56 protein-coding genes (2 of these 56 running past the window's edge) are annotated in these 55,583 nt (G+C 66.0%); 26 read left to right on the forward strand and 30 right to left on the reverse strand.

Annotation, left to right across the window (positions count from 1 at the left end):
* The 3 genes from mgtA to O4H32_RS10015 all read left to right on the forward strand — a co-directional run.
* Positions 1-401 carry the 3' portion of a magnesium-translocating P-type ATPase gene (gene mgtA, locus O4H32_RS10005; RefSeq protein ID WP_269358766.1) on the forward strand. The gene continues 2,212 nt to the left of window position 1, outside the view, so 401 of the gene's 2,613 nt are visible here — the last part of the coding sequence; its start codon lies off the left edge, out of view; the stop codon is at positions 399-401.
* Positions 402-525: 124 nt separating this feature from the next.
* On the forward strand, positions 526-1,584 hold the full coding sequence (locus tag O4H32_RS10010; protein WP_269358768.1) for a zinc-dependent alcohol dehydrogenase family protein: 1,059 nt from the start codon (positions 526-528) through the stop codon (positions 1,582-1,584).
* Entirely contained in the window at positions 1,581-2,372 is a 792-nt protein-coding gene (locus tag O4H32_RS10015) for a hypothetical protein (protein WP_269358771.1), read from the forward strand. Before O4H32_RS10010 ends, O4H32_RS10015 begins: the two co-directional genes overlap by 4 nt.
* Positions 2,373-2,444: 72 nt before the next feature.
* Here the strand turns inward: O4H32_RS10015 and O4H32_RS10020 are convergent, their stop codons facing one another.
* Entirely contained in the window at positions 2,445-2,759 is a 315-nt protein-coding gene (locus O4H32_RS10020) for an ElaB/YgaM/YqjD family protein (protein ID WP_269358773.1), read from the reverse strand.
* 294 nt (positions 2,760-3,053) lie between these two features.
* Here O4H32_RS10020 and O4H32_RS10025 point away from each other — a divergent pair, with 294 nt between their 5' ends.
* Positions 3,054-3,869 (forward strand): motility protein A, encoded by an 816-nt coding sequence (locus O4H32_RS10025; RefSeq protein ID WP_269358775.1) that lies wholly within the window; start codon positions 3,054-3,056, stop codon positions 3,867-3,869.
* Positions 3,866-5,014, forward strand: a complete 1,149-nt coding sequence (locus tag O4H32_RS10030) for an OmpA family protein (protein WP_269358777.1) — start codon at positions 3,866-3,868, stop codon at positions 5,012-5,014. Before O4H32_RS10025 ends, O4H32_RS10030 begins: the two co-directional genes overlap by 4 nt.
* 20 nt (positions 5,015-5,034) lie before the next feature.
* Here the strand turns inward: O4H32_RS10030 and O4H32_RS10035 are convergent, their stop codons facing one another.
* Positions 5,035-5,466 carry a DUF411 domain-containing protein gene (locus O4H32_RS10035; protein WP_269358779.1) on the reverse strand — a complete coding sequence of 144 codons (432 nt, stop codon included), beginning with the start codon at positions 5,464-5,466 and terminating at the stop codon, positions 5,035-5,037.
* Between the two features lie 87 nt (positions 5,467-5,553).
* Complete coding sequence (locus tag O4H32_RS10040) at positions 5,554-5,850, reverse strand: acylphosphatase (RefSeq protein ID WP_269358780.1); 297 nt, start codon at positions 5,848-5,850, stop codon at positions 5,554-5,556.
* Positions 5,851-6,085: 235 nt separating this feature from the next.
* On the opposite strand from O4H32_RS10040, the gene O4H32_RS10045 reads away from it, so the two are divergent.
* On the forward strand, positions 6,086-6,940 hold the full coding sequence (locus O4H32_RS10045) for a CPBP family intramembrane glutamic endopeptidase (RefSeq protein WP_269358930.1): 855 nt from the start codon (positions 6,086-6,088) through the stop codon (positions 6,938-6,940).
* A gap of 195 nt (positions 6,941-7,135) precedes the next feature.
* Positions 7,136-8,395, forward strand: a complete 1,260-nt coding sequence (locus O4H32_RS10050; protein WP_269358782.1) for an NAD(P)/FAD-dependent oxidoreductase — start codon at positions 7,136-7,138, stop codon at positions 8,393-8,395.
* 9 nt (positions 8,396-8,404) lie between these two features.
* On the opposite strand, the gene O4H32_RS10055 is transcribed toward O4H32_RS10050, so the two are convergent.
* Both O4H32_RS10055 and arsC read right to left on the reverse strand, forming a co-directional pair.
* A complete protein-coding gene (locus O4H32_RS10055; RefSeq protein ID WP_269358784.1) occupies positions 8,405-9,187 on the reverse strand; it encodes a bestrophin-like domain in 783 nt (260 codons plus the stop codon).
* Positions 9,188-9,253: 66 nt separating this feature from the next.
* A complete protein-coding gene (gene arsC, locus O4H32_RS10060) occupies positions 9,254-9,598 on the reverse strand; it encodes an arsenate reductase (glutaredoxin) (RefSeq protein ID WP_269358785.1) in 345 nt (114 codons plus the stop codon).
* Between the two features lie 107 nt (positions 9,599-9,705).
* Here arsC and O4H32_RS10065 point away from each other — a divergent pair, with 107 nt between their 5' ends.
* The 5 genes from O4H32_RS10065 to O4H32_RS10085 all read left to right on the forward strand — a co-directional run bounded on the left by O4H32_RS10065 (position 9,706) and on the right by O4H32_RS10085 (position 14,549).
* Positions 9,706-10,533: an RsiV family protein gene (locus tag O4H32_RS10065; protein ID WP_269358787.1), complete on the forward strand. Its 828-nt coding sequence runs from the start codon at positions 9,706-9,708 to the stop codon at positions 10,531-10,533.
* Between the two features lie 170 nt (positions 10,534-10,703).
* Positions 10,704-11,711 (forward strand): sulfate ABC transporter substrate-binding protein, encoded by a 1,008-nt coding sequence (locus tag O4H32_RS10070; RefSeq protein WP_269358788.1) that lies wholly within the window; start codon positions 10,704-10,706, stop codon positions 11,709-11,711.
* Between the two features lie 4 nt (positions 11,712-11,715).
* Entirely contained in the window at positions 11,716-12,570 is an 855-nt protein-coding gene (cysT, locus tag O4H32_RS10075; protein WP_269358790.1) for a sulfate ABC transporter permease subunit CysT, read from the forward strand.
* 18 nt (positions 12,571-12,588) lie between these two features.
* On the forward strand, positions 12,589-13,479 hold the full coding sequence (gene cysW, locus O4H32_RS10080; protein ID WP_269358792.1) for a sulfate ABC transporter permease subunit CysW: 891 nt from the start codon (positions 12,589-12,591) through the stop codon (positions 13,477-13,479).
* Positions 13,476-14,549: a sulfate/molybdate ABC transporter ATP-binding protein gene (locus tag O4H32_RS10085; RefSeq protein ID WP_269358794.1), complete on the forward strand. Its 1,074-nt coding sequence runs from the start codon at positions 13,476-13,478 to the stop codon at positions 14,547-14,549. Before cysW ends, O4H32_RS10085 begins: the two co-directional genes overlap by 4 nt.
* Before the next feature lie 67 nt (positions 14,550-14,616).
* Here the strand turns inward: O4H32_RS10085 and O4H32_RS10090 are convergent, their stop codons facing one another.
* From O4H32_RS10090 to O4H32_RS10115, 6 genes are read right to left on the reverse strand one after another with little or no spacing between them, the layout of a single operon-like run.
* Entirely contained in the window at positions 14,617-15,450 is an 834-nt protein-coding gene (locus O4H32_RS10090) for an ankyrin repeat domain-containing protein (protein WP_269358796.1), read from the reverse strand.
* Positions 15,451-15,506: 56 nt separating this feature from the next.
* The gene (locus O4H32_RS10095) at positions 15,507-16,289 is read right to left on the reverse strand and encodes a TatD family hydrolase (RefSeq protein ID WP_269358798.1); all 783 of its coding nucleotides are present in this window, start codon (positions 16,287-16,289) and stop codon (positions 15,507-15,509) included.
* Positions 16,290-16,305: 16 nt separating this feature from the next.
* A complete protein-coding gene (gene holB, locus O4H32_RS10100) occupies positions 16,306-17,319 on the reverse strand; it encodes a DNA polymerase III subunit delta' (RefSeq protein ID WP_269358800.1) in 1,014 nt (337 codons plus the stop codon).
* On the reverse strand, positions 17,316-17,981 hold the full coding sequence (gene tmk / locus O4H32_RS10105) for a dTMP kinase (RefSeq protein WP_269358802.1): 666 nt from the start codon (positions 17,979-17,981) through the stop codon (positions 17,316-17,318). Before tmk ends, holB begins: the two co-directional genes overlap by 4 nt.
* Before the next feature lie 3 nt (positions 17,982-17,984).
* Positions 17,985-18,983: an endolytic transglycosylase MltG gene (gene mltG, locus O4H32_RS10110; RefSeq protein WP_269358804.1), complete on the reverse strand. Its 999-nt coding sequence runs from the start codon at positions 18,981-18,983 to the stop codon at positions 17,985-17,987.
* Between the two features lie 46 nt (positions 18,984-19,029).
* Positions 19,030-20,100 (reverse strand): YeiH family protein, encoded by a 1,071-nt coding sequence (locus O4H32_RS10115; RefSeq protein ID WP_269358805.1) that lies wholly within the window; start codon positions 20,098-20,100, stop codon positions 19,030-19,032.
* A 194-nt stretch (positions 20,101-20,294) separates the two neighbouring features.
* Here O4H32_RS10115 and O4H32_RS10120 point away from each other — a divergent pair, with 194 nt between their 5' ends.
* The 5 genes from O4H32_RS10120 (at position 20,295) to pdxR (ending at position 25,802) form a co-directional block, all read left to right on the forward strand.
* On the forward strand, positions 20,295-21,143 hold the full coding sequence (locus O4H32_RS10120; RefSeq protein WP_269358807.1) for a DMT family transporter: 849 nt from the start codon (positions 20,295-20,297) through the stop codon (positions 21,141-21,143).
* Between the two features lie 302 nt (positions 21,144-21,445).
* Entirely contained in the window at positions 21,446-22,489 is a 1,044-nt protein-coding gene (gene tauA, locus O4H32_RS10125; RefSeq protein WP_269358809.1) for a taurine ABC transporter substrate-binding protein, read from the forward strand.
* A 106-nt stretch (positions 22,490-22,595) separates the two neighbouring features.
* Positions 22,596-23,411 (forward strand): taurine ABC transporter ATP-binding protein, encoded by an 816-nt coding sequence (locus O4H32_RS10130; protein WP_269358932.1) that lies wholly within the window; start codon positions 22,596-22,598, stop codon positions 23,409-23,411.
* Between the two features lie 34 nt (positions 23,412-23,445).
* Complete coding sequence (locus O4H32_RS10135) at positions 23,446-24,276, forward strand: ABC transporter permease subunit (RefSeq protein ID WP_269358811.1); 831 nt, start codon at positions 23,446-23,448, stop codon at positions 24,274-24,276.
* 17 nt (positions 24,277-24,293) lie between these two features.
* Positions 24,294-25,802 (forward strand): MocR-like pyridoxine biosynthesis transcription factor PdxR, encoded by a 1,509-nt coding sequence (gene pdxR, locus O4H32_RS10140; RefSeq protein ID WP_269358812.1) that lies wholly within the window; start codon positions 24,294-24,296, stop codon positions 25,800-25,802.
* 59 nt (positions 25,803-25,861) lie between these two features.
* Here the strand turns inward: pdxR and O4H32_RS10145 are convergent, their stop codons facing one another.
* The 3 genes from O4H32_RS10145 to O4H32_RS10155 form a co-directional block, all read right to left on the reverse strand.
* On the reverse strand, positions 25,862-27,304 hold the full coding sequence (locus tag O4H32_RS10145) for an APC family permease (protein ID WP_269358813.1): 1,443 nt from the start codon (positions 27,302-27,304) through the stop codon (positions 25,862-25,864).
* Between the two features lie 226 nt (positions 27,305-27,530).
* Positions 27,531-28,961 (reverse strand): NAD(P)/FAD-dependent oxidoreductase, encoded by a 1,431-nt coding sequence (locus O4H32_RS10150; RefSeq protein ID WP_269358815.1) that lies wholly within the window; start codon positions 28,959-28,961, stop codon positions 27,531-27,533.
* A 30-nt stretch (positions 28,962-28,991) separates the two neighbouring features.
* Positions 28,992-29,384 carry a nuclear transport factor 2 family protein gene (locus O4H32_RS10155; protein WP_269358816.1) on the reverse strand — a complete coding sequence of 131 codons (393 nt, stop codon included), beginning with the start codon at positions 29,382-29,384 and terminating at the stop codon, positions 28,992-28,994.
* A gap of 313 nt (positions 29,385-29,697) precedes the next feature.
* Between O4H32_RS10155 and xsc the strand changes: the two genes are divergently transcribed.
* A complete protein-coding gene (gene xsc, locus O4H32_RS10160) occupies positions 29,698-31,494 on the forward strand; it encodes a sulfoacetaldehyde acetyltransferase (protein WP_269358818.1) in 1,797 nt (598 codons plus the stop codon).
* 22 nt (positions 31,495-31,516) lie between these two features.
* A complete protein-coding gene (gene pta, locus O4H32_RS10165) occupies positions 31,517-32,485 on the forward strand; it encodes a phosphate acetyltransferase (RefSeq protein ID WP_269358820.1) in 969 nt (322 codons plus the stop codon).
* Positions 32,486-32,489: 4 nt separating this feature from the next.
* On the opposite strand, the gene O4H32_RS10170 is transcribed toward pta, so the two are convergent.
* From O4H32_RS10170 to O4H32_RS10180, 3 genes are read right to left on the reverse strand one after another with little or no spacing between them, the layout of a single operon-like run.
* Complete coding sequence (locus tag O4H32_RS10170) at positions 32,490-34,202, reverse strand: cobaltochelatase CobT-related protein (protein ID WP_269358822.1); 1,713 nt, start codon at positions 34,200-34,202, stop codon at positions 32,490-32,492.
* A complete protein-coding gene (locus tag O4H32_RS10175) occupies positions 34,189-35,181 on the reverse strand; it encodes an AAA family ATPase (protein ID WP_269358824.1) in 993 nt (330 codons plus the stop codon). The genes O4H32_RS10170 and O4H32_RS10175 overlap by 14 nt, the downstream gene beginning before the upstream one ends.
* Positions 35,178-36,008: an IclR family transcriptional regulator gene (locus O4H32_RS10180; RefSeq protein WP_269358826.1), complete on the reverse strand. Its 831-nt coding sequence runs from the start codon at positions 36,006-36,008 to the stop codon at positions 35,178-35,180. The genes O4H32_RS10175 and O4H32_RS10180 overlap by 4 nt, the downstream gene beginning before the upstream one ends.
* A 69-nt stretch (positions 36,009-36,077) precedes the next feature.
* Here O4H32_RS10180 and O4H32_RS10185 point away from each other — a divergent pair, with 69 nt between their 5' ends.
* The 3 genes from O4H32_RS10185 to O4H32_RS10195 are packed head-to-tail and all read left to right on the forward strand — an operon-like array spanning position 36,078 to position 38,154.
* Positions 36,078-37,148 (forward strand): FAD-dependent oxidoreductase, encoded by a 1,071-nt coding sequence (locus O4H32_RS10185; RefSeq protein WP_331284286.1) that lies wholly within the window; start codon positions 36,078-36,080, stop codon positions 37,146-37,148.
* Positions 37,145-37,366 carry a sulfur carrier protein ThiS gene (gene thiS / locus O4H32_RS10190; protein ID WP_269358828.1) on the forward strand — a complete coding sequence of 74 codons (222 nt, stop codon included), beginning with the start codon at positions 37,145-37,147 and terminating at the stop codon, positions 37,364-37,366. Before O4H32_RS10185 ends, thiS begins: the two co-directional genes overlap by 4 nt.
* A gap of 5 nt (positions 37,367-37,371) precedes the next feature.
* Positions 37,372-38,154, forward strand: a complete 783-nt coding sequence (locus O4H32_RS10195) for a thiazole synthase (protein WP_269358830.1) — start codon at positions 37,372-37,374, stop codon at positions 38,152-38,154.
* A gap of 15 nt (positions 38,155-38,169) precedes the next feature.
* On the opposite strand, the gene O4H32_RS10200 is transcribed toward O4H32_RS10195, so the two are convergent.
* From O4H32_RS10200 to O4H32_RS10215, 4 genes are all read right to left on the reverse strand, one after another.
* Positions 38,170-39,291, reverse strand: coding sequence for a TRAP transporter substrate-binding protein (locus tag O4H32_RS10200; protein WP_269358832.1), 1,122 nt, complete (start codon positions 39,289-39,291; stop codon positions 38,170-38,172).
* A 74-nt stretch (positions 39,292-39,365) separates the two neighbouring features.
* Complete coding sequence (locus O4H32_RS10205; RefSeq protein ID WP_269358834.1) at positions 39,366-40,688, reverse strand: TRAP transporter large permease; 1,323 nt, start codon at positions 40,686-40,688, stop codon at positions 39,366-39,368.
* Positions 40,685-41,242 carry a TRAP transporter small permease subunit gene (locus O4H32_RS10210; RefSeq protein WP_269358836.1) on the reverse strand — a complete coding sequence of 186 codons (558 nt, stop codon included), beginning with the start codon at positions 41,240-41,242 and terminating at the stop codon, positions 40,685-40,687. The genes O4H32_RS10205 and O4H32_RS10210 overlap by 4 nt, the downstream gene beginning before the upstream one ends.
* A 21-nt stretch (positions 41,243-41,263) precedes the next feature.
* Positions 41,264-42,898, reverse strand: coding sequence for a GMC family oxidoreductase (locus tag O4H32_RS10215; RefSeq protein ID WP_269358838.1), 1,635 nt, complete (start codon positions 42,896-42,898; stop codon positions 41,264-41,266).
* A gap of 167 nt (positions 42,899-43,065) precedes the next feature.
* Here O4H32_RS10215 and O4H32_RS10220 point away from each other — a divergent pair, with 167 nt between their 5' ends.
* Entirely contained in the window at positions 43,066-43,830 is a 765-nt protein-coding gene (locus O4H32_RS10220; protein WP_269358840.1) for an IclR family transcriptional regulator, read from the forward strand.
* Positions 43,831-43,961: 131 nt separating this feature from the next.
* On the forward strand, positions 43,962-44,879 hold the full coding sequence (gene ygfZ, locus O4H32_RS10225) for a CAF17-like 4Fe-4S cluster assembly/insertion protein YgfZ (RefSeq protein ID WP_269358842.1): 918 nt from the start codon (positions 43,962-43,964) through the stop codon (positions 44,877-44,879).
* A 68-nt stretch (positions 44,880-44,947) separates the two neighbouring features.
* On the opposite strand, the gene mmsB is transcribed toward ygfZ, so the two are convergent.
* From mmsB to O4H32_RS10250, 5 genes are all read right to left on the reverse strand, one after another.
* Positions 44,948-45,841 carry a 3-hydroxyisobutyrate dehydrogenase gene (gene mmsB, locus O4H32_RS10230; protein ID WP_269358844.1) on the reverse strand — a complete coding sequence of 298 codons (894 nt, stop codon included), beginning with the start codon at positions 45,839-45,841 and terminating at the stop codon, positions 44,948-44,950.
* A gap of 71 nt (positions 45,842-45,912) precedes the next feature.
* On the reverse strand, positions 45,913-47,073 hold the full coding sequence (locus tag O4H32_RS10235) for an enoyl-CoA hydratase/isomerase family protein (protein WP_269358846.1): 1,161 nt from the start codon (positions 47,071-47,073) through the stop codon (positions 45,913-45,915).
* Entirely contained in the window at positions 47,070-48,224 is a 1,155-nt protein-coding gene (locus O4H32_RS10240) for an acyl-CoA dehydrogenase family protein (protein WP_269358848.1), read from the reverse strand. The genes O4H32_RS10235 and O4H32_RS10240 overlap by 4 nt, the downstream gene beginning before the upstream one ends.
* A gap of 206 nt (positions 48,225-48,430) precedes the next feature.
* On the reverse strand, positions 48,431-48,739 hold the full coding sequence (locus tag O4H32_RS10245; RefSeq protein WP_269358936.1) for an RnfH family protein: 309 nt from the start codon (positions 48,737-48,739) through the stop codon (positions 48,431-48,433).
* 2 nt (positions 48,740-48,741) lie between these two features.
* The gene (locus O4H32_RS10250; protein ID WP_269358850.1) at positions 48,742-49,182 is read right to left on the reverse strand and encodes a type II toxin-antitoxin system RatA family toxin; all 441 of its coding nucleotides are present in this window, start codon (positions 49,180-49,182) and stop codon (positions 48,742-48,744) included.
* A gap of 69 nt (positions 49,183-49,251) precedes the next feature.
* Here O4H32_RS10250 and smpB point away from each other — a divergent pair, with 69 nt between their 5' ends.
* A complete protein-coding gene (gene smpB, locus O4H32_RS10255) occupies positions 49,252-49,716 on the forward strand; it encodes an SsrA-binding protein SmpB (protein ID WP_269358851.1) in 465 nt (154 codons plus the stop codon).
* A gap of 49 nt (positions 49,717-49,765) precedes the next feature.
* On the opposite strand, the gene O4H32_RS10260 is transcribed toward smpB, so the two are convergent.
* Entirely contained in the window at positions 49,766-50,695 is a 930-nt protein-coding gene (locus O4H32_RS10260) for a GlxA family transcriptional regulator (RefSeq protein ID WP_269358853.1), read from the reverse strand.
* A 219-nt stretch (positions 50,696-50,914) separates the two neighbouring features.
* Between O4H32_RS10260 and O4H32_RS10265 the strand changes: the two genes are divergently transcribed.
* Positions 50,915-51,529, forward strand: coding sequence for an isochorismatase family protein (locus O4H32_RS10265; RefSeq protein WP_269358854.1), 615 nt, complete (start codon positions 50,915-50,917; stop codon positions 51,527-51,529).
* 45 nt (positions 51,530-51,574) lie between these two features.
* On the opposite strand, the gene O4H32_RS10270 is transcribed toward O4H32_RS10265, so the two are convergent.
* The 3 genes in view from O4H32_RS10270 to O4H32_RS10280 are tightly spaced (each overlapping or abutting the next) and all read right to left on the reverse strand, a layout consistent with a single transcriptional unit that may run on beyond the window.
* Complete coding sequence (locus tag O4H32_RS10270; RefSeq protein WP_269358856.1) at positions 51,575-53,194, reverse strand: GMC family oxidoreductase; 1,620 nt, start codon at positions 53,192-53,194, stop codon at positions 51,575-51,577.
* On the reverse strand, positions 53,187-54,887 hold the full coding sequence (locus O4H32_RS10275; protein ID WP_269358858.1) for a sugar porter family MFS transporter: 1,701 nt from the start codon (positions 54,885-54,887) through the stop codon (positions 53,187-53,189). Before O4H32_RS10275 ends, O4H32_RS10270 begins: the two co-directional genes overlap by 8 nt.
* Positions 54,884-55,583, reverse strand: partial view of a DegT/DnrJ/EryC1/StrS family aminotransferase gene (locus O4H32_RS10280; RefSeq protein WP_269358860.1) — the 3' portion only. Its footprint extends 635 nt past the window's final position; the window shows 700 of its 1,335 coding nt (coding positions 636-1,335); its start codon lies off the right edge, out of view; it ends in the stop codon at positions 54,884-54,886. The genes O4H32_RS10275 and O4H32_RS10280 overlap by 4 nt, the downstream gene beginning before the upstream one ends.

Raw genomic sequence — 55,583 nt, forward strand, 5'->3', positions numbered from 1 at the left:
CATTGTTCGATTTCGTGACTTTCTATCTGCTGCTGAGGATGCTGGAGGCGGGCGAAGCGCTTTTCCAGACCAGTTGGTTCATCGATTCCCTGGCCACGCAGATCCTCGTCATTTTCATCATCCGCACACGTGGAAATCCGTTTTTCAGCCATCCGCACCCGGCGCTGTGGGCGGCGGCGGCCAGCCTTCTGTTGTTCGCCGTTGCACTGGTGTTTTCGCCTCTGGCGGGTCTTTTCGGCTTCGTGGCCTTGCCCTGGCCTTATTTCCTGGCCCTGGGTTTTCTGGTGGCAATGTATCTGGCCTTGGCGCAATGGGTGAAAACGCTTTTCTATCGGTCGAGGCTGGCCCGGGGACATGACCGGGCGGTGGGAAAAGGCGTAATGAGGCGGCTGAAGCCATGAGTCCCGTGATTGCTTGACCGGCGTCAACATTGCGGGGCAGAGGCGGAATATTCTGGATCACATCGCCGCATGGGGATGCGGCCCGTCGCAAGCAATGGAGTTTCCTATGGCTCGTCGATCCACCATGAAGGCACTCGTCTACCTCGGCCCGGGGCAAATCGCCTGGAAAACGGTACCGGCCCCAAGCCTGCGCCAGCCCACCGATGTGATCGTGAAAATCACGAGCACCACGATCTGCGGCACGGATCTGCACATCCTGAAGGGCGATGTGCCCACGGTCTCCAGTGGCAGGGTGCTGGGACACGAAGGGGTCGGCATTATCGAAGAAGCGGGCAGCGCCGTCCGCGCCTTCAAAAAGCATGATCGCGTCCTGATCTCGTGCATTACATCCTGCGGGAAGTGCGAGTACTGCAAGAAACAGATGTACGCCCATTGCGAAGATGGCGGCTGGGTGCTGGGGCACCTGATCGACGGGACCCAGGCGGAGTACGTACGCATCCCGCATGCGGACAATAGCCTGTATCACGTGCCGGAAGGGGCGGACGAAGAGGCACTGGTGATGCTCAGCGATATCTTTCCGACCGGCTTTGAAATCGGTGTGCTCTATGGTGCGGTCAAGCCGGGTGACGTGGTCGCCATCATCGGCGCAGGACCGATCGGCATGGCGACGCTGCTGACGGCGCGGTTTTATTCTCCCGGCAAAATCATCGTGGCGGATACGGATCCGGCGCGTCTCGAACTGGCCAGGCGGTTTGGCGCGACGCACCTCGTGAACACCGGGGAGGGCGATCCCGTGGACCGGATTCTTGCCCTGACCCGGGATGGCGTCGACGTTGCAATCGAAGCCGTCGGCCTGCAGCAGACTTTTGACATCTGCCAGCGCATCGTCCGGCCCGGCGGACACATCGCGAACATTGGCGTGCATGGAAAAAGCGTCGACCTGTCGCTCCAGAGGCTCTGGAGCCAGAACATCACGCTGACCACCGGCCTGGTCAACACGAATACCACGCCCATGCTGCTCAAAACCGTCCAATCGAAAACGCTGGCCCCGGAACAACTGATCACGCACCGTTTCGACTCCAAAGAAATCATGAAGGCCTACGAGGTGTTCGGCAATGCGGCCCAGGAGCATGCGCTGAAAGTGATCATCAGCCATGCCGAGCATGACGGACGGCAGGCATGAATCCGCGCACCGGTCGAGGCGTGGACGCACGGAATCCGGACGCGGCCCTCACGCATGCGGCAAAGGCCGCCGCCCCGCATCCAGACCTCGGGGAACCCGTGCGCGGATGGATGCTGGATCTGCGCGAGACAGAAGCGCTGCTGGCCTGGCAGGCCGTGGCGGGACGACTCATCGAGGCCCGTCGTCGCGCGGCAGGGCCGACCTCGTGGCTGCTGGCCGGGAGCGATGTGGGGGAGGCGGCACTGGCCGGCCCGGATCCGCACGTCCGGCATCCGGTCGAAACGCATTTGCCCATGCTGCTCTCGAGCACGCGCGAGATCGACATTTTCGGAGCCATGGTCGCCGCCTTGCCTCTTGTCGCGACAGGGCAGGGAGCGGCATCGTCCTGGCTGTGTTTCCTGACGGGGTACGCCTGCGGCTTGCGGACCAGCCCTCTGCTCGACGCCCGTCGCAGGCGGTTTCTGTGCGAATTCGACAATGCCATGATGGTCGTGAGCACGCGCGGAGGCCTGACACACGGTGTTGAAAACGCATGCACGGAGTCCGGGATCTCATGGACGCATCTCGTCCTGCAGGCGATCGGCTATGGCAACGTGACGCTGGCGGCGCTGCTCGCGCAGCGGATCATGAGCATGAACCCGTCATCGGACGGCAATACCATGCTCGGCGCCTTGCTGGGCAGTACGCTCTGGAGAGACTGCCCCAGCGAAACCGATCTGATCGGACGACTGTGCAACGCCAACGCCTGTTTCCCTTGGTCCGAGGCGGCCATGCACGGGTCGGATTGAAGCGAAGGCCTCACGCCGGCGGGGCGCCGCTTGCGCGCGCCGGCAGGCCAGCCAGCACGCGCAAATCACGGCTCAGTGGCGTGATCGCGTGAGCAAGCCGATGGCATAGGCCGCCATCGTCGTGGCCGCAATCACCATCCAGGGGTTTTCATGCACGAATTTTTGTGTGTCATGGCCCGCCGCGCGCAGGCGTCCCTGTGCCTGTTGCTCCAGATCCCGCAGGCTGCCCAGTGCCTTGCTGGCTTTTTCCTTGATGCTCACCGCCTGGTCATCCGCTGCATCGCCCAGGTGCTGCAGGATGTCTTCGAGGTCATGCGTGAGCTCGGTGAGGCTCTGGCGCATATCGATGGCCGGATGCTTGCTGTCGGTTTGTGAGGGTGAAAGCATGTGGATCTCCTGATGCAAGGGACGGACCGGGTCCGGTGTCGATGGCGAACGGATGGCATCGACCTTCGACCAGGCGATGCAGAACCATGGTGCCGTCCGGCGCGGGGATCATGTTGACGGCAGTCAAGAGAACGGTATGCAGTGCGATCAGACCCGCATCCTTAACTTTACATAATATACATTATGCGAATTAAATGACGTCCAGCAGACATGAAACCGCCCGCTGTTCTCCGAGCGCGGCCGCCGCCGATCACGGTAAGATGCCACTGTTTTCCGTCCAACAGTCCTCCGCGCATGAATCCGTCCACCCTGATCGGCATCGTCGCCAGCATCGTGATGCTGGCCATCGTCCTGTTCCTGTCGGCCGAGGATCCGGGCCTGTTCGTCGACTGGCCGGGCCTGGGCATCGTGCTGATCGGGACGGCCGCCGCGACTTTCATTGCGTATCCGCTGCGCGAAGTCATGCGCATCTTCGGACTGATCCGCAGCGTCGTGCACCGCGAGCGTCTGGACGTCGACAAGGATCTGGAGGATCTGGTCGAGATCGCCCGCATCTGGATGCAAAGCGACATTCATGCCGTCGAACAGGCGCTGGAACGGGTATCCAGCCCTTTTCTGCGCAACGGTGTGCAGTTCGTGATCGACAACGTGCCTGAACAGGACATCCTGGATCTGCTGCAATGGCGTGTCGCCCGCATGAAGGCAAAGGAACACGCCGAGGCCCAGTTGTTTCGCGCCATGGCGGGATTCGCGCCGGCCTTCGGCATGCTGGGGACCTTGGTCGGTCTGGTCAATCTGCTGTTTCTGCTGGGCGACGGCGACATCACGGCCATCGGACGCCAGATGGCCCTGGCGCTGATGACGACTTTTTACGGCGTGCTATTGGCCAATCTGGTGTTCAAGCCCGTGGCGGTCAAACTGGAGCGTCGCACCGAACAGCGGCTGATCCTGATGAACACGCTGATGCAGGGCATCGCGATGATGAGCCAGAAGCGCAGCCCGGCCCTCATGCGGGAAACGCTGAAGGCCTTCATCGAGGATGTCCGCGATGAAATCCGCGACCAGGAACCCGCCGTCGCGATCAAGGACAAGGAGCCTGAGCCCTCATGAGGCCCGGATCCGCCCAACTGAACCCGGCCCAGGCCATTGCCCAGCGCATGCGGGCAATGGAAGTCGAGCTGCAGCAGGCCCGCCAGGCCTTGCGGCGGGACCGCAATCGGGCGGGCGTGACCGACCGCTGGAGCCTGGAACCGACGGCGGCGGAATCGATCCAGGAAGAAGGCTGGTTCATGACTTACCTGGACATGATGACCCTGCTGCTGGTCGCAATGATCGTGATGCTGGCTTTTTCCGGTTCCATCGGCAAGCGCATGTCCGCGCCGGGCCACGCCTTGCACCTGGATGCGACGCCGGCCCTGTCCGTGACGCTGGCACCGATTCCGGCGCCTGACGACGAGGTGTTCCCCTATTCCGCCGAGGATGCGGCGCGCGCGTTCGACGCGCCGCCGGCCGCGCCCGAACACTCGCCGCTGTTCGGCACCTTTCCGGATTTCGAGCCCGAGCCGCCACCCGCCCCCGCCACGGTCGCCGCGACAAGCGCGCCGCAAGAGGCCGTCGATCCTGCGGCCTTGCCGCGGATTCCTTCGCCGGAGGACATCGCGCCCTATTCCGCCGAGGATGCCGCGCGCGCGTTCGACGCGCCGTCCGCATCCGCGCGCTCGGACGAGAAGGCGGAACCGCCCGCCACGTCCGCCGGTCCTTCGGCGCCCGCCACAAACGAGCCGTCCGAAGGCGCTGCCCTGGCGGCGTCCCTGCCGCTGGGGGAACTGGGCCACGATGTCGAAGTGATCGTCAACCAGCGTTCCATCAGTTTCCGGGTCAACAGCGAGATCCTGTTCGGCACGGGCCAGACGGATCTCAGCCGGGAAGGCCTGTCGGTGCTGCGGCGCATGGCCAAGGTGCTGTCGGACGCCGGCTACGACATCACGGTCGAGGGCCACACGGATTCCGTGCCGGTGCGCAGCAACGCCCGGTATCCGTCCAATTGGGAACTGTCCAGCGCCCGGGCCGGCAGCGTGGTGCGTTATCTGCAGGCCAATGGCATCGCCAAGGGCCACCTGAAGGCGGTGGGCTACGCCGATTCCCGGCCGATCGCCGACAACGGTTCTTCGGATGGGCGCGCGCGCAACCGCCGGGTCGAACTGGTGGTGGAAAAACCGCATGGGGATCGCGACGGGCCCAAACCCGCCGATTGACCCCCGCGCGCCCCGGCGCTTCAGTCGCGCGAGAACGGGCGGCCGTCGAAGTCGAGCGTGACCAGATTGCCGTCCATCGGGCCCATGCCGGGCGCATTCAGGGGCATGCCGGGCGCGGCGGCGCCGCGTATATTCCCGGAGGCCAGCAGTTTGCGCACGGCCGGGGCCGGCACGTGGCCTTCGATGATCTGACCGCTCGATTCCAGCCGCGCCGTGTGGCAGGACGCCAATTCCATGGGGACCCCCAGTCGGGTCTTGACCGCCGCCATATCGGACGAAGGCACTTCGCGCACATCGAAGCCTTCGGTGCGCATGTGCTCGGCCCAGCCATGGCAGCAGCCACAGTTCGGGTCCTGATAGACGGTGACGGCTTCGCCCGCCTGGACGGCGGGGACGGCAAAGGAAATGCCCAGGGCGGCGGCCAGCAGGCCGAAGGCGAAGAATCGTTTCATGCATACCTCGGAAAATGAACCCCGCCCGTGGAAATCGGCGGACTGTCATTGGAGCGTGAAAAGGCGGATTGGTTCAATCGCGCCGGATCAGATCTGCTCGAAACGCTCGTAATGGCGTTCCGTCGGGGTTTCAGTATGGGACACGCCGGTTACCCGGGCGGCGGGCGGTCCCTGGAGCAGCCAGGACAGCATGCGGTCGACCGCGGCGCGGTCGCCCTGGAGCAAGACCTCGACCCGGCCGTCGGGCAGATTGCGTGCCCAGCCGCCGAGCTTGAGCTGGTGCGCCTGGCGGACGGTGGCGGCGCGAAAGCCGACGCCCTGCACGCGGCCTTCGACGAAGGCGGTCAGGGTCTCGAGTTCATGGTGCTCAGGCAGGGGTTTCATACGGTCGTGGGTCGGTAAACGATCGGTCAATTCGACCATTGAACTGTAGCCGAAACGGACCATGAACAGGAGTCCGGGCAGACTGCGGCGTCGGCTCGGTCGCCCTGCCCGCTCAGCGCGGCTGAAGGGCCGGCGCGCGAGAAGGCGCCATGACGGAGAATGGAAAGAATCGTACACTCCAGGCGCCGTCGGCCCCCCTTCGGATTCAGAGTCAATTCCTGGAGTAGAGATGTCAATGTTTGCCATGCCGTGGATCGCAATTTTCCCCGCAGCGCTTACCGTGTGGTTGTTTCCCTTGCGATGGCTGAGTCTGGGGCTGCTCGTCATCGGGTATGGTGTCGCCCTGGCGGATGGGCAGTTAGGCTTCATGGCCGCGATTCCGATCGCGTCACTGATTTTGGCCGCCTATGCGGTGTCGCCGCGCCGCAAGCCCTATCTCCAATATATCGGACACGCGCTCTTCGTCGTGCTCGCCACGGCTCTGAGCCTGCATTGGCTACCGGGTTTTCACAATCCCCTTGTGATCGGTCCCGAGAGATTCACCGCGGATGCCGTGCCTTTTGCGATGTATCTCAATCTGGACAAGCTCCTGGTCGGCTTCTGGCTGCTGCATGTCCTGCCGTGGACCCGGCCCCCGCATGAATGGCGCGTGTCGCTGAAAGCGGGATTCGGAGCCATGCTGATGACGATCGCGGCTTGTTTGTGGACCGCAGTGCTGCTTGGCGTCGTCAGATGGGAACCGAAATGGCCTTCCGCCAGTTGGCTGTGGCTGCTGAACAATTTGCTGCTGGTCACTCTCACCGAAGAGGCCTTGTTCCGCGGCTATCTGCAGGGTGGCCTGAGCCGCCTGCTCAGGCGGCAGCCATACGCGGATGCGATCGCCCTCTGTGTGGCGGCCGTGCTGTTCGGTCTTGTCCATGCCGCAGGCGGATGGCAATGGATCGTGCTCGGAAGCATCGCAGGTATCGGATATGGGCTGGCGTACCGCTTCGGCGGACTCCAGGCGGCGGTGCTGGCGCATTTCGGTTTGAACGTGACGCACTTTTTCCTGTTCACCTATCCGATGCTGCAACCGGTCGGACCCTCGTGACCCGTCCTCGGCATTCATCCGCCACGCGTTGCCTCTCGCCAATCGCCGAGGCGTCGGGTTTTTCTTTTCCATCGTAACGGTCATAAAGACATAGCCCATTGGTCGTTCTCTCCGGCAGGCCTGGCCCCTAGAATGCTTCCATCGCGCCATTGGGCACTCAGCCCCCTGGCACCATCCGATTCACTCGAGGCCCCCATGAGCAACGCATCCGTTCGCAAGCACACCGTGGTGATCGTCGGCGCCGGTACCGGCGGCACCACCGTCGCCGCCCAGTTGCGGCGCCACGAACCCGGTCTGGACATCGCCGTCATCGATCCGTCCGGCCACCATGATTACCAGCCCGCCTGGACGCTGGTGGGCGGCGGCGCCTACAAGGCCGAAGATACCCGCCGCCCTTTGCACGACTGCCTGCCCGACGGCGTGCGCCACATCGCCCAACGCGTGACCGCCCTGCTGCCCGACGAGCGGCAGGTGGAACTGGGCGACGGCAGCCGGGTGGCCTACGATTACCTGGTGGTGGCCGCCGGCATCCAGATCGACTGGAACGCCATCGAGGGCCTGTCTGATGCCTTGGGCAAGCACGGCGTGACCAGCAACTACCGCTACGATCTGGCGCCTTACACCTGGGAACTGGTGAGCCGTTTCGAGGGCGGCACGGCGATCTTCACCCAACCGGCCGGTGCGGTGAAATGCCCGGGTGCGCCGCAAAAGGCCCTCTATCTGGCGGCCGACGAATTCCGCCGCCGGGGCGTGAAGGCGGACAGCCTGCAGTTCCGCACGGCGGGTGCCGCGGTCTTCGGCGTGCCCTTCTACGCCCAGGCGCTGGACAAGGTGATGGCATCCTATGGCGCCCAGCCACGCTTTGGCCAGAATCTGGTCCAGGTGCGGGGCGAGGAAAGGATCGCCGTCTTCGAATCGGTGGTGGATGGCGAAAAAGTGCGCGAGGAAGTCGCCTACGATCTGCTGCACGTCGTGCCGCCGCAAGGCGCCCCGGATTTCATCCGCAACAGCCCGCTGGCCGACGACGCCGGCTGGCTGGAGGTGGACAAGCACACGCTGCGTCACACGCGCTATTCCAATGTGTTCGGCCTGGGGGACTGCACTTCGACGCCCAATAGCAAGACGGCAGCGGCCATCAAGAGTCAGGCCCCGGTGCTGACGCTCAACTTGCTGAGCGTCCTGCACGGCGCCGGCAACGTCGAGAGCTACGACGGCTACGCCGCCTGCCCGCTCACGACGTCGCGCGGCAAGGTCCTGCTGGCCGAATTCACTTATGGCGGCACGATCACGCCCAGCTTTCCTTTCGACCCGCGCGTTCCGCGCCGTTTCTACTGGTGGCTCAAGCGCAGCTTCATGCCCTGGTTCTATTGGAACATGCTGCTCAAAGGCCGCGGCCTGCCGGTCACGCACCGCACGCGCCGCTTTCCGGCCGGCGTGCCTTCGGTGCAGCCCTGACCGTGGCTCCTAGCCCCGGACCAGCAACACCGAAAGGGACGTCGGCTCGATGATCGTGGTCCCTGTGAAGGGCCGGTCGAACGAGGCGACCAGATAAAGGGTGGCGCCGAAACCCAGCGAAAACAGCGCCAGGGACAAGGCCAGAGGCCGGCGATGGCTCATGTGCAGTTCGCTCAGCACACAGGCGGCGACGAACAGCAGCACCAGCACCGCGACCCACTTCGTCGGCATCACACGGCCATGGGAGGCCAGCAGGCGCTGATTGCGGGCGTTCTCGATGTCCGTCGTATAGCGCCGCAGCGCCTCGGCCGCGCGTTGAAGGACAATCTGGTCTGTTCCCGTCTCGATCCGTACCGAGATGACCATCAGGGTCTCCAACTGATCCTCGGCGATCTGGCTCGACCGGCCATCGCCCATCAGGGGCCATTCGTGCTCGATGACTTCGCGGATGTAATCATCGAGCACGCCCGTCACCTGTTCGCGCAGATCGGCTGGCAGGAATTTGACGATGCGCAGGGTGTCGGCCACGGCGATGGCTTCCTGCTCCACGGCGGTCCGGCCCTTGGCATCCTGCTGCCAGATGTCGGATGCCACGAAGGCGATCACGATGCCCGTGGGCAGGAGGATGCCAGAGAGCATGGTACTGACCATGTTGGGCCTGTGGGCACCGGGAGGCCATAGCCGGCGCAGTGCGCCCATCAGGACCAGGGCGGCCACCGACAGGCAGCCCACCAGCAGCACGCAGACAGCGAACATGGCCCATTCGGGCAAGTCATACATGAAGTCGAACACGAAGCCCTCGCTGGATGTCGGTGGGTGCCCGGCCCTCCGGAAACGGGCCTGAACGTCAGGCGCGGATCAGAGAACGTCCCGGATCTTTTCTAAGGGGCGGCACAGGCGTGCGCCCTTGTCCGTGACGACGAAGGGCCGGTTCAGCAGAATGGGATGCCGTTCAATGGCATCGAGCAACTGCTCGTCCGTCAACGCGGTGTCCGCCAGTCCCAGGGATGCGTAAACGGGTTCCTTGGGGCGCAAGGCTTCGCGCACCGTCAAGCCCGCCGCCCGGATCAGCTCGCGCAGCACCTCGCGCGGCGGCGGGTTGCGCAGGTATTCGATCACTTCGACGGGCCGCCCCGTGGCCTGGAGCGTCTCAAGCGCCTGGCGCGACGTGCCGCAGCGCGGGTTGTGGTAGATTCTGAACATATGGCCTTTCCAGACGGAAAGGCCTCATTATCCACGATCCGGCCGCCTGAAATTCCCTCCCCGCCTGCGATTCCGGACACCGCGCGTCCTCCAGCCCATTGATGCCCATGCCGATGCCTCCGCCGTTCGAGACCCACCCGTCCTTTTCCATGCGCACCGTCCTGCCTGCGATGGCGCTGACCCTGGCGCTGGCCGGTTGCGCCAGCGGGCCCAGGGACAATCTCAGCCTGGTGCCCGCACAGCTCGATGCGCAGACCAGCCGGGAGGGATTGTTCACGCAACCCGTGAAATGGTCCCGGGAACGGCCGGGCTGCCGGGGAGAATGTCCGACGCTGACGGTCGATTCCCTGGCTTTTCCGGGACATCCCCGCCTGACGGCCTTGATCGATCATGCCCTGGCGGCCATGACCTGGGTCGACACGCAACGCGCCGCGCCCTATGACACGCTGGACGGTTTCGAGGCGTATTACTGGAAGACCGCCGGCGCGCGCGACGAGGTCCGGCTGACGGCGCGGACGCGCTATCGCAACGAGCGCCTGACCGTGGTCGAGCTGGATGCCGGCCAGTACCGGACGGGCATGGCCCATGGCATGAGCGGGTCGCAGTTGCTGAACTGGGACAATGCGTCGGAAAAAGCCCTGACGATCGACAATCTGCTGGCGCCTGGCGCGCGTCCTGCCTTCGACGCGGCGCTGCGCGCCGAGCATGCCCGCTGGCTGGACCAGCATGCCGACGCCATGGACAACCGGGACAATTTCGATCGCATGTGGCCCTTTGCGTCCAGCGACAACGTGGGGCTGACCGATCTGGGCGTGCTGGTCAAATACCAGCCTTACGAGATCGCCCCCTACGCCTGGGGTCAACCTGAACTGCTGATCCCCTACGACCGCCTGCGAGGCATCCTGCGTCCGAAGTTCCTGCCGCCGAATGCTTAGGCGTCCAGGTGCGCGGTCTGCGCCGCCCCATGTCCCGCCTCATCCTCATACGCTTATAGCGTCGCCGCATAATGCGCGGCGATCATATCCTTGGATGAAAGGATTCGTTCTGTCCCCAAAAGGAACGCTTTAACCTGAGCCCTCGTCAATCACGCCGAGGGCTCTTTCCGATGCCGTTCCGATTCCTGCTTTCCGCAGCCGCCGTCCTGAGCCTGGCATGCGGCGCGCATGCCGCCGACGTCACGCTGCTGAACGCGTCCTACGATCCCACGCGGGAGCTGTACCAGGCCTACAACCAGGCTTTCGCCCGGTACTGGCGGGAGAAGACCGGCGACCATGTCACGATCCGCCAGTCTCATGGGGGCTCGGGCAAGCAGGCGCGCTCGGTGATCGACGGCCTGAGAGCCGACGTGGTGACCCTGGCGCTGGCGCCGGACATCGACGCCATCGCCGCACGCGGTTCGATCCCCGCAGATTGGCAGGAGCGACTGCCCCTGAACAGCGCCCCCTACACCTCCACCATCGTCTTCCTGGTGCGCAAGGGCAACCCCAAGGGCATCCACGACTGGAACGATCTGGTCAGGCCGGGCGTGCAGGTCATCACACCCAATCCCAAGACGTCCGGCGGCGCCCGCTGGAACTATCTGGCGGCCTGGGGCTACGCCCTGCGCCAGCCCGGCGGCGACGAAGCCAAGGCGCGGGCATTCGTCGGCAAACTCTACCGCCAAGTGCCGGTGCTGGATTCAGGAGCCCGGGGAGCGACCACGACCTTCGTCGAGCGCGGCATCGGCGACGTGCTGCTCGCCTGGGAAAACGAGGCTTTCCTGGCCATCGAGGAACTGGGGCCGGACAAGGTGGACATCGTCGTGCCCTCGGCCAGCATTCTGGCCGAGCCCCCCGTGGCGGTGGTGGACAAGGTCGTCGATGCCCGAGGCACGCGCGACGTGGCCCGTGCCTACCTGGACTACCTGTATTCCGAGGCTGGCCAGGAGATCGCCGCGCAGAACCACTACCGGCCCACGCTGAAGGCGGTCGCCGACAAGTATGCGCATCAGTTTCCCGAACTGTCCCTGTTCACTGTCGCCGACGTGGCGTCGAACTGGACCGAGGCACAGAAGACGCATTTCGCGGACGGCGGCGTGTTCGACCAGATCTACCAGCCTGGCGCGCGGCAGTAAGGCCATGTCCACGACGCTTGCACCGCAATGCTCCGCCACGCCCCGGGTTCTGTCCGGCCGCAATCTGACGTTGGGTCTGACGCTGACCTATCTGTGCCTGGTGGTCCTGCTCCCGCTGTCGGCCGCGTTCCTGACGGCCTCGACCCTGAGCGGGGAGGCTTTCTGGAGAACGGTCACCGCGCCCCGGGTGCTGGCCTCGTATCGCCTGAGTTTCGGCGCTGCGCTGCTGGCAGCGGCCGTGAATTCGGTCTTCGGCGGCCTCGTGGCCTGGATGCTGGCGCGCTATGACTTTCCCGGCCGGCGGCTGGTCGATGCCCTGGTGGATCTGCCTTTTGCCTTGCCCACGGCCGTGGCCGGGATCGCTCTGACCTCTTTGTACGCGCCCAGCGGCTGGCTGGGCGGGCCGCTGGCATCGTTGGGCGTCCAGGTGGCTTTCAAACCGCTGGGCGTGGTGGTGGCGCTGGTTTTCATCGGACTGCCCTTCGTGGTCCGCACCGTCCAGCCGGTGCTGGAAGACATGGCCTCCGAATACGAGGAAGCCGCCAGCAGCCTGGGGGCCTCGCGCGCGCAGGTCTTCATCCGTGTGGTCTTTCCCGCGATCCTGCCGGCCCTGCTGACGGGCTTCGCCCTCGCTTTCGCGCGCGCGGCGGGCGAGTACGGCTCGGTGATCTTCATCGCCGGCAACATGCCGATGATTTCGGAAATCGCGCCCCTGCTGATCGTCACCAAACTGGAGCAATACGATTACGCTGGCGCTACGGCCATCGCCGTGGTGATGCTGGGAATCTCCTTCCTGCTGTTGCTGGTCATCAATCTGCTGCAGGCCTGGGTACGGCGCCGCTCGACCGGCCAGACCTGACATGCGTGTGCTGCCTCCATGACCTCCATTGCTTTCGATTCCCGCTCACGGACCGTCGTCGTCGCCCGGCCGGCCGCCGAAGGCCGGCTTGTCCGCCTTGCGTTGATGGGAACGGCATTCGCTTTCCTCTTCCTGTTCCTCTTCATTCCATTGGCGGCGGTCTTTCACGAGGCCCTGGGCAAAGGTTGGGAAGCCTGCGTGGCCGCGGTCGCCGAGCCCGACGCGCAGGCGGCCATCCGGCTGACACTGCTCGCGGCCGGGCTCGCCGTGCCGTTGAACCTGGTGTTCGGGGTCTGCGCCGCCTGGGCCCTCACCCGATTCGATTTCCGGGGCAAGAGCCTGCTCATCACCCTGATCGACCTGCCCTTCTCCGTGTCCCCTGTGATCGCCGGTCTGATCTACGTGCTGATGTTCGGCGCCCAGGGCTGGTTCGGCCCCTGGCTGCAGGCGCACGACATCCAGATTCTCTTCGCCGTGCCGGGCATCGTCCTGGCCACGATCTTCGTCACCGTGCCCTTCGTCGCGCGCGAACTGATTCCACTGATGCAGTCCCAGGGCTGCGAGGAAGAAGAGGCCGCCATCGTGCTGGGCGCCTCGGGCTGGCGCGTCTTCTGGCATGTCACGCTGCCCAACATCCGCTGGGGACTGTTCTACGGCGTGATCCTGTGCAACGCGCGCGCCATGGGCGAATTCGGCGCAGTGTCGGTGGTGTCGGGCCATATCCGCGGCCTGACCAACACCCTGCCCCTGCACGTTGAAATCCTCTACAACGAATACAACTTCGCGGCCGCCTTTTCGGTGGCGTCGCTGCTGGCACTGCTGGCCTTGCTGACGCTGGCCCTGAAATCCTTGGCGGAATGGCGCTTGCACGCTCAGACCGCCCGCATCGCACTGGAGCAATCCCCATGAGCATCGAAGTCCGCCACATTCACAAGCGGTTCGGCGCGTTCACGGCGCTCGACGACGTGTCCCTGGCCTTCCCGGAAGGGCGGCTGACCGCGTTGCTGGGGCCCTCGGGCTGCGGCAAGACCACGCTGCTGCGCATCATCGCCGGCCTCGAACATCCCGATGGGGGCCAGGTGCTGCTGGAAGGCCAGGACGCGTCCCATACGCACGTGCGCCAGCGGCAGGTTGGCTTCGTGTTCCAGCACTACGCCCTGTTCAAGCACATGACGGTCTTCGAAAATGTCGCTTTCGGCCTGCGCGTCAAGCCGCGCGCCCTGCGGCCGGACGAGCGCAGGATCCGCGAGACGGTCATGGGACTGCTGGAATTGGTGCAACTGGACTGGCTGGCCGACCGCCGGCCGGCGGCCCTGTCAGGCGGACAGCGCCAGCGCATCGCCCTGGCCCGCGCCCTGGCGGTGAAGCCGCGCGTGCTGCTGCTGGACGAACCATTCGGCGCGCTGGACGCCAAGGTCCGGAAGGAACTGCGGCGCTGGCTGCGCCGTCTGCACGACGAGTTGCACATGACCAGTCTGTTCGTCACGCACGACCAGGAAGAGGCGCTGGAGGTCGCCGACGAGGTCGTGATCATGAACAAGGGCCGGGTCGAGCAGCAAGGCGAGCCGCAAGCGGTCTACGACGCCCCGGGCACGGCCTTCGTGTACGGTTTCCTGGGGCACGTGAACCTGTTTCACGGCCGCGTGCGCGGTGGCCGGCTGCATACCGGCGGCGCGGCGCTCGACATGCCGGGCCTGGAGGGCGCGGCCGATGCGCCCGGCACCGCCTATGTCCGGCCGCACGACATCCAGATCGAGCCCATGCCCGCTTCGGGCAGGCCGGCCACTGGCCAGGGGCTGCCGGTGAATCTGCAGCGGGCGCATGCTTTCGGCCCGCTGGCGCAACTGGAGCTGCGGCGCGAGGATACCCAGGAAATCATCGAGGTGGTCATGCCCAGCCTGGAGTTCGACCGGATCCGGGCGCAAGGCCACCGACGCTTCATCGCCCGGCCCCGTCAGGCGCGGGTGTTCCTGAGTTAGCGGCTGTTCTCACACGCACCACGGAGATTGATTCCTGAGAACAGGCCCTGGCCGGGCGAAGCGCCGACTACCGGCCTTGCGGCGTGTCCTCGAAGCGGCCGAGGTCGAAATAGCGCGAGAACGAAGACGCGTCGTCCTTGGCTTCCGGCGCGGGCGCCTGCGGCGCCGGGTCCGGCCCGTTCGCCGCAGGCGCGGGGCCATCGTCCCGGCGGTTCCGCGCCCGGCGGGCGGCATCGTCCAGCCCGGCGGCCAGGGACTGATGCTGGCGCTTGCGCGCCCAGTCCGCCGCCGTCTCGTGGGCGGCGTTGAACATGGTGGGGTCCGCCCCGTGCGCCAGCAGCAGGCGGACGATGTCCGGCTTGCCGGACAAGGCCGCCATCATCAGCGGCGTCGTGCCGTCCGGCCCGGGCGCGTTGACGATGGCGCCCTGCCCGATCAGCATGCGGGCCGTATCCACCTGGGCCTTGGACGCGGCATAGTGCAACGGTGTCCATCCCAGACGGTTGACCTGGGCGCCTGCGGAGATCAGCGCGCGGGCCCGGTCGGTCTGGCCCAGGATGCACAGGTACATCAGTGCCGTCTCGTCGCGGGCGTTGGGCGCGTCGATCAGCACATCAGGTGCCGTGCGCAGCGCATCGAACACCTTCCAGGACTGATCCCGCGCCGCCTGGGTCAGCGCGGGATTGCCCAGGGCGTTGAGGGCATTCGGGTCGGTGTGGCGCAGCAGCATGCCTTGCACCGCTGACACGTCGTCGCGGCGGATGGCCGACCACCAGTCGGCCGTCGGCGCCGGCTGGGCGAAGGCCGTGGGCGGCGCGCCGGCGCCCAGGGCCAGGATCAGCGCCAAGCCGGCCAACTGGCCGCGCCGCGCGCCGGATCGAACGAGAGTGGACAAGAACATGGCGGAGACCTCCGTCGGCGGGAATGGTGACAGGCGACCCGGATGGGGACCGGGGTTCAGGCGGGCGCGGCCGCTTTGTCGAACAGACGCCAGTAGTTCTCGGCGCTTGCCCGCTCGATCTCGGCGACGGGGACGCCGCGCAATCCGGCGATTTTTTCGGCCACGTGGATCACCCGGGAGGGATCGTTCATCTTTCCCCGGTACGGCACCGGCGCCAGATACGGGGAATCAGTCTCGATCAGCAGGCGGTCCAGGGGCACCCTGCGGGCGACGTCCTGGATCTGGGCGGCGTTCTTGAAGGTCACGATGCCGGAGATGGAGATATAGAACCCCAGGTCCAGGGCACCCTGCGCGACTTCCCAGGATTCGGTGAAGCAGTGCATGACCCCGCCGGGCGCGCGTTCCTCGCGCATCAGGCGCAGGGTGTCCTCGGCGGCGGCGCGGGTATGGATGATCAGCGGCAGCCCGGTGGCGTGCGCTGCGCGGATGTGGGTGCGAAAACGCTCGCGCTGCCATTCCAGCGGTTCGCCGAGGCGATAGTAGTCGAGTCCGGTCTCTCCGATGGCGACGACCCGGGGATGGGCCGCGCGGCCGACCAGGTCGTCCAGGGTCGGTTCGGCACCGTCGTCGTCCTCGGGGTCGTTGTCCGGATGCACGCCCACCGAGGCTCGCAGGAAGGGATGTTGCTCCACCAGTTCCATCAGGCCGGGCCAGTCGCGCAGATTGACGCTGACCACCAGGGCGTGGCCCACGCCGGCGGCCCGCATGCGTTCCAGCACATCCGGCAACTGGGCGCGCAGGTCGGGGAAATTCAGGTGACAGTGGGAATCGATATACATGGGATCGAAAAGGAATCTATCGGGGCCGCACCGACTGCAGCAGGGTGCGGGCGGCGTGGTCGGCCAGCAGCTTGGGATTGAGGGCGTGGCGCGCCAGGCGCCGCTGTTCCCGCAGCCAGTCCGCCGCACGGGCCAGTGCCGCCGGGTCCAGGCGCTTGGCGATTGCGGCGATCCGCGTCGCCTGTCCGGGATGATAACGCGGCGGCAGGCCGTGCGTGCCCAGGCTGAGATCCAGCCACAGGCGCTGGAATCCGTCCACCCAGTCGGCCGGCTCGGCCGCCTGGAGTGCGTCGGCCAGCGCGGCGCCATCGCCGCCATGGCCCGCCTGATCCAGGAACAGTTCCAGCCAGTCGGGCGTCACGGGCCGCCCTTCCCGCGCCTGTTCCAACGCCAGCAGCGGCGCGCCGCCGGCCGCCGCCAGGCGGTCGGCGGCGTCCTTCACGCCCTGCGCCTCCAGCCAGGTCAGTGATTCGGCAACGGGCGGCACCGTCAGGGGCAGGCGCCGGCAGCGCGACACCAGTGTCGGCAGCAGTCGGTCGGGCGCCTGGGCCGACAGCAGGAAAACCGTGTGTTCGGGCGGCTCTTCGAGGATCTTCAGCAGCGCGTTGGCCGCGATGGTGTTCAGCGATTCGGCCGGATACAGCAGGGCGACGCGCCAGCCGCCCCGGTGGGTGGCCGTATTGAACCAGGGCAGCAGGCTGCGGATCTGTTCGATGCGGATCTCGCGCGAGGGCTGTTTCTTGGCGTCCTCGGCAACGTCCAGTGCGCCTTCGCGCACGGCCTGGGCGTCGGGCCGGATGCGGCGCAAATCGGGATGATTGCCGGCCACCACCCAGCGGCAGGCCTGGCATGCGCCGCAAGCCAGGCCGTCGCGGGGCGATTCGCACAACAGGCTGGCGGCCCCCGCGAGTGCGAATTCCATCTGGCCGCAACCGGGCCGGCCGTGGATCAGCCAGGCGTGGGCGAAGCGCTCGCGCGTGGCCAGCCAGCGGCGCGCCGGCGCCTGTTGCCAGGGCAGGAAGTCCATCATGCCGGATCCAGGCCGCCGGACGCGGGCGCATGGCCGCGCGCGCGCAGCAGCCCATCCAGGATGCCGCCCAGCTCGGCGCGGATCTCTTCGAGATTCCGGCGGGCGTCGATCACCCGGAAGCGGTCCGGATCGGCCGCCGCCCGGGCGTGATAGGCCTGGCGGGTGCGCTCGAAGAACGCCGCATCCTCGCGCTCGAAGCGGTCGGAGCGCGCGCGCCCGCGCGACAGGCGTTCACGCGCAGTCGCCAGCGGCACATCGAACAGCAGGGTGCAATCCGGCCCCCTGCCCTGCTGCACCCATTCTTCCAGGATGCGCACGGGTTCAGCGCCCAGTCCCCGGCCTCCGCCCTGGTAGGCGAACGAAGCATCGGTATAGCGATCGCACAGCACCCACCGGCCCTGCTCCAGAGCGGGCAGGATGCGCGTGCGCCAGTGCTCATTGCGGGCGGCGAACATGAGCAGGGTCTCGGTGCGCAGGTCCATGGGCTTGTGCAGCAGCAGTTCGCGCAAGGTTTCACCCAGGGGGGTGCCGCCTGGCTCGCGGGTGGACAGCAGATCCACCCCGGCCTGGCGCAGCCGGTCCTCGATCCAGGGAATGTGCGTGCTCTTGCCGGCCCCATCCAGGCCTTCGAGCGTGATGAAACAGGCGCCTCGGGTCGTCATGGACTATCGTTTCAGGATGTATTTGCCGACGGCGCGATTGTGCGCCGCCAGATCGGTGGAGAACTCGCTGGTGCCGTCGCCCCGCGAGACGAAATACAGGAATTTGTGCCTCTCCGGATGCAGGACCGCCTCCAGGGCGGCTTTTCCGGGGTTGGCGATGGGCGTGGGCGGCAGGCCCGCGCGGGTATAGGTGTTCCAGGGCGTGTCGCGTTCCAGATCCTTCTTGCGCAGGCGGCCCTGGTAATCGTCGCCCAGCCCGTAGATGACGGTCGGATCGGTCTGCAAGGGCATGCCGATGCGCAAGCGGTTGATGAACACGCCGGCGATGCGCGCCCGGTCGGCACCGTGACCCGTCTCCTTTTCGACGATGGAGGCCAGGATGAGCGCCTGGTACGGAGTTTCCAGAGGCAGGTCGCGGTCGCGCCCCGCCCAGGCGCGCTCGAGCGTCTGCCGGCCCGCCGAGACGGCGCGGCGCAGGATGTCCAGATCGGAACTGCCCGGTGCGAACACATAAGTGTCGGGATGGAACAGGCCTTCGAGTGCGTCGGCCTCCAGCCCCAGTCGCCGGACCAGGGTCTGCTCGTCCATGCCAAGCGTGTCGTGACGGACCTGGGGATCGGCGTCCAGCGCCGCCCGGATCTGGGCGAAGGTCCAGCCTTCGGGAAAGGTCAGGCGGGTCTGGGTCATGTCCCCGTTGGCCATGCGTTCCAGCAGCATCCAGGGCGTGTCGCCCTCGCGGGCCTCATAGGCGCCGGCCTTCAGCAATTTGTCGCGGCCGCTCAAGCGGGCCAGCCAGACGAAGGCATCGGGCTGGATCTCGATGCCCGCGTCCCGCATCGTCTGGGCGATCCGGCGCGGCGTACCGCCAGCGTCGATGAGATAGTCGACGACGGGTGCCCGCAGGGGCACGGGCCGTCTCCAGCCCCACCAGGCCGCCGAGACGATGACCGACGCCGCAGCCAGCAGGCCGAGGATCAGCAACCGGAGGATGAGTTTTTTCATGTGCGCCAGTTTAACGAACTGGCGCGTCGGGCGGCGGGGCTGACGTTCAGAGACTGCCCATCAGCCACTGGACGCCCAGGCTGCTGAGCGATACGGCCACCCATACGCCCAGGCCGAGCAGCAACGGGCGGGCGCCCGCCAGCGCCATGCGACGCAGGTCGGAGGACAGCCCGATGGCGGTCAGGGCCATGATGATGAGGAACTGCGACAGCAGGTGCAGCGGCCCGAGCAGCGTTTCCGGAATCAGGCCCAGGCTGCGCGTCGCCGAAGCCGCCAGGAACCAGAGAATGAACCACGGAAAGATCGTGACCAGGGACACCCGGGTTTCCGAACGCTGGTTGCGCCAGGCCACCCAGAAGGCGATGACGATGCAGATCGGGATGATCAGCGTCGCGCGGGTGAGTTTGACGATCGTGGCGATGTCGCCCGCCGCCACGCTGTAGCTGTAGCCCGCCGCCACGACGGAAGAGGTGTCGTTGATGGCGGTCCCGGCCCATAGACCGAAACCGTGGTCGCTCAGACCCATCCAGTGGCCCAAGGGCGGGAACAGCAACACCGCCACGACGTTGAAGAGAAAGATGGTCGAAATCGACAGGGCGGTCTCATGGTCGTCGGGCTTGATGATCGGCGCCACCGCCGCAATGGCCGATCCGCCGCAGATCGCGGTGCCGACCCCGATCAGGGTGCGAAGATCGCCGCCCAGTTTCAACCAGCGCCCCAGCAGCCAGGCGGTCAGGAACGCGGTGGACAGCGTGATCAAGGTCACGGCCAGCGACGAGGCGCCGGTTTTCATGACCTGGCCGAAGCTCAGGCCGAACCCCAGACCGATGATGGACCATTTGAGCACCTGGCGGCTGCTGAAGACCACGCCGGGGGTGAAGACCGGGGACAGTCCCAGTACATTGCGCCAGACCATGCCCAGCAGAATGCCGAACACGGGGCCGCCGATGAGCGGGAACAGGGTGCCCAGCCACCAGGCCGCCAGACCGAGCCCCGCTGCGAGCAGGAGACCATACCACAGCGAGGGGGTGCGCGAAGAGCCGCGAGCATGCGTCTGGGCGGCGGGGCGGCCGGCGGCCGAGGGCAGTGGGTGCGGGACGGCGGAAATGGGCGGCATGCTGAAGGCTCGTAGAGAGAGGGGACTGACGGCCATTCTAAGCAGGGGTTATGAATAAATAAATTCAAATCATTTTAGTGGACACATAAGGAATATTTAATTAGCAAGACCGGGATCGCTTTCGGCGGCGAGGACCGGCGCCGGTTCGCGCTATTCTGTCCGGCCCGACCCTTTTCGCGGCTTCCCCTTCCTCCATGTCGCCCAGCCTTGATTTCGTCCATGGCGCCGTCCTGGTCTCCGCCCTCTTCCATGCGGCCTGGAATGCCTCGATCAAGGGCAGTCCCGACAAACCGCTGAGTGCGGTCGGCATCACGGGCGTGGCGATGCTGCTGGCCGCGATCGGCCTGCCCTGGCTGCCGCAGCCGGCGCCGGCCAGCTGGCCCTTTCTGCTGGCCTCGCTGATCCTGCAGGTGGCCTATATGCGGCTGGTCGCGCGCATCTACCGCGTGACCGACCTGAGCGTCAGCTATCCCGTCATGCGGGGCACCGCGCCGCTGCTTGTGGCGCTCGTTTCCGCCCTGTTCTTTCATGATGCGCCCGGCCCTGGCGCGATGGCCGGCGTGGCCACGATATGCGCCGGCATCCTGTGCATCGGCCTGCCCGGCCGCGCGGTGCGCGCGCCCGGAGGCATGACGCTTGCTTTGCTGAACGCCGTCGTGATTGCGAGCTACACCCTGGTGGACGGTGCGGGCGCCAGGCTTTCGCAGGCGCCGGCCAGCTACACATTGTGGATCTTTCTGCTGCAGGGCATCGTCATGATCGGCCTGACCGTGCCCAGCCGGGCCGGGGATCTGGCGCGCCATGTGAAAAGCCACTGGGGCGCGGTCACGCTGGGCGGCTGCGGCACCGTGATTTCCTACGGCATAGTGCTTTGGGCCATGACCCTGGCGCCCATTGCGATCATCGCCGCACTGCGAGAGACTTCCATCCTGTTCGGCATCCTGATTTCGTGGCTTTTTCTGCGAGAACGCCTGACGCCCGCCCGTATCGCGGGCGCCTGTGTCCTCGTGCTGGGTGTGATCATGCTGCGCCTGGCCCCATGACTGCGGAAATCGCCCGGCCACTTCTCTTCGCCTGGTGCCATGAGTCCCGGAAAATCCGGTTTGGCATCAGCATTTACCCTAGATCGTCTCCGCCATGCTCCAGGCTTTTGCGCTCGGTCAGTCAGTATTTACGCGACTTTTGAATGATCTGGATCAAATTTCGGAATATTCTGGCTCTAAAGTTCGAAGCGAACTGGACCTAGTTTACTTGGCGGACTATGGGCACCATGGACGAACAAGAGCCGCGCTGGAACAGATCCATGGACTGGCATCCGACGCGACTTCCATAAAAGGAGACGACCGTGAAACCATCATTTCGCTTCATTCGCAAGCTGACCATGCTGGGTGTTGCCGCAGGGGCCCTGAGCCTGAGCTGCGGGGCCTTCGCCGCGACCAAGGTCGTGGTCGGCTATCAGCAGATCGTAGGTCCCTTCGTCAGCGCCATCGCCGATGGCAGCTTCGACAAGGCGCTCCAGGAGGCCGGGTACGAAGTGGACTGGCGCCAGTTCAGTTCGGCGGGTGACATTTCCAGCGCGTTCGCCTCGCGCGATGTTCCTGTGGGCGTGCTGGGTTCCACCGGCATCACGGCGGCCGTGACGCGCGGCGTGGACATGCAGCTTTTCTGGGTCCTGGACAATATCGGCAAGTCGGAAGCGCTGATCGCCCGCAACGGGTCCGGCATCGAAAAACCCAAGGATCTGGTGGGCAAGAAGGTAGGTGTGCCTTTCGTGTCGACGTCGCACTTTCACCTGCTGCTCGGCCTGAATGACATCTGGCGCATCAAAGCCAACGAGGTGCAGATCCTGAACATGCAGCCGCCGCAGATCGTGGCCGCCTGGCAGCGCGGCGACATCGACGCCGCCTATGTCTGGCCGCCCGCGCTCACGGAAATCATGAAGACGGGCAAGGAAATCGCCAATTCCGAGGAGATCGGCGCCAGGACCGTTCCCACTTTCGACGGCATCGTGGTCGACAAGGCCTGGGCCGCCAAGAATCCGAAATTCATGGCGGCCTTCACACAGGTTCTGGCCAGGTCCTACCAGGGCTTTGACGCGCGCAAGGGCTCCCTGACGCCCGATTCCCCCGAGATCAAGGGAATCGTCAAGATGATCGGCGGCACGCCCGCCGACATCGTCAGCGCCATGAACCTGCTGCTGTTCCCCGATGTGAAGGAACAGGCCTCCAACGTCTGGCTGGGCGGTGGGGCGCAGGGCGGCGCTGTCAAGGCCCTGACCGCCAGCGCGAAATTCTTGAAGGCACAGCGCCAGATCAACGCGCCCCTGGGCGACTACACCCCCTTCGTCACCTCCAGCTTTGCCGACGCGGCCGCGAAAACCGTGAAGTGACGGAAACATTCTGGACTGGAACCGGTCCGCGCGGCCCCCGGAGCATCGCTTCCATGAAGCTCCGGCGGCTGCGCAACATCTGAAGGAGACCCGCATGTCCGCCGCCATGGCCAACCTCAGTATCCGCAATGTCAGCGTGACGTATCCCTCCCAGATGATGGGCGGCGCGGTCACCGCGCTCAAGGATGTCAATCTCGAAATCGCCCCGGGGGACTTCGTCGTCGCCCTGGGGGCCTCCGGCTGCGGCAAGACCACGCTGCTCAGCGTGATCGCGGGATTCCTGACCCCGACCGAGGGCGAAGTCCTGCTCGGAGGCGCGCCGGTCGTCGGTCCCGGCGCCGACCGGGGGGTGGTGTTCCAGAAACACGCACTGCTGCCGTGGCTCAACGTCATCGACAACACCGAATTCGGGCTGAAACTGCGCGGAGTGCCCAAGAACAAGCGCAACGAGATCGCCGCCAGGAACCTCGAACTGGTGGGCCTGAAGGATTTCCACAGACACATGATCTACCAGTTGTCGGGCGGGATGCAGCAGCGAGTCGGGATCGCCCGGGCGCTGACCTGCGACCCGGCCATGCTGCTGATGGACGAGCCGATGGCGGCTCTGGACGCGCTGTCGCGCGAGACCATCCAGGAACTGCTGCTGGATGTCTGGCAGCACACCCACAAGATGTTCTTCTTCATCACGCACAGCGTGGAAGAGGCCCTGTTCCTGGGCAACAAACTGATCGTGATGTCGCCCCGCCCGGGGCGCGTCACCAACACCTACGAGCTCGATTTCAACCGCCGCTTCCTGAAGGAGCGGAACGCCCGCGCCATCAAGTCCAGCCCCGACTTCATCCAGATGCGGGAGACCGTGCTGGACATCATCTACGGGGACGAACGGGCCGCCGGCGATCCCGAATATCACCAGAGTGCCTGAAATGTTTCTTCAATCGCATTATCGGAGCCACAGCATGTCCATCGTATCCAAGCGCAAGCGCCGTTCTGCGGAACCCGGAAAAGTCTACGGCGCGCCCGGGGCCGGCTACAGCGGCCACATCAGCGTCATGACGGCGATCGTGCTGCTCGCGCTGTGGTTCCTCGTCACCGGCATGGGATGGATCAAGCCCATCTTCCTGCCTTCGCCCGGCGCCGTTTACGGCAAGTTCATCGAGGCGGCGACCGAGGGCGTCGCCAATTCCACGCTGGCCCAGCACACCCTGGTCAGCCTGGGGCGGGTCATGGGCGCTTTCCTGCTGGCGCTGGTGACGGCCGTTCCGATCGGCATCCTGATGGGGGTGAACCGCACGATGCGCGGGCTTTTCGACCCCATCATCGAGTTCTACCGCCCCCTGCCGCCGCTGGCCTATCTGCCGCTGGTCATCATCTGGTTCGGAATCGGCGAATTCCCCAAGGTCTTCCTGATCTTTCTGGCGATCTTCGCCCCCATGGCCATCGCCGCCCGGGCCGGGGTCAAGTCCGTTTCCATCGAGCAGATCCATGCCGCCTACGCCATGGGAGCCAGCAGCCGCCAGATCATCTTCCACGTCATCCTGAAGGCGGCGCTGCCCGAGATTTTCACCGGGATGCGGATCGGCATCGGCGTGGGCTGGACGACGCTGGTGGCCGCGGAGATGGTGGCGGCCGCGCGCGGCCTGGGCTTCATGGTGTTGAACGCCGCCCAGTACCTGGCGAGCGACACCGTGATCATGGGCATCATCGTCATCGGATTCTTCGCCTTCTCGTTCGATTTGCTTTTGCGCTATCTCGAACGCATCATGATCCCCTGGAAAGGCAAGATCTGAGAGAGGAAACACCCGCCATGCCTGAAAGCGGCTCCGTCGGCTCGGTCCAGTGGTCGGCCCTGTTCGAGCGGGTTGACGATTACAACCTCAGCCTGCAAGGTCGCATTCGCAAGATGCTGGTGTCCGCCATCCTGAGCGGACATCTGCCGCCGGGCACCCCCGTGCCGTCCAGCCGGGAACTGGCCCGGGCGCTGGGGGTCGCGCGCAACACGACGGTCTTCGCCTATCAGCAACTCGTCGTCGAAGGCTACCTGGAGTCCCGCGAACGCAGCGGCCACTATGTGGCCCGGAGCATGGCCGGCCAGCAGGCCGCCACGCACGCCGCGCCGGCCGCCGAGCCACCGCCGCGCACGGGCGTGGACTGGTCCGGACGGCTGGTTTTCCACCCTTTTTCCCAGCGCAACATCGTCAAGCCGGCCCACTGGCAGAGCCTGCCCTACCCCTTCAGCTATGCCCAGTTCGATGCCAAGCAGTTTCCCACGGCGGAATGGCGCGAATGCTGTCTGCGGGCGCTGTCCGTGCTGGACATCCGCATGTGGGCGCCGGATCTGATCGCCAGCGACGATCCGGCGCTGGTGGAGGCCATCCGCAACCAGGTGTTGCCCCGGCGCGGCATCTGGGCCGAGGACAGCGAGATCATGGTCACGCTGGGTGCCCAGCATGCGCTCTATCTGGTGGCCACGCTGCTGATCCACGACCACACCGTGGTCGGCATGGAGGATCCCGGCTACCCCGACGCACGCAATATATTCGCGCACCGGACGAGTCATCTGGTGCCGCTGCCCATCGACGAAGACGGCCTGATTCCTTCGCCGGCCCTGGGCGAGTGCGATTACATTTTCGTCACGCCCAGTCATCAATGCCCGACCAATGCCACCCTGTCCATGGAACGCCGGGTCGCCCTGCTGGAACTGGCCAGCCGCACGGACGGCATTTTGATCGAAGACGATTACGAGACCGAAAACCGCTATGACGGACACCCTTCTCCGGCGCTCAAGAGCCTGGACAAGCACGGCCGCGTGCTCTATATCGGTAGCCTGTCGAAAAGCTTCGCACCCGGACTGCGCCTGGGCTACATCGTGGCGCCACGCGAGTTGCTGATCGAACTGCGCGCCTTGCGCCGCCTGATGATCCGTCACCCGCCCGCCTATCTGCAACGCGCGTTCGCGCTGTTCATTTCGCTGGGCCACTACCATGCGCTGTTGCGCCGCTTGTCCCAGGTATACGCCGAACGCGCCCAGGTGTTGCAGGAAGCGGTCCATGCCCATCTGCCGGAGTTCAGTGGCAGGCCCATTCACGGCGGATCGTCCTGGTGGGTGGAGGGGCCGCCGGATCTCGACACCGATCTGCTCGCGCAGGCGGCCTTGAAAGCCGGGGTGGTGATCGAGCCCGGCCGGGTCTTCTACCAGGACCCCCGGTCGCAGGATCATCGGCACATCCGGCTGGGGTTCTCATCCATCGACCGGAACAAGATCGCGGAAGGCATCGCCGCGCTGGCCAGTGTGGTCGAACAATCTTTCCGCTGAGAAGAAACCGAAACAGGCTCCAGGCGGGCGCATCCCTGCGCCCGCCCCCTCATCCGCATTCAGGCCGCGGCATGTCCAAGAATCAGGCGATCCATCTCCGCTTTCGGCGTGTTGCAGTATTCGCGCGCCAGCGTCAGATAGAACCCCAGCCCGATCAGCACCCAACAACCCAGCGCGATCCAGGCGGGCGTTTCCAGGAAAGCGGGTGAGCCCGGCACGAGCAGCAGCCCCAGCAGGCCGATGCTGCAGAGCATGCCCGCCAGCGCGATCAGTTTCTTGCCTGGCGCGGTTTCTTTGCAGAAAGCCGGAGCCCGCTGCGTCGGGGTCCATTTGAACAGGCGGTAGGCCACGGCGCAGTAGTAGATGAAGGCGATCGAGATCCCCACGGCCGACATGTCCACGATCCAGAGCAGCACCGAACGGCCGAACCAGGGGGCCAGCAGGCAGATCGCGCAGACGAACACGATGCTGGCCCATGGTGTGCCATGCTTGCCGTGCAGGCGGCAAAACACGGCGGGCAGCGCCTTGGCACGGCCCATGGCGAACATCAGCCGGCTGCACGAGATATAGAAGCCGATCAGGCCGGTGAAAATGCCCATGCAGAGCGCGATCGCCAGAGCGGCCAGGCCCGCCGTGCCCAGAACCTGCTGGACAGCCCACCCCGTGCCCCAGATTTCACGCAAGTCCACCAGATCCAGCCATGGCATGGCCAGACCGGTCGCAAGGATCATGATCGAGTAATGAGAAGCCGCCACCACCAGCGCCGCCAGGATCAGGAACGTCGCCTTGGCGGGCGAGAAATTGAACTCCTCGGCCGCCTGCGGCACCGTATCGAAGCCGACATAGGCCCAGGGAGAGATGGCGACGATGGCCGCGATCGCGGACCAGGACGGAATGCCGGGCTTGTAGAGCGGCAACAGGTTGCCGAAGGAGGTTTCTGGCGCGAACGACATGGCGGCCGTCACGCCGGTCGCGGCGGCGATCAGCAGGACGCAGAAATAGAATTGCGTCTGTGCCGTGGCGTCCGCGCCCCGGATGTTGAGCCAGGCGAACAGCACCAGGACGGCGCTGGCGATCAACACCTCCACGAAATACACGTCCCAGCCGGCGATGCGGTAGAGCAGCCCCACCTTGACGACATCCGGGACCAGGAATTTGATCATCAGGGCGAAGGCGGAAGCGTTGAGCGCCACGATGGCCGCGTAGCCCAGGATCAGGAACCAGCCGCACAGGAATGCGTGCTTGCGACCGAAGGCCAGGTAGGCATAGGTGAAGGCGCCGCCGGTGATCGGATACGCTTTCACCAGGAAACCGGTGCTCAGGCCGACCAGGCTGAGAATCAGCCCGCCGATCCAGAGTCCGATGATGACCCCCATGGGTCCCGCCCTGTCCATCCATTCGACCGGCAGCACGAAACTGCCCCAGCCGATGGCCGAGCCAAAGGCGATGGCCCAGACCCAGTGGGGCTTGAAGGTTTTCCCCAGGGTGATTCGTTCCGACATCAAGCGTCTCCTGAAAATATCATTTTCTATATTTTATTGTTCCAATAACCGAAACACATGAAGCAGTTTATCGGATCCAGAGAAAAGCGCGTAGGGCCAAATCCGGCCCATCGTGGAGACCAGACGGGGGCGGATTGACTGATATCGGACCGTCATCAGATGAAAAAAAGCCGCCCACCCGGGCGGCCTTGCCGCGATGTGGCGCTTGCGCGCCCCGGACATCCGGTCAGAACACCTCGTCTCTCAGGTAGTAGTACTTGTAGAACATCGCCTGCCCCAGCCGGCGGAAGGGCGCGAACAAATGGCCATTGAGCGGCGAGTTGTAGATCGGCAGGTCCCACTGCGGGCCGGCCTTGCCGACGACACGCTCGGCCAGGCGCCGGCCCGCCTGCGCGGAAAACGACACCCCGTTGCCACCGTATCCGATAGCGTAATAGATCCGCTGACCGGCGTCCGGCTGCGTGATGCGCGGCATCATGTCGTGACTGACGTCCACCCAGCCCCACCAGGAATACGCGATCGGCACATCCTTCAGGGCGGGGAACTTGCGCGCCAGGCCTTGCTTGAGCAGTTCCAGATGCCTGGGGTTCTCCGCGTCGGCGCCCGTGAGCGCGCTGCGGCTGCCGATCTGCATCGAGCCGTCGGGCAGCAGGCGGTAGTAAAAGCGCAAGGTGCGCGTGTCCGTGATGAAGGTCGTGCTCTTGAGTCCGGCCGCATCCCGTTCCTGTTGCGTCAGCGGACGCGTCACCATCGAGTTCGACAGGATCGGCATGATCTTGTTGTCGAGCAGCGGATGCAGACCCTGCGGCGTGTAGCCGCCCGTGGCCACGGCCACGCGACGCGCGCGCACGACGCCACCGGGAGTGCGCAGATGATGGACCCCGCCCACGGTTTCCCAGCCCAGGACCGGACTGCCAGTATGGATCTTGACTCCCAGTTCGCGCAGGCGCCGCAGATAGCCGAAGGCCAGCTTCAGCGGATGGATGCCGACGCCTTCGGGCTCGTACATCGCCCCGGCCGCCTCGCGGTCCATGGCATAGCGTTCCCACAGTTCCTCGCGGCTGAGCATGCGGGTGTCGTAGCCGAACTGTTCGCGCATGACGCGGCACAGGTTCTCCAGGAAGGCCATTTTCTTCGGTCGATGAGCCGTGTACAGGTGCCCGCCGGGTTGGGCATCGCACGGGAAACGCTCCACGAGGCTTTTCCAGTAGTCGAAGCCGTCGTGGATCTCGCGATCCAGACGCTTGGCGGTTTCCAGCCCCCACCGCTCGATCCATTGCGTGCGGTACAGACGGCCCGAAGCGTTCTGACCCTGACCGCCGTTGCGGCTGGTGCAGCCCCAGGATTCCTGGTTGGCCTCCAGGACGATGGGCATGACGCCGTGTTCCTCGGCCAGATTCAGGGCCGTCACCAGTCCCGTGAAACCCGAGCCGATCACCACTACGTCCGCGTCCATGTCCTGGAGGACGGGACCGTCGTCGGGCGGCGGATCCCCGGCCGTGCCCACCCAGTATGTGGGCGCGTATTGCTGGTTGCGGCCAGCGGGCGAGACCAGCGGATCGTAACGCGGATCGTAGGGGTTGGCCGCGTGTGGCGCGGCGGCGGGCGGGACGGCCTGCGCGCGGGCGTGCGGCGCCGTCGAAGTCAAAGTAGCCATGATGTCTCCTGGGGGGCAGGCGCGAGCGGTTCAGGCTTGTGCGGGCAAAGGGGGGCGCTGTTTGCGGAAAGCGTTCTTGATCAGGATCTTGCCGTCCTTGAAGGTCAGCAGGTCCACCATGTCGGCCTCGATCCGGGAACCGTCCGGGGTCGTGCCCGTGAATGTCGATTCCATGACGCCCCGATCGCCGGACACCCAGCAGCGGGCATTGCGCCAGGCGGCGTCGGGCATGGTCTGCCAGGCCGCCTCGAAGGCCTTGCGCACGGCGGCCGGCCCTTCGTGACGCACCCCGCAGGCCAGCGGCCCCGCCACGCCCTCGAAAACGCATGCTTCGTGCATGCACGCCATCAGGGCTTCGATGTCGTGGCGGTTCCAGGCTTCGCCGAAGGTCTGGAGCATGGAAAGCAACTGATCCTGTGTCATGGGGTCTCCTCATTGACCGATGTGATGCGGCGCCGGCCCGCAGGTCGGAGGGGCGCCGTGATGTTCACACATTAGGAGAACGCCCCGGGCTGGTCTAGGGCCAGTGATTACGTTTCGCTGGCGCCAGATTGCCCGGCTGGACCCTTATCTCTTATCTATCATACGAAACGATTGGTTCCAGATTCAGAGATTCAAGTTGACAATCCAAAAAGGCTCTGTAGAATTCAATTCACACGATATCGAAATAAATCATCTCGATATTTGAAAAAACAGGGTCATCACGACCCCCGCATACCGCATCAGGAGACACACGATGGCAAACGATACCCGCCAAGTCGTTCAAGGCATCCAGGAAATGACCCCGTCCGAGGCCTTTGTCGAAACCATGGTTGCCAATGGCGTGACCGAAATCTTCGGCATCATGGGCTCGGCGTTCATGGACGCCATGGACATCTTCGCCCCGGCCGGCATCACGCTGATTCCGGTGGTCCACGAACAGGGCGCCGCCCACATGGCCGATGGTTTCGCCCGCGTCAGTGGCCGCACGGGCGTGGTGATCGGTCAGAATGGCCCCGGCATCAGCAATTGCGTCACCGCGATCGCCGCCGCCTACTGGGCCCATACCCCCGTGGTCATCGTCACCCCGGAGGCCGGCACCACCGGGATCGGCCTGGGCGGCTTCCAGGAAGCCAAGCAACTGCCGATGTTCCAGGAATTCACCAAATACCAGGGCCATGTCACCCATCCGGCCCGCATGGCCGAATACACTGCCCGCTGTTTCGCCCGGGCCCGGGACGAAATGGGGCCGACCCAGCTCAACATTCCGCGCGACTATTTCTACGGCAAGATCAAGTGCGAGATCCCCCTGCCCCAGCCGCTGGAACGCGGCCCGGGCGGCGCCCAAAGCCTGGACGCGGCCGCCAAATTGCTGGCCGAGGCGAAATTCCCGGTCATCATTTCCGGCGGCGGCGTGGTCATGGGGGACGCGGTCGAGGAATGCAAGGCCCTGGCCGAGCGCCTGGGTGCGCCGGTGGTCAACAGCTACCTGCACAATGACTCCTTTCCCGCCAGCCATCCGCTGTGGTGCGGCCCTCTGGGCTACCAGGGCTCCAAGGCGGCCATGAAGCTGCTGGCCGACGCCGATGTGGTGCTGGCCCTGGGCACCCGCCTCGGCCCCTTCGGCACCCTGCCGCAGCATGGCCTGGACTACTGGCCCAAGAACGCCAGGATCATCCAGGTCGACGCCGACAGCAAGATGCTGGGCCTGGTCAAGAAGATCACCGTCGGTGTCTGCGGCGACGCCAAGGCCTCCGCGGCCGAGATCTTCCGCCGCATCGACGGCATGAAGCTGGCCTGCGACGCCAACAAGGCCGAACGCGCCGCCCGCATCCAGGCGGAAAAGGACGCCTGGGAACAGGAACTGACCGACTGGACCCATGAGCGAGATCCATTCAGCCTGGACATGATCGATGAACAGAGCAAGGAGGAAGGCAACTGGCTGCACCCGCGCCAGGTGCTGCGCGAACTGGAAAAGGCCATGCCGGAAGACGTGATGGTGTCCACCGACATCGGCAACATCAACTCGGTGGCCAACAGCTACCTTCGCTTCGAGAAACCCCGCAGTTTCTTCGCCGCCATGAGCTGGGGCAACTGCGGCTATGCCTTCCCGACCATCATCGGCGCCAAGGTCGCGGCGCCGCATCGTCCGGCCGTGTCCTACGCGGGCGACGGTGCCTGGGGTATGAGCATGAGCGAAATCATGACCTGCGTGCGCCACGACATCCCCGTGACCGCCGTGGTCTTCCACAATCGCCAATGGGGCGCGGAAAAGAAGAACCAGGTGGATTTCTACAACCGCCGCTTCGTGGCGGGCGAGCTGGAAAGCGAGAGCTTCGCCGGCATCGCCAAGGCCATGGGCGCCGAGGGCGTCGTGGTTGATCGCCTGGAGGACGTGGGTCCCGCCCTGAAGAAGGCCATCGACGCACAGATGAATGATCGCAAGACCACCGTGATCGAAATCATGTGCACCCGGGAACTGGGCGATCCTTTCCGCCGCGACGCGCTGTCCAAACCCGTGCGCTTGCTGGAAAAGTATCGCGATTACACCTGATCCCCGAGTCGAGGAGACGCCCATGCGCACGCAGGACATGCTGCTGGATGCCGCCCGGCGCGCCCCGAAGCGGATCGTCCTGTGCGAGGGGGACGACCCCCGCGTGCGGTCGGCGGCCCGTCGGGCGGCCGACGACGGTATCGCCCAGGTCTTTCTGGTGGGATCGGATGAGGAAATCCCGGGTGTGCGCGTCATCCGGCCCGCCGAGTCCGGCTGGCTGGATGTGTTCGCCGGGGAACTGCTGGTCCTGCGACGCGCGCGCGGCATGACGCCGGAACAGGCCCTGGAAGCCGTCCGTCAGCCACTGGTCTTCGCCGCCCTGATGGTGCGGCTCGGACATGCCGATGGCACTGTCGCCGGCGCCGTCCACACCACGGCCGACGTGGTGCGCACCGCCCTCCAGATCATCGGCAGGCGGTCCGGCGTGCGGACCGTGTCCAGTTTCTTCCTGATGATGCGCGACGAGCCCTTCCCGACCGGTGGGCACGCCATGGTGTTTTCGGATTGCGGCCTCGTGATCGAACCCGACAGCCGCGAACTGGCCGAGATCGCCCTGGCCTCGGCGCGCAGCGCCCGGACCCTGCTGGGGATCGAGCCGCGCGTGGCCATGCTTTCGTTCTCCACCCATGGCAGCGCCGCCCATCAGCAGGTCGACAAGATCCGGGAGGCCATGGAATGGGCCCGCCAGCAGGCGCCGGACCTGCTCATCGACGGCGAAATGCAGCTCGATACGGCCATCGTGCCGGAAGTCGCCCGGCGCAAATGGCCGCAGTCCCCCGTGGCGGGCCGGGCCAACGTACTGGTCTTTCCCAGCCTGGACGCCGGGAACATCGGCTACAAGCTCGTCGAACGCCTGGGCCATGCGACCGCCCTGGGGCCGATTCTTCAGGGCCTGGACAAGCCGGCGAACGACCTGTCACGGGGCTGCTCGGTGGAGGATATCCATCAGGTGATCGCCGTCACCGCCGTGCAGGCGGCCCGGACGGGTTGACGCGCTATCGGCGCGGCGCGAGCGTCCGGATCAGCGCCTGCAACGCCTGCATGGTCACCCCGCCATCGAGGTCCAGCCCGATCGAATGCGGGTAATAGCCGCTCAGATCCTGGTTCACGCCGATCGCCAGGATCTCGACCCCGCGTTCGCGCGTGTAATGGCGCACCACCCGGCGCAGATGCGCGTCGAGGAATCCGGGCGGATTGGCCAGGGCGGTGGCGCTGTCCATCGGACCGCCATCGGATACGACCCACAGAATCCTGCGCCCCTCGTCCCGCTGGGCCAGCAGGCGTTCGCACGCCCATTGCACGGCTTCGCCGTCGATGCCTTCGCGGAACAGTTCCGGCTTCATCGCGGCCGTCAGGCCCAGCCGGCCCTGCCGGCGCGACATGTCCCGCGACCAGAAGACCAGATGCTGCAATTCGTTGAGCCGGCCCGGGTGCCTGGGCCGGTCGCGTGCCGCCTGCCATTCCCGGGCCGGCCGGCCGCCGTTCCAGGCGCCGGTGGTGAAGCCCAGCAGCTCGAACGGCACATCGGCGCGCCCGAACACGCGCGCGAGCAGATCCATCAGCAACGCCAGGCGCGGGCCATGGTGCCGCATCGATCCGGAGCAGTCCAGCAACAGCGCAATCCGGGCCTGCGCGGCAGGCTCGACACGCTCGCGGAAAAACACGCGATGGTCGTCAGGCGAACCGATCAGTTGCGCCAGACGGCGCCCATCGATCAGACCCTCGTCCTGGCCGAACAGGCGGCCCGAGGGCCGGGGCTCGCACAGCATCCGCCGCACAGTCTGCGCCAGGCGGGACAGCGACCAGGGCAGCCGGGCGACTTCCTCATCGAGGCGGCGGCGGTAGTCCAGCAACAAGGCCGGACGCACCAGGCTGGCGGCCTCGACGCCCCGGTCATGGCGACGGGTCCAGACGGCATAGCCGGAACCGGCCGCCTCGTCGGCGGACGAACCGCCCGCCGCCAGGCCGGCCGCCTCGCCCTCATCGCCTTCCGGCACCGGCAGGGCGATGGAAAAATCCAGATGCCGCCTGGGCGGGCGTGCCGTTTCCTTGCCGATCAGATCCTGGAAGTACCGGGCCAGCGTCATCGCCAAGGCTGCCGCCTCGGGAGCGTAGGCAGCCTGGTCCGCACGCAGCTGGCGCAGCCGCGCCAGCGGCCCGCCCAGCACGGTGCCCATCCGGTAGCGGGCGGATTCGATCAGATCCGCCTGGGGTTCCGGGATCGGCTCGTCGAACAGCCGGCTTCGGGCCATCAGGGCGAGGCAGAGCAGATGCTGGCCCGTACGGGTTTCGTCCAGACCGGATCCCTGGAACAGGAACAGCCATTGCTCGAAGCGGCGGCGCAGGTTGACGCGCATGCCTGGCCAGCGCTCGGGTGCCAGGGCCTCCACGCGCCACTGCTCCAGCCATTCGAAGATCAGCGCGGCGACCGGATCCCGCGAGGGAATCCGGTCCTGATGCAGGCGCGCGTCCGATTGCAGCAGGCGCAGGGCCAGCGCGTCGGCCAGCGCCCGGTAGGCCGGCGGATCGTCCAGCCCCGGTTGCGTCTGCAGATGAGGAGCGCCGGCCGGCAAAGGCATGTCGCCGTTCCAGGGCCGGCCCGCTTCGAAGTGCACCCGCGGCTGCCGGGACAGCGCCCGGACCGTCGCGGCCGTCCGGGCTTCGAGCGCGTGACGGCGGGTCCAGTCACGGGCGTCAGGCGCCGTCATGCCCGGGCAGCGGGCCGGCGGCGGCCGCCCCCAGCTCCGTGTCGAAGCAGCGCTGAAAGTATTCCGCCACGACATCCTGCTCCGAAGCGTCGCATTTGTTCAGGAACGCGTAGCGGAAAGCGCGCGCGGGCGACTGGAATATCCGCAGGTTTTCGGCCCAGGAGATCAAAGTGCGCGGCGACATCAGCGTGGACAGGTCGCCGCTCTGGAAGCCGGCGCGTGTCAGCGAGGCGACTTCGACCATGGCGGCGATCAGGCGACGGCCTTCAGGGTGATTCAATTCGGGGACCTGCATGGAGACGATTTCGACTTCCGCCTCGGGGCTGAGATAGTTCAGGGTGGCGACGATGTTCCAGCGGTCCAGTTGCGCGTGATTGAGGCGCTGGACGCCGTAGTACAAACCGCTATTGTCGCCCAGGCCTACGCTGTTGGCGGTGGCGAACAGGCGGAAGCCCGAGTGCGGCGCGATGACGCGGTTTTGGTCCAGCAGGGTGAAATGGCCGTCGCGCTCCAGGATGCGCTGCAGGACGAACATGACCTCCGGCCGGCCGGCATCGTATTCATCGAGCACCAGCGCCATGGGCCGCTGCAGCGCCCAGGGCAGGATGCCTTCTTTGAATTCGGTGACCTGGCGGCCATCGCGCAGCACGATGGCGTCGCGTCCGACCAGATCCAGGCGGCTGATGTGGCCGTCCAGGTTGACCCGGACGCAGGGCCAGTTCAGACGGGCCGCGACCTGCTCGATGTGTGTGGATTTGCCCGTACCGTGCATGCCCTGGATCAGGACGCGCCGGTTGCACGAAAAGCCCGCCAGGATTGCCAGGGTCGTGTCCGGGTCGAAACGGTAGCCCGGATCGATTTCGGGCACATGCTCGCCGGGTTCGGCGAACGCCATGACCTCAAGATCGCTGTCCAGGCCGAAGCCGTCGCGCACGGACAGGCGCGTCGTGCCCAGGTCCGTGTCAACCAGGCGTTTCATGATGCGGCCCGCTGCCGGGCGGCGGTACGCTCGGGATAGCTGCCGGCCTCGATGTCCGCCAGTGCCTGCGCGGCGCGGCGCAACGCGGGCAGGCAGGACTCGATGCGCGTCGTCTGGAACCGGATCGTCGGCGCCTGGATGGCGATGCCCAGGTTGGACTTGCCCGACGGCACCGGCACCAGCATGGCGACGCAGGTCAGTCCGGGCAGGAACTCCTCATCGTCCAGGGCGTAACCGTCCTCGGCGGCCCGCCGCAGCTCGATCTCCAGCGCCTGGGGGTCGGTGATCGTTTTTTCCGTGTACTTTTCCAGCGTGCCCGGCACCAGCAGGCGCTTGCGCTGCGAGGCCGTCATCTGCGTCAGGAAGAGCTTGCCGCTGGCGGAGCAATGCAGGGGCACACGCGACCCCGGATGCAGATAAAAGCGCAGGGGCGCCGGCGTTTCCACGCGGTCCAGGTACAGGACCTCGCTGCCGGCGCAACTGGTGATGTTGCAGCTTTCGCCCACCTCGGACACCAGCGTCCGCAGCACGTTGCGGCGGGCACCGTGGACAGTGTTGTTCAGCAACAGGTTTTCGGCGATCCGCCGCAGGCGCACGCCGGTGCTGTAATGGCGCCCGTCGCCGTCGCGCTGGATCATGCCGGCACTGTCGAGCTGTTGCAGCATGCGGTGCAGCGTGGGCTTGGGCAGCCCCAGTTCCTCGACCAGGCTCTGGAGCGAGAAGTACTGATCCTTTTCTGCGATCACTTCCAGGAGCGCGAACAGGCGGATGGCGGGGGTATCGCCATCCAGTTTGGTCGGCGGGGGGGCAAGTTCGACTGGACGCATGAGATTCTAAGTCTTATATTTCAATAACAGGAACTTATTGTACCGATTTTAGAATTTTTAGCTAGGCTTATGATGCATATTGGAATCGCGGGCGCGGGCGTGCTCGGGCGGCTGCTGGCCTGGAGGCTGGTCCGCGCCGGCCATCGGGTCACCCTCTTCGATCCGGCGGACGGTCCGCTGTCCAGGGGCGCGGCCGGATGGACGGCGGCAGGCATGCTCTCGCCGTCCGCCGAACTCGAATGCGCCGATCTCCAGGTCTTCCAGGACGGCCTGGACTCGATCGACATGTGGTCGGAAATCGTGCCGGCGCTGCCTGGCGCCCCCGATTTCGACCGCCGGGGCAGCCTGCTGCTGGCGCATCGCGGCGACGGCGGCGCCGCGCGACGCCTGGTGGACCAGATCGAGCGCAAGGCGCCCGAAGCCCACCGGCCCCGGCCGCTGGCCGTCACATCCCTGGGCGAGCTGGAACCGGACATCCACGGCCCTTCCCTGGCCTGGTTCCTGCCCCACGAGGGCGCCATCGATCCGACACAGCTCATGCCGGCATTGTACGAAAGCGCGAAGACGGCCGACTGGCGCTGGAACCAGCCGGTTCAAGATGTGGGCGAAGGCTTCCTGACGGTCGGCGGGCGGCGGCACGTCTTCGACCACGTATTCGACGCCCGCGGCCTGGGGCAGCGTCCCGCGAAAAGCCCCGCCGCCGGCTGCTCGGATGTGCGCGGTGTGCGCGGCGAAATTTTCCTGGTGCGGGCGCCGGGCGTCCGGCTGGCCAGGCCCGTGCGTCTGTTGCACCCGCGGCACCGCGTCTACATCGTGCCGCGCCGCGATCATCATTTCGTCATTGGCGCAAGCGAAATCGAAAGCGAAGACCGTTCCCCCGTGTCGCTGCGTTCCACCGTCGAACTGCTGGCCGCCGCGCACAGCGTGCTGCCGGGACTGGCCGAAGCGCGCATCGTGCGCGCGGAGACCAATCTGCGGCCGGCGCTGCGCGACAACCTGCCCCTGATCGAACAATCCGCCCGCCTGACGCGCATCAACGGCCTGTTCCGCCATGGCTGGATGATCGCGCCGGCCATGACCGCGCGCGCGATCGTCCAGGCCGGCATACTCGTCTCTTCTTCAGGAGTCTCCTCAGCATGAACACAATTCCGATCTATTTCAATGGCGAGCCTCGCGACGTGCCCGAGGGATCGACCCTGCGGCAGGCGCTGGCGCTGCTGACGCCCGGCGGCGCGCAGGAAGACGCGCCACTGGCCACCGCGCTCAACGGCGACCATGTCGCCCGCCCCCAACGGGAACGGACCCGGGTGACGGCTGGAGACCACATCACCACATTTACCCCCATCGTCGGAGGCTGAGCGCCATGAGCTGGACAATCGCCGATCGGGAGCTCGACAGCCGCTTCTTCCTGGGAACGGCCGCCTACCCTTCCCCACAGGTCATGCTGGACGCCGTGCGCGCCTCCGGCGCGCGGGTCGTCACGGTCGGCCTCAAACGCCAGGCGGCGGCCGGCGCCTCGGACGGACAACCTTTTTTCTCGATGCTGCGGGAGCTGGGATGCCAGTTGCTGCCGAACACGGCGGGCTGCGGCACGGCGGCCGAGGCGGTCGCGTTGGCCCGCATGGCACGGGAGCTCTTCGGCACATCCTGGATCAAACTGGAAGTGATCGGGGACGATCACACGCTGCAGCCGGACGTCTTCGAGCTGGTCTCGGCTGCCCGGACGCTGGCGCGCGACGGCTTTCAGGTCTTTCCCTATTGCACGGACGACCTGGTCGTCTGCCGGCGCCTGCTGGACGAGGGCTGTGTGGCGCTGATGCCCTGGGGAGCGCCCATCGGCTCGGGCCAGGGGCTGCTCAATCCCTCCGCACTGCGCACGCTGCGCGAGCGTCTGCCGGACACCCCCTTGATCGTGGACGCCGGCATCGGTTCGCCCATGGACGCGACTCAGGCCATGGAGCTCGGCTTCGACGCGGTGCTGCTGAATTCGGCCGTCTCCCGCGCCCTGGATCCGGTGCGCATGGCCGAGGCCTTCAAGTGGGCGATCCAGGCCGGACGGCTGGCCTGGGAAGCCGGCATCATGGCGGAACAGGACATGGCAATCGCCACGACGCCGGTCTCGGGGCGTCCCTTCGTGCTGGGCTGAGACCGGCGGTGGCCATCACTGGCGCTGTTCGTTGGCCGTCTTGACCATGCTGTCGTACAGAGTCAGGATGCGCGACCGGTATGGAAAGACCATTTTCGCGAAATCGCTCTGGGAATCCAGCACCTTCTTGAAGAACGGATTGGCCGCAGCATACTTCGCCGTGACCTTTCTTTCCTCCTCGATGAAGCGCGTGTAGTAATCCGGGGGCGTGTCCAGCACCTTCACGCCTTCCTTGTCCATGAACTCGTGCAGCGCCACGGAATTGTCATACACGTTGGCATCCAGGGTATCGGCGATGTTGGCTTTGGCGGCGACCCGGATGATTTCCTTCAAGTCGTCGGGCAGCGACTTCCAGAAGTCCCCGTTGATGAAAATCTGCCCGATGTCGGTTTGCTGATGCAGTCCCTGCAGGTAGTAGTATTTCCAGATCTTCTGCAGGCCCAGGTTGCGGTCGTCCGCGGGACCGATCCATTCCGCCGCGTCGATCACCCCTCTTTGCGCCGAAGGCACGATATCGCCGCCCGGCACGCCCACCGCCGCAATGCCCATGGCCTGGTAGGTCTCGCCCGGGATGCCCGGGGGCGAGCGGTACTTGAAGCGCTTGAATTCCTCCACGTCCTTGATCGGTTTCTTGAACCAGCCCAGGGGATCGGGCCCCATGGGCTGCATCAGAAAGGCCTTGACGTTGTAGTGCATCACGTCTTCCAGGAGTTCCTTGTAGAGTTGCTCCCCGCCCCCCTTGTAGTACCACGCGACCATGCTGGTCTGGTCCAGGCCGGTGCTGGCCGGCGCGTTCGAGAACAGCACGAACGCGGAATTCTTGCCCGAGAAATAATTGGGCCAGACGTAGCCGGCCTTGACCACGTCGTTGCTGACCGCGTCCAGGATTTCGAAGGGCCCCACCACGGCGCCGGCAGCCAGCACTTCAACCTTCAACCGCCCGCCGGACATCAGATCGACCTGTTTGGAAAACTGCTCCAGCAGTTTGAAGTACAGGCTGGCGTTCGGTACCGCCGTCTGGATGGAAAATTGATAGACTTTTTGATCGGCCGCCTGTGTCAGGGCGGGGGCGCATGTCAGCAGTCCCGCCGAAAGACACAGGATGCCGGCAAACCTGGATTTGAAAAAACGGATCATGTTGGTCTCCTTGAGTCAAACCGATTCGACAAGCTAGGTCACGCCATGGCTCACCCTCCGTAAGAATGGCTGCGTCAATCCGCCAGCCCCGTGATTTGCGGCAGCCAATGGACCAGGATCGGGAACTTGATGAGGATCAGCACGACCAGCGCCTGCAGGCCGACGAACTGGATCATGCCCAGGTAGATATCCTTCATGCGCCATTGCGGCACGACCCCCTTGAGGAAGTACGAGGACAACGCCAGGGGCGGCGTCAACCAGGAAGTCTGCAGGGTGACGGCGACCAGGATGCTGAACCAGAGGATGTCGAAGTCCAGGCTGCGGGCAACCGGCAGCAGGATGGGGACGACCACCAGAACGATGGGGATCCATTCCAGCGGACCGCCCAGCAGGAAGATCAGGAAAAGCATCAACAGCAGCATGATCAGCGGCGAGACCGGCAGGGATGTGAGAATCTCGGTGATCAGCCGGCCACTGCCCAGGCGGGCGAAGACCGCGCCGAAAAAATTGGCCGCGCCGATCAGGAACATGATGAAAGCGCTGACTTCCATCGTCCTGATGACGGCGATGCGCAGCGCTTTCCAGCTCAGGCGCCGGTAGATGGCGGTCAGCGCCAGCGATGCGAACGCGCCCGTCGCCGCCGCGTCGGTCGGTGTGGTCACGCCGCCGACGATGAGTCCCAGGGTGGACAGGATGACGACCGTGATGGGGATCACGCCGACGAACAGTTCGCGCAGTTTGTCGAGCAGGGAGAGCGGCGGCCCATCGTATGGAATCGGCGGCCCCAGCCTGGGATTGATCTGACAGCGGATGACGGTGTAGATGAGATAGGCGCCCGAGAGCATCAGGCCCGGAACCACCGCGGCGGCGAACAGGGTGGACACGGGAATGCCGACCAGCGGTCCCAGGACGATCAGCATCACGCTGGGAGGAATCAGGATGCCGAGCGTACCACCCGCCGCGATCACGCCAGCCGACAGGCGGGTGTCGTATCCGCTGCGAATCAGCATGGGAGCGGCCATGACGCCCAGGACGGTCACCGACGCGCCGACGATGCCGGTGGCCGCCGCAAACAGCGTGGCCGTCGCCAGGACGATGACATAGAGCGAACCCTTGTATTTCCCCAGCATGATCTGCAGGGCGCGGAACATCCGGTCCATCAGGCCCGACTGGTCCAGAACGTAGCCCATGAACAGGAACAGGGGAATGGCGGCCAGCTCGACGCTGGTCATCAGCGAGAAGAACTGATAGGTCAGCAGGTTGAAGACTTGCTGGCCGATGGCCAGGAAGCCGAACAGCAGGGCCACGAAAATGAACACGAAGGCCATCGGAAACCCGGTGAGCACGCCCACCACGGCGACCAGCAGGGACACGAGGCCGAGGACGGGATTGCTCATGATTGGGATTCCTCGTTCTGGAACGGCACGTTGTGCCGGATGACCCAGCAGGCCTTGATCAGTTCGGCCACGCCTTGCAGCAACAGCAGCAGGATCGTGAGGGGAATCACCGCCTTGAGCGGATAGATCGGCGGCATCCAAGGGCTCTGCGGGTAAAGCTCGTGCTGCGCCCATGACTGGCCGGCGAAGCGCAGACTGACCATGAAGAACAGTCCCATGGCCGGGAAATACAGCACGACGTACATCACGGCATCCAGCAAGGCCTGCCAGCGCGGCTTGAGCAGGGCGAGCAGGAAATCCGCCCGGACGTGGCTGCCTTTTTGCAAGGCATAGGCCGCGCCCAGCATGAACACCGCGCTGGAGAGCATATAGGTCATGTCATACGCCCAGATGGTGGGTTTGTTGAAGAGGTAGCGGGATGTGACCTCGTAGACCAGCGCGCCCGTCAGGGGCAGAATCAGCCAGGCCGCCAGCTTGCCGATCAGCCGCGATGGATATTCCAGCACCGCCAGCAGCCTGCGCAATCCGGGGGAAGGTTTTCGAGCGTTGTCCATGGGATTCCGGGCTCCTTGCGGTCAGTGCGCCACTTCTTGTGGAACCGGTGCCCGGCCGGCATCGGTCAGGATGAACTCCGCGGCGCGTTCGGCCATCATGATGATGGGGACGTTCGTATTGCCAGATACCAGGGTGGGCATGACCGAACCATCCACTACCCGCAGCCCGTCGACGCCATGGACTTTCATGTGGTGGTCGACGACCGCCATGGGGTCGGTGCGAACGCCCATTCTGGCTGTGCCGGTGGGATGAAAAATGGTCGCGCCATGCTCCCGGCAGAAGTGCAGGATCTCGTCGTCGCTGCGAGCGTCAGGTCCCGGCCTGTACTCGCGCTTCATCAGCGGCTTCATGGGCTCCGTGTCGGCGATGCGGCGGGCGAGCCGCACCGCCGCGATGGCCGTGCGCCGGTCGAGTTCGGCATCCAGATAGTTGGGCCGCATCGACGGCGGCTGGAGCGGATCGGGCGACTGTATCCTCACATGTCCGCGGGACTCGGGACGCAATTGGCAGACAGAGTAGGTGCAGCCGGAAAAATCGTGCACACGCGCACCGGCCAGATCGGCGGACAAAGTGCCCAGGTGGAACTGAACGTCGGGCCGGTCGGATTCCGGCAGTGCCCGGCAGAACAGTGCGCCCTGGTTGATGCCGATGGCCAGTGGACCGCTGCGGAACAGCAGCCACTGCAGTCCCATCCTGGCCCGGCCCCAAAGGCTGCGCAACTGATCGTTGTTGGTGATCGGCTTCGAGACCTCGTAGATCAGGCGCAACTGCAGGTGATCCTGTAGGTTTTCGCCGACACCGGGCAGATCCAGGACGACCGGTGCGCCGTGGCGCCGCAGCAGGTCCGCCGGACCGAGGCCGGAGAGCTGGAGCAACTGGGGTGACAGCAAGGCGCCCGCGCACAGGATGACCTCCCGGTTGGCACGCAGCGTCCGCATCTGGCCGCCGACGCGATATTCCACCGCCGTGGCGCGCCGGTTCTGGAGCACGACCCGGGTCGCCTGCGCGCGGGTGATGACCTCCAGGTTGGACCGGCCGCGCGCGGGCTTGAGGTACGCCACCGCCGACGAGCAGCGCCATCCGCCATGTGTGGTGAGCTGGTAATAACCGACCCCTTCCTGATCGCCTGTGTTGAAATCGTCTGTTCTGGGAATGCCATTCGCCTCGGCCGACTGGATGAAGGCCTCGACCAGTTCATGCCTGGCGCGAATGGAGGACGCATACAGCGGACCGTCCGTGCCGCGCGTGGGACCGGGCCCCAGATCGTTATGCTCCAGCTTGCGGAAATACGGCAGGCAGTCGTCCCAGCCCCAGCCCGGATTGCCGAGCTCGGCCCAGTGATCGTAGTCCTGTCTTTGCCCGCGGATGTAGATCAGGCCGTTGATCGAACTGCTGCCGCCCAGCGTCTTGCCGCGTGGCCAGTAGATCCGGCGCCCCAGCATGTTGGGCTCGGGATCGGTATAGAAACCCCAGTTGACGTGCTTGTCGAACATGGTCCGGCCGTAGCCGATCGGAATGTGGATCCAGAGATTGGAATCCGGCGGGCCGGCCTCGAGCAGGCAGACGCTGTGCTTGCCGTTCTCGCTCAACCGGTTGGCCAGAACGCAACCGGCCGAGCCCGCGCCCACGATGATGTAGTCCACAGCCTGGTTCATGGGATGGCGTCTCCTTTGCGCTGACCGGGCGATGATCGTTTCTTTTTCGGCCAGTGTGACTGGGGCTCGCCGCGTCTCACCACGGGGTTAATACTATGAATTCCACCCGTGGCACGGAATGTGTCATCATGGTTCCATTTACCATTGGCTCATCGGGGTCTTTCACGATGAACGAACTCGCCGATCGTGCCCTGCGCGCGCTGCGGATCCTGGAAAACCTGTCGGTCGCCTCCCTTCCTCAGACGCTGGCGCAATTGGCCCAGCGAACCGGCCTGCCGAAATCCAGCCTGTTGCGCGTGCTCAACGACCTGGAGCGGGCCTCCTATGTCACCCGGCTGCCCGGCCGGAGGGGATACGTGACCGGCTCGCGGACGCACGAACTGGGCTTGTCCATCCTGCGTGCCCCCCAACTGCTGCGAGCGTGCCGCGCGGCGCTGAGCCGGCTCGTCGAGATCACGGGTGAAACGTGCAACCTGAACACGCTGTCGGGCGATGCCGTGCAATACCTGGCCCGGGTGGAGAGCCCCGGTCATTTGCGCCTGCAACTGCACATGGACATCGGCTCCCACGTACCGCTGCATTGCACCGCCAGCGGCAAGCTGTTCCTGGCCTTCATGCGTCCGGCGGAACAACGCGCCCTGCTGGACAGAATGGAACTGACGCGGATGACGCCCAAGACGATCACCCGGCCCGAGGCGCTGGTATCGGCGCTCAGGCCGATCCGGGAACAAGAGATCGGCATCGACGACGAGGAATTCATCGTCGGGATGGTGGCCGTCGCAGTCCCGATCAGGGATCGCGACGGCAAGATGATCGCGGCCCTGGCCTGCCATGCGCCGACCGCCCAGGCATCACTCAAGGATCTGATGGAGAAGGCCCATTTCATGCACCGGACTGCGAACGAACTGGGTCTGATCCTGGCGGGCGATTAGCCATCGCCCTCCGCAAGGCCATCATCCCCTTTGTCCTTTCCGCCAACCGGTCCTCTCGCCGGCCCGACTCGCACCCGCGCTATCATGGGCGCTGTCCGATTGTTTGAACCATGCATATTCACGGATTCACCATGGAAGGCCTTGCGACCAACGGTTTTCAACCCCTGCCCGGCTGCGCGCTGTTACGCATCCAGGGGCCCGACGCTCCTTCGTTCCTGCACGGGCAACTGACGCACGGCGTCACTGCCCTGGGTGACGGCCAGGCGGCGCCGGCCGCCTACTGCATGCCCCAGGGCCGCCTGCTGGCGAACGGCGTGGTCTGGCGGATGGGAAACGACGGTCTCGTGTGGATGGTGTCGCGGGACGTGGCGGAGGGGCTGATCAAGCGGCTGCGCATGTTCGTGCTGCGCGCGCGGGTCACGATCGGCCTGGATGAAGCGCCCCGGGTCTGGGGTGTGTGGGGCGCCGGCGCCGTGCCGGCCCCGCTGCACCGGGCGCCAGCCTGGTCCCGCGCCTCGATCGGAGGTGCGGACTGGATCGTGGCCCCCATGTCCCGAGAGGATCGGCCGGCCGCCTGGCGCTTCGCGGATGCGGCGCCGACCGGGGCCGACGCCGCCGAAGACGACGCCTGGACCGCCCTGAGGCTGGCTGGCGGCTGGCCCTGGATCCAGGCGGCATCCCAGGATCTGTTCCTGCCGGCTTCCCTGGACATGGATCTGAACGGCACCATCGATTTCGCCAAGGGCTGCTATCCGGGCCAGGAAGTCATCGCCCGCAGCCACTATCGGGGGACGGTCAAGCGCCGCATGGCCTACGGCACTGTGGCCTGGTCGCAGGACACCCCCGCCCCGTCCCCGGCATCCGATCTGTACCCCGCGGGGGATCAGGCGGGCCGGCCCACTGGCCGCGTGATCGAGTCGGCCGTCCATCGGGGTCTGCTGCACGTGACGGCCGAAATCACCCTGGCGGACTGGCCGGCGATGCGCTATGCCGTCGGTGCGCCGGACGGCCCGGTCCTCGACTTGCGCGCGCCTTCCGGAACCGCCTGAATCCGGACAGGTGCTCGCGCGTGCATCAATGGCCAGGGCGCGGGCATGCCCGCCGCCCCGCCCTGCTGTCAGCGCGGCTGGTGGTACAGCTTCAGGATGCTGGAGAAGTCCAGCTGGCCATGCCCCTGGGTGCTGTGCAGCGCGTACAGATTGCGCGCCAGTTCGCCCAGCGGGGTGGTCGCGCGGGCCTGCATGGACGCCTCGGCCGCCAGCCCCAGGTCCTTGAGCATCAGGTCCACGCCGAAACCGCCGGCGTAGTCCTTGGAGGCCGGCGCGTTTTCCATCACGCCGGGCCACGGGTTGTACAGTTCCGTCGCCCAGTTGCGCCCGGAGCTCTTGGCGATGATGTCCGACAGGGTCTTGGGATCCAGGCCGTTGGCCACGCCCAGGGCCAGGGCCTCGGCCGTGCCGGCCATCAGGATGCCCAGGAGCATGTTGTTGCAGATCTTCGCCACCTGACCCGCACCCGCGTCCCCCGCATGGAAGATGTTCTTGCCCATTTTTTCGAGGTAAGGCCGGGCCGATTCCAGATCGGCGGCCGCGCCGCCGACGATGAAGGTCAATGTGCCCGCCACGGCGCCGCCCGTGCCGCCGGACACCGGCGCGTCGATCATCCGGATGCCACGCTGCGCGGCGGCGGCCGAGACCTTGCGCGCCGACTCGGGCGCGATGGTGCTGCATTCCAGGACCAGCGTGCCGCGGGCGATCGAGGCGAGCAGGCCGTCGTCGCCCAGGTACAGGCTTTCGACGTGGCGGCTGGCCGGCAGCATGGTGATGACCAGGTCGGCTCCCGCAACGGCTTCGGCCGCGGAAGACGCCGCCGTCGCGCCCGCCCCGGCCAGGGCCTGGACGGCCTGCGGGACCAGATCGAAGACCTGGAGCCTGTGGCCCGCTTTCAGCAGGTTCTGTGCCATCGGGCCGCCCATGTGGCCCAATCCGATGAATCCGATGATGCTGCTCATGCGTGTCTCCTGTGATGATGCGTGGAATTCTTATGATCATGTGCCCCGGGCCACCGGTCCGGTCATCCGGTTCAGGGCCCCAGATCGGCCAGAGGATGAGGCCGACCGACCGGCCCGAGCGGGGCCAGAAAACGCTGTACCCATTGCGCCGTGGCCTGTTCGCGCGTGGCCGGATTCCAGCGCGGGGTCTTGTCCTTGTCGATCAGCAGCGCGCGGATGCCTTCGCGGAAATCCGGCTCGGCGCAGCAATGCAGCGAAGCCGTGAATTCCATGCGGAAGGTTTCCGCCAGGGACTGGTGCCGGGCGCGCGCCAGCAGCGTGTGGCTGAGGCGGGCCGAGCCTGGCGATCCCGCCAGGAAGGTGGCCGCCGCCCGGGCCAGCCAGGGATCGGAGTCGTCCTTCCAGGCGGCGACGGCGGCGGCGATTTCAAGAAAATCGGCCCGGTCGCAGGCCCGGCGGATGCCGTCGGCATGGCGTTGCAGCGGGCCGGGCTCGGGCTCCGGTGTCTGGCAGGCATCCAGCACGACGTCCACCTGGGCGGCGTGGCCGGCAGGGTCTGCCGACCAGTCCGTGGCCGCCAGCGCGGCCAGCAGGGCGTCCAGCCCCCCCGCGTCGCAGACCCGGTCGGCCAGCCCGTAATGCAGGCAATCGCCCGCGCCCAGTTGCGCGCCGGTGAACGCCAGGAAAGTGCCGATCCCGCGCGGCAGGCGGCTGAGCATCCAGGTGCCCGCGACATCGGGATACAGGCCGATGGTCACCTCCGGCATGGCGAAGCGCGTCGCGCCGGTGACGATGCGGTGGCTGGCGCCCAGCATCAGCCCCACGCCGCCGCCCATCACGATGCCGCTTGCCCAGCACAGCACCGGCTTGGAATAGCGGTGGATCCGGTGGTCCAGCCGATATTCGGTCTCGAAAAATGCGCGGGCCGTGACGTTGGCCCAGGCATCATCCGCCGGACTCTCGAGCATGGCACGGTACAGGGCGTGCAGATCGCCGCCGGCACAGAAGGCCTTGCCGCCCGCGCCGTTCAGGACCACGGCGACGAGACCGTCGTCGGCCGCCCAGGCCTGCAGGCGCGCCTCCAGCAGCCGGCACATGGGCAGGGACAGGCCGTTCAGGGTCTGGGGGCTGTTCAGGGTGGCCACGCCGATGCGACGGCCGCCACGCGCGGGGATTTCGTGAAAAAGCACCGGGTCCTGGCCCGCGGCTTCGGGAAGGGCGGACGCGCTCATCGCAGATCGGCCTCCTGGGTGAGGATGTGGCGCGCCACGATCAGGCGCATGATTTCGTTGGTGCCTTCCAGGATCTGGTGCACACGGGTGTCACGCACCAGCCGTTCCAACGGGTAGTCCTTCAGGTAGCCGTAGCCGCCGTGGATCTGCTGTGCGTCCAGGCAGGACTGGAAGCACAGGTCCGTGGCCAGGCGCTTGGCCATCGCGCAATAGGCGGTGGCCTGGGGGTCGCCCTCGTCGAGCTTGGAGGCCGCCAGCCGCACCATCTGGCGCGAGGCGACGATATTGGCCAGCAGGTCGGCCAGCTTGAACTGCAAGGCCTGGAAATCCGCCAGGGCGCGCCCGAACTGGCGCCGTTCGCCCATGTAGCGGCGCGCGGCCTCGTAGGCGCCCTGGGCGGCGCCGACCGAGCAGGTGGCGATGTTGATGCGTCCGCCGTCCAGACCCTTCATGGCGAAGCGGAAGCCCTCGCCTTCCTCGCCCAGGCGGTTTTCCACCGGCACCCGGACGTTTTCGAAGGTGATCGGGCGCGTGGACTGGCTGTTCCAGCCCATCTTGTTTTCCTTGCGGCCGTAGGCGATCCCGGCGCTGTCGGCCGGCACGACCAGGGCCGAGATGCCGCGCGCACCCTCGCCGCCCGTGCGGGCCATCACCACCAGGACATCGGTGTCGCCCGCGCCGGAAATGAAGGCCTTGGCGCCGTTCAGGACATAGTGATCCCCTTCGCGGCGGGCACTGGTGGTGAGCGCAGCGGCGTCCGATCCCGCGCCGGGTTCGGTCAGACAGTAGGATGCGAGCTTTTCACCGCTGGCCAGCAGCGGTCCCCAGTGATCGCGCACGCCGGGCTGCGCCCAGGAACCGATCATCCAGGTCGCCATGTTGTGGATGGTGATGAAGGCCGTGGTGGAGGGATCGACAGCGGCCATTTCCTCGAACACCAGCGTGGCGTCCAGGCGGGGCAGTCCGAGCCCGCCGATGGATTCGGGCGCGTACATGGCGCAGAAACCGAGCTGACCGGCCTTGGCGAAGGCCTCGCGGGGAAAGATGTGCTCTTCGTCCCACTGCGCCGCGTAAGGGGCCAGTTCCCCCTGGGCGAATTCGCGGGCGGCCTGTGCGAAGGCCTGTTGCTCCTCGGTGAGGCGAAAATCCATGGTGCGTGTCTCCGGATTTTGTATGGGGCTGTCGCGGCATGCTCGTGGCGCCGCCCGACGCGGCCTGGCCCGGGTGAAGGCCGGCCGTTGCGCCGCGGGTTTACTGTAGCACTTCGTCGGGCAGCGCCCGTACGGCCCGCCCACCTTAGCGCAGCCGCCGCGGCGCGGCTGTCGCGCACGCGACAATCCGCGGGGGGCCCGGAATCCTAGACGCGCGGCGCGCCCGGTCGCGCGGCGCGGCGCGCCGTTTCCCGCCGATGCGCCGCACGGCGGCGCCGGGACTCCAGGGGATCGAAGACCAGCGGCCGGTAAAGCTCGACCCGGTCTTGCTCGCGCAGGACACGGCGCTCGTCGCAGCGTTCCCCATACACGCCCGTCGCGGGCGGATGATCCGTGAACTCGGGAAACTCGGCCGCGAAGCCGCTCAGGGCCAGCGCCTGGCCGACGGTCGAACCCTCTGGGACGTCCAGGGTCCGCCGCCACAGGCGCGTGGGTGCGGCGAAGGCGATATGCACCTTCAATTGCCCCTCCCGTAGACCGCGTGGGCGCGCTGGGTGAAGGAATCGATGAAGCTGGTGGCGATCCGGTTGAAGACCGGCCCCACCACCGCCGAGAGCGTCCTGCTGGAAAAGGTGTATTCCATGGTGTAGAGCACCTTGCAGCCATCCTCGCCCAGAGGCTGGAAGGCCCAGTGTCCGGTCAGGCTGGAAAACGGGCCATCCACCAGGTGGAAGACGATCCGGTGCGGATATTCGTGATCGTTGCGCGTGGTGAAGCTCTGGCGGATGCCCGCGAAATGGATCTGCACTGTGGCTTGCATGCCCTGCTCGTTGCGCCACTGCACCTGGGCCCCGCCGCACCAGGGCATGAATTCCGGGTAGCGCCCGACGTCGGCCACCAGATCGAACATCTGTTCGCAACTGAAAGGGACGAGGACGGAGCGCTGGATCGAGGGCATCGGCAAATCGGTCGGTTGGGCTAGAATGTTTGGATTTTACATTTTCAGTTCCCGCCTTGGTCGGACCCCATGAGTATTGTCGAAAATCGCAAAGCCACCCACGATTACTTCATCGAGGAGCGCTTCGAGGCCGGACTGGTGCTGGAAGGCTGGGAGGTCAAGGCCATCCGCGCCGGCCACGTCCAGCTCAAAGAGGCCTACGTCATCGTGCGCGATGGCGCCCTGTGGATCCTGGGCATGCACGTCAGCCCCTTGCCCACGGCCTCGACGCACATCCATCCCAACGCCACCCGCACGCGCAAGCTGCTCCTGCACGCCCAGGAAATCAGCAAGCTGATCGGCAAGGTCGAACAGCGCGGCTACGCCCTGGTGCCGTTGAACCTGCACTACAAGGGCGGGCGCATCAAGCTGGATTTCGGTCTGGGACGCGGCAAGAAACTGCACGACAAGCGCGACACCCAGCGCGACAAGGACTGGGCGCGCGAGAAAGAGCGGCTGATGAAGCACGATACCCGCAACCGCAAGGGGGAATGATCGCCTGCGGGGCGCAGCGTCTGACGACGGCCCCGGCCGTCTCGCGCCCTCATGAAGACCGCGCAGCCTGGAAAGTCCGCCGATAGGCCGTGGGCGTTGTCCGCAGACGGGCGCGGAAATGCTGCCGCAACGACAGGGCGGAACCGAAACCGGCCGCCTGGGCCACCGCATCGATCGACAGGACGCCCCCCTCAAGCATCTCGCGCGCCCGCGCCAGGCGCAGCGCCAGCAGCCATTGCTTCAGCGATGTCCCCGTGGCCTGCTGGAAATGACGGGTGAAACTGCGCCGGCTCATGGCCGCGCGTGCGGCCAGCGAGTCGATGGTATGCGGTTCTTGCGCATGCGCGGCGGCCCAGCCCAGCACGCGCGCCAGCCTGCCTTCGCCGGCGCTGGCGGGCATCGGCCGCTCGATGAACTGGGCCTGTCCTCCGTCCCGATGCGGCGCGACGACCAGTCTGCGGGCTGCGCGACTGGCGGCCCCGACCCCGCCGAGCCGGCCCAGCAGATGCAGGCAGCAGTCCAGCCCGGCCGCGACCCCGGCGGAAGTCAGCACCCGGCCCTCGTCCACATACAACGCCTCGCGTTCGACCCGGATGCGGGGGTGGCGCTCGGCCAGCCGGTCCGCGTAGGCCCAGTGCGTCGTCGCGCGCAAGCCGTCCAGCAACCCCGCCTGGGCCAGGGGGAACGCGCCCAGACACAGCCCCACCAGGCCCGCTCCGCGTTCTCCGGCAAGGCGCAAAGCCCGGATCAAGACATCCGGCGCAGGACGGCAGTCGTCGTGCCAGGTGGGCACGATCACCCAATCGGCCTGTTCCAGTTCCGTCAGGTCATGTTCGGGAGTGATCGAGAATCCCCCCGTCGTCCGCAACGGCGGCGGATCGACGGCGCATACGCGGACATCGAAGCCCATGGCGCCGCCGCCCGCGCCCGATCTGAGGCCGAAGACCAGCGAAGGCACGGACAGGTGAAATGGCGTCATTCCATCAAAGGCCACGACGGCGATCCTGGGAACGGTCGCGCCGGCGCCGTCCGCATCGAGCGGTTTCGCAGCAGGAGTGGCTGAATCAGAATCGCACATGATGGCCCAATTTTATCGAATCATGTGTCCCAGGCCAATGCCGGCCTGCTTCAGCCTCCGCCACAATGGCGCATCGGCCCGGAAACGGGACGCTTCCTCTCTACCCTTTTGGAGTTTCCCATGTCTGCCAATCCTCGCCGCGCCCTGCTCGTCATCGACGTCCAGAACGAATATTTCACCGGTAATCTGCCCATCACCTACCCGCCTGCGGAAGACTCGCTGCGCAACATCGGCCTGGCCATGGAAGCCGCCCGGGAATCCGGCATTCCGGTCGTTCGCGTGTTGCAACACAGCCCCTCGGGCGCCCCCCTGTTCGCGGCGGACTCGGAGGGGCGGCAACCTCATCCGGCCCTTGCCGGTCACCCCGTGGACCACACAGTCCACAAGACTCGCGCCAGCGCCTTCATGGGGACCGATCTGGCCGACTGGCTGGCCGCGCGCGATATCGATACTGTGACGGTCGTCGGCTACATGACGCACAATTGCGATGCGGCGACGATCTTCGACGCCCGGCACTGGGAGCTCGGTGCGGAGTTCCTGTCCGACGCCAGCGGCTCTCTCGCCTACCGGAACGCGGCGGGCGAGGCGAACGGCGAGGAAATCCACCGTGTGTTCTGCACCGTGTTCCATTCGAATTTCGCGGCAGTGGCCACGACGGCCCAATGGATCGAAGCCATCCGTGCGGGCCAGCCGCTGGAAAAGGACAATATCTTCCTGTCGAGCCGCGGGCGCTGAACGCCAGCCCCCGCCCGCCAACAAGGAGAGCCCGAAACCCTCGCGTCAGCCGGCGTCCCGACGCAGGCGCCCGGCCAGATGCCCGCCGAGCCGATGCGCCAGCGCCATGATGGTCAGTGTCAGATGTTTGTCGGGCAGGACCGGCACCACGCCACCGTCGCAAACATACAGGTTCTCCAATCCATGGGCCTTCAGATCGCCATCGACCACGCCATCGCGCGCGCTGTCGGCCATGGCGGTGGTGCCGGCATAATGAATGCCGGTCCCGCTGTTGTCACGCGTCGTGTGGCAGAGCGTCGCGGAAGCGCGGCGCAGCACCTTGCGCCCCCATGCCATCATGGCATCCATCTGCTGATGCGCGCGCGCCGGGACCTCGAAGTCGATCTCGACCTGGGGAACGCCCCAGACATCGCGGGACATGCCGGGCCTGACGCGATTGCCGGCGAGGGGCTCGCCCGCGCAGAACAGGCCGAGCGTCAGATAACTGTGGAACATCAGACGCGACAACCTGTCCTTCAAACCGGGCCCCAGATGCCGCATCCATTGGAGATAATGCGGCGTGGCGGGAATGCCATGGATGGCATGGCCAATGAACGGGAATTCCGAGCCGTCTCGCAACCGGCCGCGCGACATCAGGATCAGCAGATCGCCGTAGCCGATATCGTAATCGCGATGCTTGCCCCAGAGCTTGTACAGTGAAGTCGACAGCACGACTTTCGGGTTGTCCTGCAGGCGCCTGCCCAATTGATCCTCATGGTTTGCCAGTCCTTGAGGCCGCCGCTCGTCGGCTGAATTGAACAGGATGCGCGGTGTTTCAATGGCCCCGGCCGCCAGCACGACATAACGGGCCCGGATCCGGCGGCGCTCGCCGTTGGCGGTGTCCAGGTATTCCACGCCGGTTACGCGCTTTCCCTCGCCATCGGTCTCCAGACGCAGTACCTTGGCGTTGGTGATCAGCCGATAATTGGAGCGCCGTGCAATGGCCGGCAACAAGCGCGTGGAAAATTTGTAGACTGCGCCCACCGGGCAGCCTGAGGTGCAGATGCCCGTGGAAATACAGCTGTGCGGCGTGCCTTCGCGCGTGTTGATCGCCTTGCGGTTTGGAATGGCGTGCGAGTGCGGCTCGCCCAGGGATTTGACGGCATCGACGATGATCCGATCGGCGGGTCGCAAAGGCTTGGGGGGCACATAGCGCCCATCGGGCAACTCCGGGATACCCTCGCGGGTCCCGCAGACCGTGATCAGCGTTTCGACCGCGTCGTAATGTGGTTCGAGCGCGTCGTAACTGATGGGCCAACCGGCCAGATCCCGGGGTGAGAAGCGCACACTGACGCCATTCCAGAGATTCTGCAGGCCATTGAGCGCGAGAATCTGGAAATGCTGGAACTCGCCGGGCCGCCGCGCGGTGGATCCCGTCCGGCCATCAGCGAACAGCGGGTGGACGAACAGGCTGTCGTGAGGATCGCTGGGCCAGACGGTGTCCGGGCCGATGCCCAGCGTATCGCCGCCGTCCGGCGGGGTCACGCGGGTGAACTGATCGTCGGGCAACGCCGGACCCTGTTCGAGGGAAATCACATCGATGCCCGCGGTCACCAGCGCATGCGCGAGCATTCCGCCGCCCGCACCGGTGCCGACGATACATACTTCGCAGTCGAACTCAGCCATGGCGGTTGTCCTTTGCATTCGCATCTGTGCCAACCGACGCCAGGAAAGCCGGCGAGGCATACCGCACGTGCTCCAGAAACATCTTCAGCACTCGCGCTTCGGCACCGAACGACACCCGGTCTGGCATCGAACCGCCGGCGCGCAGCCAGACCGCGTGCAACGCCACTCGAACCTGGTGATTGTCGTAGGCCAGTTCGCTGATGCGCACGGCCATGTGCTGGAGATCCGCCCGGTAGGGACTCAGGGCGATCAGCACATCAATGAGGCGGCCCGCCTGCTCGCGCGGCAATGCGTAGCTGGCCTGCACCGCCGCGGCGTCGGGCGCCGGAGCCGTCAGGTGAGGACGCAGCAGGCGCAACGGTCGACCCGCGGCGAGATGGGCCTCGATGGTTTCAAGCGGCACACCATTGGTCTCGGGCACATAGCGCCGTGAGAAAAACAGCCCGGCAATACAGACGAACGCGTAGAAAGCGAATACGCCCCCCAGGCCAATGGCCGCGACCAGGACGGGAAATGAAAACACCACGACAAAGTTGAGGCCCCAATTGGCCAGGGTGGCCACGCTCATGCCCAGCGCCCTGACATGCCGCGGATAGACCTCCGCCATCATCACATAAGGCAAGGGGCCAAGACTCGCGGCGAAAGCCGCGATGTAGATCACCAACCCCCCCACGGCGATGACGTCGAGCCATTGGGCCTGGGTCCAGGCGCCCAGGGCGATCAGGCCCAAGCTCAGGGCGGCGCCGCCGAAACCGATGTACAGCAACGGCCGTCGGCCGATGCGGTCGATCAGCGCCATGCCCACCAAGGTCATCAGGACGTTGACGACCCCAATGCCCATGGTCGCCAAGACCTGGATACCGTGGGAATCGAACCCCGCTTCCTGGAAAACGGTGGGCGCATAGTAGATCACCGCATTGATGCCGCTGAACTGCTGCAGCGCGAACAAGCCGACGCCGACTACGAGCGCAGGCCGGACGTTTTGATCGAGCAGGTCGCGCCATCGGGCGCCCCGCCCTCCGTGGGACAGCGCTTCGGCGGCCATGATCCGTTCGAGTTCGCGTTCGACCTCGGGATCGTCGCGCGGCACGCCGTGCAGCCGGGCCAGCGCCGCACGGGCCGGCGCGGCCCCGCGCCGGCCAGCCAGCCAGCGCGGCGTATCGGACAGGCACAGCATGCCCGCGAACAGGGCCACGCCCGGGACGGCTCCCAGAAGGAACATGGTGCGCCAGTCCTCGCCGAGGGCATAATTCGCGACATAGGCGCCAAGTATGCCCAGGGTGACCGACAATTGATAGATCGAAACCAGCATGCCGCGCCGTCGGGCCGGCGCGCTTTCGGCGATGTAGAGGGGAGCGACCAATGCCGCCACGCCCACCGCGAACCCCAGTATCAGCCTCGCGATGCTGAGCATCCAGACGGATGTGATCTGGCTGGAAATCACGGCGCCGGCGACGAACATCAAGGCGGCGGCAAGCAGCGAAGTTCGCCGGCCGTAGCGCTCGGCGGCCCGCCCGGCCACCACCGCGCCAAAGAGAGCCCCCAGGGGGACGGCGGCCGTCATGAACCCTTCCGCGCCCGGCGCAATGTCGAACGCCTCGCGCAAGAAGCCCAAGGCGCCGGCGATGACCCCCTCGTCGAAACCGAAAAGGATGCCCGCCAGGCCGGCAACGATCGCGACGAAATAGATCATCGCAGCACCGCCGCCGAGACCTTGCGCATGGCGACGACGATGTCATCGACGTCTTCGTCCGTCAGGCAGGAGGCAATCGTCAGCAAGGCGCCGTTCGCATGCAGCGCGTCGCAACGCGGCAAGGTCCCGGCGCCATAGCCGTAGGCCTGGGCAAAGGCATTGGCGGGATGGGTCCATGGGTAACCATCGCGGGTATTGGAGCGACGGTGAACGAGGCTGGGAATGTTCGAGTACCAGTGCAGCCCCCAGTCGCGCATGGTGATGCATGCCAGGCTGCCCGCCGGCCCGGAGATGCCTTCGGCGCGCAGCGCGGCCACGAAGCGGGCCGCCAGATGCTCGTCGGGTAGCTCCATCAGCAGGAACGGGCCCGAGTCCCCCTGCGGATCGGGCACATTGCGAAACGACAGGCCTTGCGTATTTTCGAGTGCCGCACGGATTCGCCATTTGGCTGAACGCATGGCGCCGGTGATGCGCGGCAACTTGCGCAACTGAGCCAGAAGCATGGCGCCGGACAACTCGCTGAGCCGCGCACCCATGCCCCAGAGCTGGATATCCTGGTCATTGGTATCGAGCCGGCCGGCCGGCGTGCGTGGATACCCGAGATCATGCAACGCCACGATGCGGCGATGCAGGGTGTCGTCCTCGCAGACGATCAGGCCGCCGTCCCCGGCGGTCATGTTCTTGTTCAACTGGAAG

The organism is Castellaniella denitrificans (assembly GCF_027214045.1).
Lineage (GTDB): Bacteria > Pseudomonadota > Gammaproteobacteria > Burkholderiales > Burkholderiaceae_B > Castellaniella > Castellaniella denitrificans_A.

Bases quoted from the DNA above. Each gene is read 5' to 3' on its own strand.
- O4H32_RS10045 (WP_269358930.1), top strand. From the start codon at position 6,086: ATGTTTGCCATGCCGTGGATCGCAATTTTCCCCGCAGCGCTTACCGTG.
- holB (WP_269358800.1), bottom strand. From the start codon at position 17,319: ATGATGGACTTCCTGCCCTGGCAACAGGCGCCGGCGCGCCGCTGGCTG.
- O4H32_RS10010 (WP_269358768.1), top strand. From the start codon at position 526: ATGAAGGCACTCGTCTACCTCGGCCCGGGGCAAATCGCCTGGAAAACG.
- O4H32_RS10235 (WP_269358846.1), bottom strand. From the start codon at position 47,073: ATGAGCGCGTCCGCCCTTCCCGAAGCCGCGGGCCAGGACCCGGTGCTT.
- O4H32_RS10275 (WP_269358858.1), bottom strand. From the start codon at position 54,887: ATGATCTATTTCGTCGCGATCGTTGCCGGCCTGGCGGGCATCCTTTTC.
- O4H32_RS10150 (WP_269358815.1), bottom strand. From the start codon at position 28,961: ATGGCTACTTTGACTTCGACGGCGCCGCACGCCCGCGCGCAGGCCGTC.
- O4H32_RS10185 (WP_331284286.1), top strand. From the start codon at position 36,078: ATGATGCATATTGGAATCGCGGGCGCGGGCGTGCTCGGGCGGCTGCTG.
- O4H32_RS10065 (WP_269358787.1), top strand. From the start codon at position 9,706: ATGCCGATGCCTCCGCCGTTCGAGACCCACCCGTCCTTTTCCATGCGC.
- O4H32_RS10210 (WP_269358836.1), bottom strand. From the start codon at position 41,242: ATGGACAACGCTCGAAAACCTTCCCCCGGATTGCGCAGGCTGCTGGCG.
- mmsB (WP_269358844.1), bottom strand. From the start codon at position 45,841: ATGAGCAGCATCATCGGATTCATCGGATTGGGCCACATGGGCGGCCCG.
- O4H32_RS10170 (WP_269358822.1), bottom strand. From the start codon at position 34,202: ATGACGGCGCCTGACGCCCGTGACTGGACCCGCCGTCACGCGCTCGAA.
- O4H32_RS10215 (WP_269358838.1), bottom strand. From the start codon at position 42,898: ATGAACCAGGCTGTGGACTACATCATCGTGGGCGCGGGCTCGGCCGGT.
- O4H32_RS10090 (WP_269358796.1), bottom strand. From the start codon at position 15,450: ATGTTCTTGTCCACTCTCGTTCGATCCGGCGCGCGGCGCGGCCAGTTG.
- tmk (WP_269358802.1), bottom strand. From the start codon at position 17,981: ATGACGACCCGAGGCGCCTGTTTCATCACGCTCGAAGGCCTGGATGGG.
- thiS (WP_269358828.1), top strand. From the start codon at position 37,145: ATGAACACAATTCCGATCTATTTCAATGGCGAGCCTCGCGACGTGCCC.
- O4H32_RS10020 (WP_269358773.1), bottom strand. From the start codon at position 2,759: ATGCTTTCACCCTCACAAACCGACAGCAAGCATCCGGCCATCGATATG.
- O4H32_RS10145 (WP_269358813.1), bottom strand. From the start codon at position 27,304: ATGTCGGAACGAATCACCCTGGGGAAAACCTTCAAGCCCCACTGGGTC.
- pdxR (WP_269358812.1), top strand. From the start codon at position 24,294: ATGCCTGAAAGCGGCTCCGTCGGCTCGGTCCAGTGGTCGGCCCTGTTC.
- O4H32_RS10155 (WP_269358816.1), bottom strand. From the start codon at position 29,384: ATGACACAGGATCAGTTGCTTTCCATGCTCCAGACCTTCGGCGAAGCC.
- O4H32_RS10115 (WP_269358805.1), bottom strand. From the start codon at position 20,100: ATGCCGCCCATTTCCGCCGTCCCGCACCCACTGCCCTCGGCCGCCGGC.
- O4H32_RS10015 (WP_269358771.1), top strand. From the start codon at position 1,581: ATGAATCCGCGCACCGGTCGAGGCGTGGACGCACGGAATCCGGACGCG.
- O4H32_RS10195 (WP_269358830.1), top strand. From the start codon at position 37,372: ATGAGCTGGACAATCGCCGATCGGGAGCTCGACAGCCGCTTCTTCCTG.
- O4H32_RS10250 (WP_269358850.1), bottom strand. From the start codon at position 49,182: ATGCCCTCGATCCAGCGCTCCGTCCTCGTCCCTTTCAGTTGCGAACAG.
- arsC (WP_269358785.1), bottom strand. From the start codon at position 9,598: ATGTTCAGAATCTACCACAACCCGCGCTGCGGCACGTCGCGCCAGGCG.
- O4H32_RS10220 (WP_269358840.1), top strand. From the start codon at position 43,066: ATGAACGAACTCGCCGATCGTGCCCTGCGCGCGCTGCGGATCCTGGAA.
- O4H32_RS10130 (WP_269358932.1), top strand. From the start codon at position 22,596: ATGGCCAACCTCAGTATCCGCAATGTCAGCGTGACGTATCCCTCCCAG.
- O4H32_RS10035 (WP_269358779.1), bottom strand. From the start codon at position 5,466: ATGAAACGATTCTTCGCCTTCGGCCTGCTGGCCGCCGCCCTGGGCATT.
- O4H32_RS10095 (WP_269358798.1), bottom strand. From the start codon at position 16,289: ATGTATATCGATTCCCACTGTCACCTGAATTTCCCCGACCTGCGCGCC.
- O4H32_RS10205 (WP_269358834.1), bottom strand. From the start codon at position 40,688: ATGAGCAATCCCGTCCTCGGCCTCGTGTCCCTGCTGGTCGCCGTGGTG.
- O4H32_RS10240 (WP_269358848.1), bottom strand. From the start codon at position 48,224: ATGGATTTTCGCCTCACCGAGGAGCAACAGGCCTTCGCACAGGCCGCC.
- O4H32_RS10040 (WP_269358780.1), bottom strand. From the start codon at position 5,850: ATGAAACCCCTGCCTGAGCACCATGAACTCGAGACCCTGACCGCCTTC.
- pta (WP_269358820.1), top strand. From the start codon at position 31,517: ATGCGCACGCAGGACATGCTGCTGGATGCCGCCCGGCGCGCCCCGAAG.
- O4H32_RS10265 (WP_269358854.1), top strand. From the start codon at position 50,915: ATGTCTGCCAATCCTCGCCGCGCCCTGCTCGTCATCGACGTCCAGAAC.
- O4H32_RS10050 (WP_269358782.1), top strand. From the start codon at position 7,136: ATGAGCAACGCATCCGTTCGCAAGCACACCGTGGTGATCGTCGGCGCC.
- O4H32_RS10175 (WP_269358824.1), bottom strand. From the start codon at position 35,181: ATGAAACGCCTGGTTGACACGGACCTGGGCACGACGCGCCTGTCCGTG.
- smpB (WP_269358851.1), top strand. From the start codon at position 49,252: ATGAGTATTGTCGAAAATCGCAAAGCCACCCACGATTACTTCATCGAG.
- O4H32_RS10120 (WP_269358807.1), top strand. From the start codon at position 20,295: ATGTCGCCCAGCCTTGATTTCGTCCATGGCGCCGTCCTGGTCTCCGCC.
- O4H32_RS10030 (WP_269358777.1), top strand. From the start codon at position 3,866: ATGAGGCCCGGATCCGCCCAACTGAACCCGGCCCAGGCCATTGCCCAG.
- O4H32_RS10200 (WP_269358832.1), bottom strand. From the start codon at position 39,291: ATGATCCGTTTTTTCAAATCCAGGTTTGCCGGCATCCTGTGTCTTTCG.
- O4H32_RS10085 (WP_269358794.1), top strand. From the start codon at position 13,476: ATGAGCATCGAAGTCCGCCACATTCACAAGCGGTTCGGCGCGTTCACG.
- O4H32_RS10180 (WP_269358826.1), bottom strand. From the start codon at position 36,008: ATGCGTCCAGTCGAACTTGCCCCCCCGCCGACCAAACTGGATGGCGAT.
- cysW (WP_269358792.1), top strand. From the start codon at position 12,589: ATGACCTCCATTGCTTTCGATTCCCGCTCACGGACCGTCGTCGTCGCC.
- cysT (WP_269358790.1), top strand. From the start codon at position 11,716: ATGTCCACGACGCTTGCACCGCAATGCTCCGCCACGCCCCGGGTTCTG.
- xsc (WP_269358818.1), top strand. From the start codon at position 29,698: ATGGCAAACGATACCCGCCAAGTCGTTCAAGGCATCCAGGAAATGACC.
- O4H32_RS10260 (WP_269358853.1), bottom strand. From the start codon at position 50,695: ATGACGCCATTTCACCTGTCCGTGCCTTCGCTGGTCTTCGGCCTCAGA.
- O4H32_RS10070 (WP_269358788.1), top strand. From the start codon at position 10,704: ATGCCGTTCCGATTCCTGCTTTCCGCAGCCGCCGTCCTGAGCCTGGCA.
- O4H32_RS10270 (WP_269358856.1), bottom strand. From the start codon at position 53,194: ATGGCTGAGTTCGACTGCGAAGTATGTATCGTCGGCACCGGTGCGGGC.
- O4H32_RS10135 (WP_269358811.1), top strand. From the start codon at position 23,446: ATGTCCATCGTATCCAAGCGCAAGCGCCGTTCTGCGGAACCCGGAAAA.
- mltG (WP_269358804.1), bottom strand. From the start codon at position 18,983: ATGAAAAAACTCATCCTCCGGTTGCTGATCCTCGGCCTGCTGGCTGCG.
- ygfZ (WP_269358842.1), top strand. From the start codon at position 43,962: ATGGAAGGCCTTGCGACCAACGGTTTTCAACCCCTGCCCGGCTGCGCG.
- O4H32_RS10025 (WP_269358775.1), top strand. From the start codon at position 3,054: ATGAATCCGTCCACCCTGATCGGCATCGTCGCCAGCATCGTGATGCTG.